At 66.5% G+C, this 57671-nt stretch carries 44 protein-coding genes and 3 pseudogenes (1 of these 47 running past the window's edge); 21 read left to right on the top strand and 26 right to left on the bottom strand.

All coding sequences use genetic code 11. The features are described 5' to 3' along the window. Positions 1-66 carry the 5' end (the start) of a sigma-70 family RNA polymerase sigma factor gene (locus G7007_RS00225; protein ID WP_181098503.1) on the bottom strand. 438 nt of this gene lie to the left of the window's left edge, so 66 of the gene's 504 nt are visible here — the first part of the coding sequence; it begins with the start codon at positions 64-66; its stop codon lies beyond the left edge, outside the window. A 204-nt stretch (positions 67-270) separates the two neighbouring features. Between G7007_RS00225 and G7007_RS00220 the strand changes: the two genes are divergently transcribed. Next, complete coding sequence (locus tag G7007_RS00220) at positions 271-2451, top strand: condensation domain-containing protein (protein ID WP_181098501.1); 2181 nt, start codon at positions 271-273, stop codon at positions 2449-2451. Between the two features lie 53 nt (positions 2452-2504). Here the strand turns inward: G7007_RS00220 and basC are convergent, their stop codons facing one another. Next, complete coding sequence (gene basC, locus G7007_RS00215; RefSeq protein WP_181098500.1) at positions 2505-3824, bottom strand: putative histamine N-monooxygenase; 1320 nt, start codon at positions 3822-3824, stop codon at positions 2505-2507. An 80-nt stretch (positions 3825-3904) separates the two neighbouring features. Beyond that, positions 3905-8254, bottom strand: a complete 4350-nt coding sequence (locus G7007_RS00210) for an amino acid adenylation domain-containing protein (RefSeq protein ID WP_181098498.1) — start codon at positions 8252-8254, stop codon at positions 3905-3907. A 115-nt stretch (positions 8255-8369) separates the two neighbouring features. Here G7007_RS00210 and G7007_RS00205 point away from each other — a divergent pair, with 115 nt between their 5' ends. The 4 genes from G7007_RS00205 (at position 8370) to G7007_RS00190 (ending at position 13054) form a co-directional block, all read left to right on the top strand. Continuing rightward, positions 8370-9545 carry an isochorismate synthase gene (locus G7007_RS00205; protein WP_181098496.1) on the top strand — a complete coding sequence of 392 codons (1176 nt, stop codon included), beginning with the start codon at positions 8370-8372 and terminating at the stop codon, positions 9543-9545. Between the two features lie 26 nt (positions 9546-9571). Continuing rightward, on the top strand, positions 9572-11407 hold the full coding sequence (locus G7007_RS00200) for a (2,3-dihydroxybenzoyl)adenylate synthase (RefSeq protein WP_181098495.1): 1836 nt from the start codon (positions 9572-9574) through the stop codon (positions 11405-11407). 69 nt (positions 11408-11476) lie between these two features. Then, positions 11477-12694, top strand: a complete 1218-nt coding sequence (locus tag G7007_RS00195; protein ID WP_181098493.1) for a histidine decarboxylase — start codon at positions 11477-11479, stop codon at positions 12692-12694. A 27-nt stretch (positions 12695-12721) separates the two neighbouring features. Continuing rightward, complete coding sequence (locus G7007_RS00190) at positions 12722-13054, top strand: isochorismate lyase (protein WP_181098492.1); 333 nt, start codon at positions 12722-12724, stop codon at positions 13052-13054. A gap of 42 nt (positions 13055-13096) precedes the next feature. Here the strand turns inward: G7007_RS00190 and G7007_RS22455 are convergent, their stop codons facing one another. Next, positions 13097-13831, bottom strand: a complete 735-nt coding sequence (locus G7007_RS22455; RefSeq protein WP_375139469.1) for a methyl-accepting chemotaxis protein — start codon at positions 13829-13831, stop codon at positions 13097-13099. A gap of 129 nt (positions 13832-13960) precedes the next feature. Beyond that, a pseudogene (locus G7007_RS22450) lies at positions 13961-14731 on the bottom strand (MCP four helix bundle domain-containing protein); the annotation flags it as partial. Positions 14732-14934: 203 nt separating this feature from the next. On the opposite strand from G7007_RS22450, the gene G7007_RS00180 reads away from it, so the two are divergent. Together G7007_RS00180 and G7007_RS00175 are read left to right on the top strand one after the other, a co-directional pair. After that, entirely contained in the window at positions 14935-15345 is a 411-nt protein-coding gene (locus G7007_RS00180; RefSeq protein ID WP_308852272.1) for a hypothetical protein, read from the top strand. Positions 15346-15458: 113 nt separating this feature from the next. Further along, positions 15459-15794 (top strand): hypothetical protein, encoded by a 336-nt coding sequence (locus G7007_RS00175; protein WP_181098488.1) that lies wholly within the window; start codon positions 15459-15461, stop codon positions 15792-15794. A gap of 52 nt (positions 15795-15846) precedes the next feature. Here the strand turns inward: G7007_RS00175 and G7007_RS00170 are convergent, their stop codons facing one another. After that, positions 15847-17040 (bottom strand): MFS transporter, encoded by a 1194-nt coding sequence (locus tag G7007_RS00170; RefSeq protein WP_181098486.1) that lies wholly within the window; start codon positions 17038-17040, stop codon positions 15847-15849. Positions 17041-17136: 96 nt separating this feature from the next. On the opposite strand from G7007_RS00170, the gene G7007_RS00165 reads away from it, so the two are divergent. Together G7007_RS00165 and G7007_RS00160 are read left to right on the top strand one after the other, a co-directional pair. Beyond that, positions 17137-18030: a LysR family transcriptional regulator gene (locus G7007_RS00165; protein WP_181098484.1), complete on the top strand. Its 894-nt coding sequence runs from the start codon at positions 17137-17139 to the stop codon at positions 18028-18030. A gap of 307 nt (positions 18031-18337) precedes the next feature. Continuing rightward, on the top strand, positions 18338-18607 hold the full coding sequence (locus G7007_RS00160) for a hypothetical protein (RefSeq protein ID WP_181098482.1): 270 nt from the start codon (positions 18338-18340) through the stop codon (positions 18605-18607). Between the two features lie 65 nt (positions 18608-18672). Here the strand turns inward: G7007_RS00160 and G7007_RS00155 are convergent, their stop codons facing one another. Both G7007_RS00155 and G7007_RS00150 read right to left on the bottom strand, forming a co-directional pair. After that, entirely contained in the window at positions 18673-20001 is a 1329-nt protein-coding gene (locus G7007_RS00155; protein ID WP_181098480.1) for an MFS transporter, read from the bottom strand. Positions 20002-20083: 82 nt separating this feature from the next. Further along, positions 20084-21061 carry a hydroxyacid dehydrogenase gene (locus G7007_RS00150; protein ID WP_181098478.1) on the bottom strand — a complete coding sequence of 326 codons (978 nt, stop codon included), beginning with the start codon at positions 21059-21061 and terminating at the stop codon, positions 20084-20086. 229 nt (positions 21062-21290) lie between these two features. Between G7007_RS00150 and G7007_RS00145 the strand changes: the two genes are divergently transcribed. The 3 genes from G7007_RS00145 (at position 21291) to G7007_RS00135 (ending at position 24116) form a co-directional block, all read left to right on the top strand. Continuing rightward, positions 21291-21968, top strand: a complete 678-nt coding sequence (locus tag G7007_RS00145) for an RraA family protein (protein WP_181098476.1) — start codon at positions 21291-21293, stop codon at positions 21966-21968. Positions 21969-22055: 87 nt separating this feature from the next. Continuing rightward, positions 22056-23312, top strand: coding sequence for an MFS transporter (locus G7007_RS00140; RefSeq protein ID WP_375139465.1), 1257 nt, complete (start codon positions 22056-22058; stop codon positions 23310-23312). A gap of 87 nt (positions 23313-23399) precedes the next feature. Then, a complete protein-coding gene (locus G7007_RS00135) occupies positions 23400-24116 on the top strand; it encodes an IclR family transcriptional regulator (protein ID WP_181098475.1) in 717 nt (238 codons plus the stop codon). Positions 24117-24175: 59 nt separating this feature from the next. Here G7007_RS00135 and G7007_RS00130 read toward each other — a convergent pair whose 3' ends face one another. From G7007_RS00130 to G7007_RS00115, 4 genes are all read right to left on the bottom strand, one after another. Continuing rightward, on the bottom strand, positions 24176-25057 hold the full coding sequence (locus G7007_RS00130) for a serine hydrolase domain-containing protein (protein WP_181098473.1): 882 nt from the start codon (positions 25055-25057) through the stop codon (positions 24176-24178). A gap of 65 nt (positions 25058-25122) precedes the next feature. Next, the gene (locus G7007_RS00125) at positions 25123-26808 is read right to left on the bottom strand and encodes a calcium-binding protein (protein ID WP_181098471.1); all 1686 of its coding nucleotides are present in this window, start codon (positions 26806-26808) and stop codon (positions 25123-25125) included. Between the two features lie 1101 nt (positions 26809-27909). Beyond that, positions 27910-28230 (bottom strand): YceK/YidQ family lipoprotein, encoded by a 321-nt coding sequence (locus G7007_RS00120; RefSeq protein WP_181098470.1) that lies wholly within the window; start codon positions 28228-28230, stop codon positions 27910-27912. Between the two features lie 198 nt (positions 28231-28428). After that, complete coding sequence (locus G7007_RS00115; protein ID WP_181098468.1) at positions 28429-29112, bottom strand: response regulator transcription factor; 684 nt, start codon at positions 29110-29112, stop codon at positions 28429-28431. A 172-nt stretch (positions 29113-29284) separates the two neighbouring features. Here G7007_RS00115 and G7007_RS22340 point away from each other — a divergent pair, with 172 nt between their 5' ends. The 9 genes and pseudogenes from G7007_RS22340 to G7007_RS00075 all read left to right on the top strand — a co-directional run bounded on the left by G7007_RS22340 (position 29285) and on the right by G7007_RS00075 (position 38381). Next, positions 29285-30442: a lipopolysaccharide core heptose(II)-phosphate phosphatase PmrG gene (locus tag G7007_RS22340; protein WP_308852271.1), complete on the top strand. Its 1158-nt coding sequence runs from the start codon at positions 29285-29287 to the stop codon at positions 30440-30442. 127 nt (positions 30443-30569) lie between these two features. Further along, positions 30570-31346 (top strand): annotated as a pseudogene (locus tag G7007_RS22445) (CHASE3 domain-containing protein); the annotation flags it as partial. Then, a complete protein-coding gene (locus G7007_RS22440; protein WP_375139468.1) occupies positions 31320-32201 on the top strand; it encodes a methyl-accepting chemotaxis protein in 882 nt (293 codons plus the stop codon). The pseudogene G7007_RS22445 and the gene G7007_RS22440, both read left to right, overlap by 27 nt. Before the next feature lie 212 nt (positions 32202-32413). Continuing rightward, on the top strand, positions 32414-32995 hold the full coding sequence (locus G7007_RS00100) for a TetR/AcrR family transcriptional regulator (protein WP_308852270.1): 582 nt from the start codon (positions 32414-32416) through the stop codon (positions 32993-32995). Beyond that, positions 32992-33990, top strand: coding sequence for a DMT family transporter (locus tag G7007_RS00095; RefSeq protein WP_181098465.1), 999 nt, complete (start codon positions 32992-32994; stop codon positions 33988-33990). Before G7007_RS00100 ends, G7007_RS00095 begins: the two co-directional genes overlap by 4 nt. A 225-nt stretch (positions 33991-34215) precedes the next feature. Beyond that, positions 34216-34644, top strand: coding sequence for a LexA family protein (locus tag G7007_RS00090; RefSeq protein WP_181098463.1), 429 nt, complete (start codon positions 34216-34218; stop codon positions 34642-34644). Further along, complete coding sequence (locus G7007_RS00085; protein WP_181098462.1) at positions 34634-35908, top strand: Y-family DNA polymerase; 1275 nt, start codon at positions 34634-34636, stop codon at positions 35906-35908. The genes G7007_RS00090 and G7007_RS00085 overlap by 11 nt, the downstream gene beginning before the upstream one ends. A 315-nt stretch (positions 35909-36223) precedes the next feature. After that, positions 36224-37810 carry an ABC-F family ATPase gene (locus tag G7007_RS00080; RefSeq protein WP_181098460.1) on the top strand — a complete coding sequence of 529 codons (1587 nt, stop codon included), beginning with the start codon at positions 36224-36226 and terminating at the stop codon, positions 37808-37810. A gap of 73 nt (positions 37811-37883) precedes the next feature. Further along, a complete protein-coding gene (locus tag G7007_RS00075; RefSeq protein ID WP_181098458.1) occupies positions 37884-38381 on the top strand; it encodes a methylated-DNA--[protein]-cysteine S-methyltransferase in 498 nt (165 codons plus the stop codon). Positions 38382-38623: 242 nt separating this feature from the next. Here G7007_RS00075 and G7007_RS00070 read toward each other — a convergent pair whose 3' ends face one another. From G7007_RS00070 to G7007_RS00005, 14 genes and pseudogenes are all read right to left on the bottom strand, one after another. After that, positions 38624-39367, bottom strand: a complete 744-nt coding sequence (locus G7007_RS00070) for a carbon-nitrogen hydrolase family protein (RefSeq protein ID WP_181098457.1) — start codon at positions 39365-39367, stop codon at positions 38624-38626. Between the two features lie 139 nt (positions 39368-39506). Further along, on the bottom strand, positions 39507-40133 hold the full coding sequence (locus G7007_RS00065; RefSeq protein ID WP_181098455.1) for a LysE family translocator: 627 nt from the start codon (positions 40131-40133) through the stop codon (positions 39507-39509). Positions 40134-40200: 67 nt separating this feature from the next. Continuing rightward, entirely contained in the window at positions 40201-41022 is an 822-nt protein-coding gene (locus G7007_RS00060) for a helix-turn-helix domain-containing protein (RefSeq protein ID WP_181098453.1), read from the bottom strand. A 166-nt stretch (positions 41023-41188) separates the two neighbouring features. Further along, positions 41189-43688 (bottom strand): annotated as a pseudogene (locus G7007_RS00055) (autotransporter family protein). 142 nt (positions 43689-43830) lie between these two features. Further along, on the bottom strand, positions 43831-44106 hold the full coding sequence (locus G7007_RS00050) for a peptidylprolyl isomerase (RefSeq protein WP_181098451.1): 276 nt from the start codon (positions 44104-44106) through the stop codon (positions 43831-43833). Positions 44107-44361: 255 nt separating this feature from the next. Beyond that, positions 44362-46317 (bottom strand): acetoacetate--CoA ligase, encoded by a 1956-nt coding sequence (locus G7007_RS00045; RefSeq protein ID WP_181098449.1) that lies wholly within the window; start codon positions 46315-46317, stop codon positions 44362-44364. An 80-nt stretch (positions 46318-46397) separates the two neighbouring features. Then, a complete protein-coding gene (locus tag G7007_RS00040; RefSeq protein WP_181098448.1) occupies positions 46398-47168 on the bottom strand; it encodes a 3-hydroxybutyrate dehydrogenase in 771 nt (256 codons plus the stop codon). 270 nt (positions 47169-47438) lie between these two features. After that, the gene (locus G7007_RS00035) at positions 47439-47720 is read right to left on the bottom strand and encodes a peptidylprolyl isomerase (protein ID WP_181098446.1); all 282 of its coding nucleotides are present in this window, start codon (positions 47718-47720) and stop codon (positions 47439-47441) included. A gap of 82 nt (positions 47721-47802) precedes the next feature. Continuing rightward, entirely contained in the window at positions 47803-48864 is a 1062-nt protein-coding gene (locus G7007_RS00030; protein WP_181098445.1) for a 3-deoxy-7-phosphoheptulonate synthase, read from the bottom strand. Between the two features lie 874 nt (positions 48865-49738). Continuing rightward, entirely contained in the window at positions 49739-51655 is a 1917-nt protein-coding gene (gene mrdA, locus G7007_RS00025) for a penicillin-binding protein 2 (RefSeq protein WP_181098443.1), read from the bottom strand. Positions 51656-51953: 298 nt separating this feature from the next. Further along, positions 51954-53207, bottom strand: a complete 1254-nt coding sequence (locus tag G7007_RS00020; protein ID WP_181098441.1) for an arsenic transporter — start codon at positions 53205-53207, stop codon at positions 51954-51956. A gap of 8 nt (positions 53208-53215) precedes the next feature. Further along, positions 53216-54466, bottom strand: coding sequence for an MFS transporter (locus G7007_RS00015; protein ID WP_181098440.1), 1251 nt, complete (start codon positions 54464-54466; stop codon positions 53216-53218). Between the two features lie 290 nt (positions 54467-54756). Continuing rightward, positions 54757-56118 carry an APC family permease gene (locus G7007_RS00010; RefSeq protein WP_181098438.1) on the bottom strand — a complete coding sequence of 454 codons (1362 nt, stop codon included), beginning with the start codon at positions 56116-56118 and terminating at the stop codon, positions 54757-54759. A gap of 163 nt (positions 56119-56281) precedes the next feature. Next, entirely contained in the window at positions 56282-57208 is a 927-nt protein-coding gene (locus tag G7007_RS00005; protein ID WP_181098436.1) for a cation diffusion facilitator family transporter, read from the bottom strand. Between the last annotated feature and the right edge of the window lie 463 nt (positions 57209-57671).

Here is a 57671-nt window from a genome sequence, read left to right as displayed (position 1 = left end):
CCAGCGATGGTGATCGATGTACAGTCGCTCGACCTGTTGTCTGAGTGCGAACGTTCCGTTGTCCACGAGATCCCTCCTGGGATGGCGATGAAGCAGTGTGCAAATATGTATGATTTGCATTAAGGTTACGACGTTGGTCGACACGATGCAACGTATCGACCGCTCTGCACCGGCCTGCATGCGCGGGCTTTTCGCCAGACCGAGGATGGGTCTGCCGGCACGCTGGCCGTCTCTGCCGATCTTGGTCCCGTACGACAAGGTAGATATTCCATGATGGAACGCTCTTCGGACACGCCCCCGACGCTGTCCGCCACACCACACGAAGCCCACGTGTGGCTGCTCCAGACACAATACCCCGAACTCACCCTCAAGCAGGTCACGGTCTGGCGCCTGAACGAGGCGTTCGAGCGCTCCCGGCTGGAAGCCGCGCTCGGTGCCGTGATCGACAGCCTGCCGGCACTCAATGCGCGCTACCGGTTCGACGAGGAGGGCGATCTGCTCAAGCTGGCCGGTCAGCACTGGCGCGACTGCGTGCAAGTGTGGCAGGTGTCGGGCGAAACGCAGGCCCGCGAACGGCTGCTGGCCCTGCAGGCACGGCCCTGGGAGCCGGCCGGCGAACCCCCGTTCGCCGCACTGATCGTCGAGACCGGCGACAGTCTACTGCTGGCGTTCGTGCTGCACCCTGTGCTCGATCCCGTCTGCCGAGCCGACGACCTGTACCGCATGACCCTGAACGCCTATGCCGGCCAGCCGGTCGGGCAGCCCAACCTGCCGTGGCTTGAGGCCAGGCGAGAGGCGTCGCACGCCGACGCGCAGGTGCCCGCTGCCGCGCCGCAGACGTCCTCGCAGGCGCACGTCGAGGCCCTGATCCTCGACGAGTTCCGCCAGGCGCTGGCCGAACCGGGCATGACCGCCAACGACGATTTCTTCGATTTCGGCGGGCATTCGCTGCTGGCCACGCGTATCGTCGGACGGCTCGCCGGCACCCATGGCGTGCAGGTGCGCTTCAACGATTTCTTCAGCGCCTCGTCGGCGGCGGCCCTCGCGGCGCGGGCGCAACGGGCCGAGGCGGGGAGCGACGACACCGCCTTCCGGTCGTCGGACGATGTCGCCGAGGCGCCGTTCGCGCCGGCCCAGGCTTCGCTTGGGCGCGCCTACCAAGCCTTCGACTTCGGCACGATCTTCAACCTGCCGTTCGCCATGGAATTTCTCGAGCCGGTGGACGAAGCGGTGCTGGAACAGGCCTTCACCGACCTGGTGCAGCGTCATGCCAGCCTGCGCACCACGTACCACTTCGACACGCCGACGCCTTGCCAGCGGCAGGTCCCGATCCAGCAGCTGGGCCAGTACACCTGGTTCTGGTCCAGCCTGCGCAGCCAGGGCGTGACCCTGGCCAGCGAGGCTGCTCACTGCTTCGACCTGTCCCGCGAACTGCCCCTGCGCGTGCGCGTGCTGCGCGACCCACGCACGGGTCACCAGCAGTTGTCGCTGCTGGTGCACCACATGGCCATCGACGAGTGGTCGCTCAACGTGATGATGCAGGAGCTGGCCCAGGCGTACGCCGCCAGGGCCGCCGACCGCGTACCTGTCTGGGCGGCACCGGCGCCGGCATTCCAGGCCTATGCCCAGCAGGCCAGTGCCCGCGGGATCGACCCTCGACACCTGGCGTACTGGACCGACCTGCTGCGCGATGTCACGCCCGGCCTGCAGTTGCCTGCGGTCACGTCGGGAACGGAGGCGAGCATAGCGCCAGCGCAGGGCGCAGGCTCGACCGATGCGCGCTGGTTCGAGATCCAGCCCGACCAGGCCACCGTCGACGGTTTGCACACCTTCGCCCGACAGAACGACGCGTCGCTGTTCGGCGTGCTCTACACCGGGATCGCTCTGGCGCTGCACAAGGTAGGTGATCTGCGCGAACTGGTGATCGGCACCTCGGCATCGGGACGTACCGACCCGGCCTACTACGACACCGTGGGTTACTTCACCACCATGGTCGCGCACCCGGTGCGCTTCGAACCCCGCCAGCCGGTCGGCGAACTGATCGAGGGTGTCAGCCGCTTGATCAACGACTCCATGGCCTATGCCGATGTGCCGATGGAGCAGATCCAGCAGGCGCTCGGGCGTACGCCGGAGCAGGGCCTGCTGTTCGACGTGTACATCCAGATCCATGCCAGCAACGCGCTCAATGGCGCCTTGTCCACACCGGCAGGCGAGGCGATCCCTTACCGGCAGATCGACCCGGACAAGAGCCAGTCGATGTTCGGCATTCAATTCGAGATCCTGGAAAACGTCCTGGACGGCAAGCGCTCGCTGCGCCTGGTGGTGACCTACCTGACGGCGCGCTACAGCGAAGCGCAGATGGCCTGTGTGCGCCAGGCGATCGAACGCGTGTTCGCGGCGTTCACCCGTGACGAGACGGCCGCCCTGTCGGTGCAGCACGTCATGGCGTAAACCACGGGACACCTCCTGCCCCTGTCGGCGTTCGCAGCCGACAGGGGCAGGGGTCAGGCGTCGTGCATGCCGTAGTGCTGGAACGACGAGCGTCGGGGCAGCCGGTAATGCGCCCGCCCCAGCAGTCTGTTGACGATGGTCGCGTTGCGAATGGCGGCGATGCCCAGGTCGGGCGAGCCGACCCCATGCTGGAAGATCTCGGCGTTCTGCACGAAGAGGCGGCCCACGCCCTCGTCGCGGCGGCGTGCGGTGAAGTCCTCATCGACGATGCAGTCACCGTGGGTGTCGGTGGCCAGCACGTCTTCCTTGAGCCGTTCGAACCAGGCCGGCCAGGCATGGGCGTAACCCGTGGCGGCCACGAGGGCATCGGCCTGCAGGGTACTGGTCCGTTCCAGTTCGCGGTGGCGGTAGGTCAGGCGCAGCGTGCCATCGACCTGGTCGACGCGTTCGATTTCGCAGTTCGACAGCAAGGTCAGGCCAGGCTCGATCCCGCCGATGGAGCGTTCGTAGATCAGGTCGTAGATGGCCGCGATCGTCGAGAAACTGATGCCTTTGTACAACAGACCCTGGTCAGCGACGATGTCCCGGCGCCGCTCGCGCGGCAGGCTGTGGAAATAACGCATGTAGGCCGGCGTGAAACATTCCTGCCCAAGCTTGGAGTACTCCATCGGGTGGAAGCCTGGCGAGCGGGTGATCCAGCGGATCGAGGCCCCGGCGGCCACCTGTTCGGGCGTCAGCTCGCTGAACAGGGCCAGTACGCATTCGGCGGCACTCTGGCCCGACCCGACCACCGTGACCTGCTTGCAGGACGCCAGCTCGGCGCGGCGCTTGCCGAATTCGGCCGAGTGCAGGATCGGCGCGGGGCCGTTCAGGCGCGCCCACTGCGGCAGGATCGGCGCGGTGCCCACGCCAACGGCCAGGTGCCGGCTGCGGTAGTGGCGCTTGAAGCCGGACAGCGACTGGGTCTCGATCCGGAAGTACTCGCCATCGGCCTCGTAGTGCACGTCACTGACGTGCTCGCCGAAGCGGCAGGTGTGCAGTTGCTGGGAGGCCCAGCGGCAATAGTGATCGTACTCGCGGCGCGGAACCTGGAAGTGATCGTAGTAATAGAAGCCGTAGAGGCGATCGTGCTGATGCAGGTAGTTCAGGTAGCTCAGGCGATGGGTCGGGTCGGCCATGGTCACCAGGTCGGCGAGGAAGGGCACCTGCAAGGTGGTGCCTGACAGCAGCAAGCCTTCGTGCCAGCGGAACTCGGGCTTGCGTTCGAGAAAGGTCGCGCTCAGGGTGGGCTGGTCTTCCAGCAGCGCAGCCAGTCCCAGGTTGAAAGGCCCCAGGCCAATACCGGTGATGTCTACCAGGGGTGTGTCGTTCATGCGATCCCTCTCCTTAGGTGGGTCGGTGTGCGTACCGACCTGTCGTGGTCGGTACGCCCGTGACGTCGATGTCTGATGGGTCATGCGCGCGCGTCGGCCAGCAGGCGCTCCACGTCCTGCGCATCGCGACAGCGCAGCAACTGGGCCGGTGACAGGCTGACCGAAAAGCGCTGGCGCAACCCGGCCGCGACGGCTTTGAGGTGCTGGGGGCGCAGGCCCAGGCTGAGGAAGCTCGTCGACGCGTCCGTCGTGTGACCGGGCGGCAGTGCCAGGACCTGGGCGTAGACGTCCAGTACCGGATGGCCTTGCGCCGGGTGGGCCGTGGCAGGTGTGGCGGCTTCCAGCCACTGGCGCGCGGTGGGGCGGTCGGGCTTGCCGTTCTGCGACAAGGGAAGCGCCGTCACGGGCAGCAAGCGGGTCGGCACGTGCGAGTCGGGCAGGTGCTGGCGGGCATGGGCACGCAGCTCGGCCAGGCCCGGCGTGGCGCCTTCGGCGCAGACGTACAGGGCGCCGATGCACAGGTCGTCCGTCCCCGGCGCACGGTGGTCGACCACCAGCACCTGGCGCAGTGCCGGGTGGCTGGCCAAGGCGGCCTCGACATCGGGCAGCGACACGCGCACGCCGCGGATCTTCACGTAGCCGTTGACTCGGCTGTCGAACAGCAGCACGCCGTCCTCGCGGTAGCGGCCGCAGTCACCGGTGCGGAAAGCCCGTACCGGTTCGCCGCGCTCATCGGTGACCGTGACGAAGTCGGTCTGCCGCAGCTGGCCGTCTTGCAGGTAGCCCAGCGCCAGGTTGACGCCGGCCGTGTGGATGCGGCCCACCACGCCGACCGGGCAGTGCTCGCCCTGGGCATCGAGCACCAGGTAACGGTTGCCGGGCAAGGGCCGGCCATAGGGCACCTGGCCCTGGTCCTGCGCGGTGATCGCGTGCCAGATGCTCCAGATCGTGGTTTCCGTCGGCCCGCCCAGGGACACCAGGCGCGCGTGCGGCAAGCGGGCGCGCAGCTCGGCGATGACTGCCGGCTTGAGGTAGTCGCCGCCTTGGGCGATCAGGCGCAGGCTGTGCATCGTGTGCGTGCCACGGCAGGCCAGCAGCATGTCGAGCATGGCCGGGACCGAGCACCACAGGCTGACCTGATGACGTGCGATCAGCGCGTGCCAGCGCAGCGCGTCCTTTTCCTCGTCGGCGAGCGGCAGCACCAGCGTGGCACCGGCCGCGAGGCTGCCGAACACGTCGAACACCGACATGTCGTGGTGCAGCGGCGTCACCGACAGCAGGACATCCTCGGCGGTCACGGCCCAGTCGGCGAGCGTGTGGCCGATCACATTGGCGGTGGCGCGGTTGTTCAGCACCACGCACTTGGGCTGGCCGGTGGTGCCGGACGTGTAGAGGTAGTAGGCCGGCGCCTCGCTGAGCGACAGGTCCGGCAGGTCGGCGGGAAGCGGGGCGGACGTGGCCAACAGCCTTTCGACGTCGCTCGCCGGATGCCCATGGGCGTCGCCGTCGGCCAGCACCACCAGCGCCGGCTGGCAGTTGTTCAGCAGGTATTGGCGGCGCTGGGCCGGTGCGGCGGCGTCGATCGGCACCCAGACGAGGCCGGTGAGGGCGCACGCCAGGGTCAGGGTGGTGTGCGCCGGCCCGCGCGGCAGGCAGATCGCCACGACCTGGCCCGGCCTCAGGCCACGGGCGTGCAAGGCCGCAATGGCGCGCGCCACCTGTTCGCCCAACGCGGCATAGCTGAGTGTTCGCTCGCCGCTGATCAAGGCCGGCGCCGCGTTGTCAGGGTCGAACAGTCGGCGTGCGATCTGCTGCAGGAAAGGCGCCTCGCAGGCTTCGTCCAGCGGACTGTTGAGCCGATAGTGGTCGGTATCGACCACGGTGCCGGGCATGATCGCGAACTCGCCCTCGCTGACGATCCAGCGCAAGGTGCGTGTCAGGGCTTGCAGCATGGCCTTCACACAGGCAGGCGACACGGCTTCGATGGCGTGGTCGATGTCCAGCAGCAGGTCGCCATTGGCGTCGCGCGAGAAGCGCACGTCCAGCGCCACCTGCGGGGTCTGCGTCAGGCCACCCGTCAGACGCAGGGGGCTGCCCGCCGGCAGCGTCGGCCAGGACAAACCGTTGGTGATCACCACCGGCAGCACCGGGCCGGGACCATGACGCTCGAACAACAGGCGCGCCAGGTCAACGCCCGAGAACGCCAGGTGCTGCAGCCCTTCGAGCACGTCGGTCTGCAGCGCGGCCGCGCGTTCGGCGAAGGCGCCCGATGCCCTGGCCCAGTTGATCGCCAGAAAGCTCGAGCGATTGGCCAGGGCGGCATCGCTCGGCGGCGCCACCGGCATGGCCACGCACAGGTCGCCGTCGCGCAGCCAGTGCGACAGCACCTCCAGCACGACCGCGGTCAAGGTGGCGTGGTTGAACAGCCCATGGCGGGCGCCCAGTCGGCACAGCGCGGTGAAGTCCGCCTTGGGCAGACGCAGGCCCTGGCGCTGATAGCGCGACTGACCGATCTGCTCCAGCGGACGTGCCCAGGGCAGGCGCGGAACGCCGGTCACCGACGCTAGCTTGTGGGTCCAGTAGTCCGCGTCGGCCTGTCGCTGTTCGGGTGTCGGTACGGCGTCCTGGGGCGGCATGGGCGCAGCGGGAACGTCGGCCGCCTGGCCTCCCAGCAGTTCCACCAGCAGCGCGGCGATGGCGCGGCCATCGACGATCAGCGCGTCCAGGCGGGCGAAGACGACCTGCTCGTTCGCTGCCAGGTGGAATACCGTCACGTTCCAGGGCGACCGGTCCAGCGCGAAATGCGCGTGGGCGTAGGCCTCGCGTCGGGCCGCGATGGCGTCGAGAGCCTCGGCCATGGGCAGGTGCGAGAGGTCGACCTCGTCGAGGTTGAGCACCATGTCCGGGTGCTCGAACTGGACGCGGCCGTGCGCGTCGATGTGCGTGCGCAGGCTGGGATGCTGCTGCACCATCTGTATCAGACGCGCGCGCAGGGCCGTGACCTCCAGCGTGCCGCGGTATTCGCGAAATTCCTGCATGGCCACGCCGCCGAGCGGCACTTGCGTCCCCCGGCCCAGCAGGTAGGCCTGTTGCAGCGGGTTGAGCGGGCGCTCGTGGGGGCGCTCTGGCAGCGGCCGCGACAGGGCCTCGGGCGTGGTGCTCACCGTGCGCACCAACGTCATGAAACGGTCGAACAGCTGCGCGACCCAGGCACGCGGCAGCGCATCCAGGCGCACGTCCCAGTTGATCAGGATACCGTCGTCGGCGCGGGCGACCTGGACATCCAGGGCCACCTGCGGCCCTTGGGAGATCGTCCACACGAGCGAGCCGAAGAGCCGGTGCACCCGGGGCGAGAACAAGGGGCCGTCGGGCAGGTCGAGTGCGGCAGTGAACACGACCGGTGCCAAGTGTGGCGAGCCGTGATGGCGCGACAGTTCACGCATCAGGTCGACCCCCGACCAGGCGCTGTGTTCGAGCCGTTCGATCAGTTGCTCGGCCAGTTGCTGGCACAGCGCCGCCGGGTGCGCGGCAGCCTCCAGGTCGACATCGACGATCAGCACGTTGGCGAACTCGCCGACGATGCGCTCCACGTGCTCGACCAGCGGCGCGCGCCAGAAGCTCGGCACGTTCAGGCGCAGCCGGCGATCGCCGGTGTGTGCCCCCAGGACCGTGGCGAACAGGCCCAGCATCAGCGTCGAGAGGCTGACGCGCTGTTCACGGGCCAGGCCTTGCAAGGCCTGGCCCTGTGCCGGGGTCAGCCAGGCGTGCCAGCGTTCGCTGTGGGCCCGTGGCGGGCGAGGGCTGTCGAGCCGTGGCAGGCTCGGTGCTGGCGCGATCCGGTCCAGGCGCTGGCGCCACCACGCACGGTCACGCTCGCGGGCGGCACTGAGCGCCGGGTCGTGACGAGCGGCGTCCCACCAGTCGAAGAAGCTGGGCACGGTCGGCCAGGCCGTCTCGGGGGTCTCGGTGTCGTAGGCCATGGCCAGGTCCTCGATCAGCACCCGAAGGCTCGAGGGGTCGACGGCGATCATGTCGGCATCGATGTGCAGGCGGGTGCGTCGGTCGGGCAGGCGGGTCAGCCCCACGCGCACGCCAGGCCGATGGCGCAGGTCCAGCTGCTGGTGGGTCCAGCGGTCACGTTTGCGGGCCAGGTGCGCGGCCGCCTGCTCGGCGGGAATCGTGCGCAGGTCTTCCACCTCGAGCGCCGGGCCGGCGTCCAGTGGGGCAATGGCCTGCTCACCGTCGGCGGTCAGCCGCAGGCGCAGCATGGGGTGGCGGCGAGAGACCTGTGCCAACGCCTGCTCCAGGCGTTCGACCTCCAGGGCAGGGCCCTCGAACTCGACGTACAGGTGCGCCGCCACGTTCCCCAGTTCGGCGGAGGCGGACCGTCCGCTCCAGCAGGCGGCCTGCATCGACGTCAATGTTTTCATGACTCACGAGTTCCTTGTGATTGACAAACCAAACATAATGTCGTCACGTATTAAAAACGATTCGTGTTTAGATTTAAACAATTTGTTAAGCTTTTGCAGGGAGGCAAGTCGTTCGATGAGCACAGCCACGCTCAAGGCTCCGCATTGGGGGCAGTTACAAGCGGTTGAAAATAATCAGGTTTTTTCTTTCGTCTCAGGTGAGCGCGAACTGCTCTGCTCGGGCATCGCGCGCCGTATCGAGACGCCAGCAGGTCATGGCGAGCAGGCACGCCACGCGTTTTCTCAGGCGGTCGCTGGCGCATTCGAGCAAGCACGTCAGGCCGGTCAGGCCAACCCGATCGTCGTGGGCGCCCTTCCGTTCGATGCGGGCGAGCCCTCGTGCCTGTTCGTGCCCGAGCATGCCCAGTGGCGTCCGCTCACCCCGGTCAGCGACCCTGCGCTCAAGGCATTGCCAAGCCTGCTCGAGCAGCGGCCCTGCCCTGATGCGCAGGCCTTCAAGCGTTCGGTCGAGCATGCGCTGGTCAACTTCCAGCTCAGCGACGTGCGCAAGGCGGTGCTCTCGGTGCAACGCGAGCTGGTGTTCGCCGAGCCGGTGAGCGTCGAGGCCGTGCAGCACAACCTGCGCGTGCAGAACCCGGTCGGGTATCACTTCCGGGTGCCCATGCCCGACGGCGCGACCTTGCTGGGGGTCAGCCCCGAGTTGCTGGTGCGCAAGGAGGGCACGCGCTTCGTCTCCAACCCCCTGGCAGGTTCGGCGATGCGCATGGCCGATGCCGACGCCGACCGGCGCAGCGCCGACGCCTTGGCGGCCTCGGACAAGGACCACCACGAGCACCGCTTCGTCACCGAGGATATCGCGGCGCGCATCGGTGAACTGTGCACCGCGCTGGACGTGCCGGCACGGCCCTCGCTGATCAGCACACCCGCGCTCTGGCACCTGTCCACGCGCATCGAAGGCACCTTGGCCGACCCCACCGTCGACGCGCTGCAGCTGGCCTGCCGCCTGCACCCGACGCCAGCGGTGTGCGGCCATCCCACCGAGCGGGCCCGGCACCTGATCCGCTTCGTCGAGTCTGCCGAACGCGGCCTGTTCACCGGCATGGTCGGGTGGTGCGATGCCCAAGGCAACGGGGAGTGGGTGGTGACCATCCGTTGCGGCACCTTCAAGGGCGAGCGCGTACGGCTGTTCGCGGGCGCTGGCATCGTCGACAGCTCGCAACCCGACGCCGAATGGACCGAAGTGCAGACCAAGCTGCGCACCATGCTGCGGGCCTGTGGCCTGGCCCATTGATTTCAACGTTTCCGGAAAAACGACCCATGACCCTCGATTTCACCCCCTGGCCCGCCGAACGGGCGCAACGCTACCGTGACAGCGGCTACTGGCTCGACCAGCCTCTGACCCGGATCCTGACCGACCGTTGCCAGGTCGCCCCGGACGCACCGGCGGTCCTCTGCGGCGAGCGCCGTTTCACCTACGCCGACCTGGACCGGCTGTCGTCCAACCTGGCTTCGCGCCTGGCGGAGCAGGGCCTGGGCCTGGGCGACACGGCGCTGGTCCAGCTGCCCAACCTGGCCGAGTTCTACCTCGTGCTGTTCGCCCTGCTCAAGACCGGGATCGTCCCGCTCAACGCGCTGTACAGCCACCGCAAGCTGGAGCTGACCGCCTATGCTCGGCAGATCCGTCCAGCCGTACTGATCGGCTCGCGCGAGCACCCGTTCTTTCAGGACGACACCTACCGTGAAGCCCTGGCCCAGTGCGGGGCACAGCCACGCCTGAGCCTGTTCCTGCACGCTACCGCAGCCGACGAGAGCCTGCAGGACTGGCTCGAGCGCCCCAGCGAGCGCCCGGTCGCCCTGACCCCGACACCGGCCGGGGACGTGGCGCTGTTCCAGCTGTCCGGCGGCAGCACCGGCACGCCCAAGCTCATCCCGCGCACCCATAACGACTACCACTACAACGCCCGCGCCTGCGCCGAGGTGTGCGCGCTCAGCGCCGAGACGCGCTTTCTCTGCGCGGTGCCGGCACCGCACAACTTCCTGCTCAGCTCGCCCGGCGCGCTCGGCGTGTTCCATGCCGGTGGCTGCGTGGTGATGGCGGCGAACCCCGAGCCGGCCACCTGCTTCGGTCTGGTGCAGCGCCATGCGGTCAACACCGTGGCCCTGGTACCAAGTGCCGTCGCCCTCTGGCTACAGGCCGCGCCCCAGCACCGCGAGCAGTTGGCCTCGCTGCGCTACCTGCAAGTGGGCGGCGCGGTCTTCGCCGACTCGTTGGCGCGCCAGGTGCCCAGCGTGCTGGGCTGCCAGTTGCAGCAGGTGTTCGGCATGGCCGAAGGGCTGATCAACTTCACCCGGCTGGACGACAGCGACGAGCAGATCTTCACCACCCAAGGCCGACCCATCAGCCCGGCGGACGAGATCAAGATCGTCGATGCCTCCGGAGTACCAGTGCCGCCCGGGCAGACCGGCATGCTGGCCACACGCGGCCCGTACACCTTCTGCGGTTACTACGACAGCCCCGAGCAGAACGCCAGTGCCTTCGACGCGGACGGCTTCTACTACTCGGGCGACCTGGTGCAGCTCACCCCCAGCGGCGACCTGCGGGTGGTCGGGCGCATCAAGGACCAGGTCAACCGTGGCGGCGAGAAGATCGCCTCCGAGGAGATCGAAAACCTGATCGTGCTGCACCCGGACGTCACCCACGCCGGCCTGGTGGCCATGCCGGACGACGCGCTGGGAGAAAAGAGCTGCGCCTTCGTGGTGGCCCGCGACCCGGCCCTCAAGCCGTCGGCATTGCGTCGGCATCTGCTCGAACTGGGGATCGCCGAGTACAAGCTGCCCGACCGTATCCGCCTGATCGAGCGCATGCCGCTGACCCCGGTCGGCAAGATCGACAAGCAGCGCCTGCGCCATCTGCTGACGGTGGACACCACGCGCACCTGGTTGCAGAACCGCCTGCGCCAGCTGATCGAGGACGGCGAGACGCTCGATCCGCAGGAAAACCTGATCTTCTACGGACTGGATTCGTTGAGCGTGATGAAGCTGGCCGCCGAACTCAAGGCCCGCGGGGTCGAGGTGAGCTTCGAGGAGCTGGCCCGCTCGCCCACCCTCGACCAATGGTGGGCGCTGGTCGAGTCGCGCCAGAAGGCCGCCTGACGCCACAGGCCTGATGCCGGTCGTGCCTTCGTCAGGCACGACCGGCGGGTTCATTCAAGGGAGTTGAACATGATCCTGACCCACGAGGACCAACGCCGACTGGATGCGTTCTGGCAGCATTGCCTGGAAAACCAGTACTTCAACATCGGCTATCCGGAAAACGCCGACTTCGACTATGCGCCGCTGCACCGCTTCTTCCGGTTCTCCATCAACAACTGCGGCGACTGGGGCGAATCGAGCAACTACGTGCTCAATTCCTTCGATTTCGAGCGCGAGGTGATGGCGCAGTTCGCCGAACTGTTCCGTATACCGCTCGCCGACAGCTGGGGCTACGTGACCAACGGCGGCACCGAGGGCAACATGTTCGGCTGCTACCTGGCCCGCGAGCTGTTCCCGGACGGCACGCTGTACTACTCCAGGGACACCCACTATTCGGTGGCCAAGATCGTCAAGCTGCTGCGCATCCCATGCCGCGCGGTCGAGTCCTTGCCCAATGGCGAGATCGACTACCAGGACCTGTTCGACAAGGTGGTGGCCGATGGCGAGCGTCATCCGATCATCTTCGCCAACATCGGCACCACCGTGCGCGGTGCCGTGGACGACATCGTCCGGATCCAGCAACTGATGGCGCAGGCCGGCATCGCCCGCGAGGACTACTACCTGCACGCCGACGCGGCGCTCAGCGGCATGATCCTGCCCTTCGTCGACCGGCCGCAGCCGTTCACCTTCGCCGACGGCATCGACTCGATCTGCGTGTCGGGGCACAAGATGATCGGCTCGCCGATCCCCTGCGGCATCGTGGTGGCCAAGCGCGAGAACGTCGAGCGGATTTCGGTGGAGGTCGACTACATCGCCGCGCAGGACAAGACCATCAGCGGTTCGCGCAACGGGCACACGCCGATGATCCTGTGGGCCGCGCTGCGCAGCCATTCGCCGACGCAATGGCGCCGGCGCATCCGGCGCAGCCTGGAGGCGGCCCAGTACGCGGTGGAGCGCCTGCAGGCCGGGGGCATCGCCGCCTGGCGTCACGACAACTCGATCACCGTGGTCTTCCCACGGCCCTCGGCCGCCATTGCCCGCGACTACAGCCTGGCCACCTCGGGCGAGGTCGCGCACCTGATCACCACGCCGCACCATGAGGACCGCAGTCGGCTGGACGCGCTGATCGACGCCTTGATCGCCGAGCATCGCGCCCAGACCCGGCCGCCCTATGCCGAGCGTGTCGCCTCGGCTGGCCGACGCCTGGCGGCGGGTCGAGCGGCCACGGCCCAGTTCGACGTCATCTGATCTCTTTCACTGTTCGAGGAACCCACCATGTCCGACCTCAAGGCGCCTGACGCCTGCACTAGCCTGTCCGATATCCGGGCCGGCATCGACTTTCACGACCGGCAGATCTTCGAAGCGCTGTGCCAGCGCCTGCAGTACGTGAAGGCCGCGACCCAGTTCAAGCCGAACGAACAGGCGATTCCGGCGCCCGAGCGGGTGGCGGCGATGCTCGAAGACCGTCTGGCGTGGGCTGCCGGCACCGAGCTGGAGCCTGCCTTCGTGCGCACGCTGTACACCACCATCATCCACTGGAACATCGACCGCCAGATCGCCCACTGGCGTTCGATCCATGGCATGCCGGAGACGGATCCGGCGCCATGACCGCCGGTTGCCTGCGGGCATGGCGGCCACAGCCCCCTCAGATCAGGCCTGAATCCGGAACTGCTTGACCAGTCGGTTCAGCTCCACCGCCAGGCGCGACAGCTCGGAGGTGGCGATCGCCGTCTGGCCGGCACCTTCCGATGCCTGGCTGGACAGGTCACGGATGCTGATCAGGCCCCGGTCCACCTCGCGGGCCACTTGCGCCTGCTCTTCCGAGGCCGTGGCGATCAGGACGTTGCGTTCGGTGATGTCGCCGATCGACTCGGTGATCTCCACCAGCGCACTGCCAGCGCCTTGGGCGGTGTCGCGGGTCTTCTGCGCCTGGGTGTTGGTATGGTCCATCGCCAAGACGGCGGCTTCGGTGCCTTTCTGGATCGAGCTGATCATCTGCTCGATCTCGCTGGTCGACTGCTGGGTCCGGTGGGCCAGGGCGCGGACCTCGTCGGCCACTACCGCAAAGCCTCGTCCGGCCTCGCCGGCACGGGCGGCCTCGATCGCGGCATTGAGCGCGAGCAGGTTGGTCTGTTCGGCGATCGCCCGGATGACGTCCAGCACCCGGCTGATGTCGGTGGCCATGCTGGCCAGGCCCTGGACTTCGTGGGAGGCGTCCTGGACGCGCGCGACCATCAGGTTGATGGCCTGCACGGTCTCGTCGACGCGTTCGCGACCAGACACTGCGGCCTCGTTGGAGCGGTTGGCAGCGTCCGAGGCGGCCGAGGCGTTGCGCGCGACCTCTTCGACGGCGGCGCTCATCTCGGTGACGGCGGTCGCGGCCATTTCCACTTCGTGGTTCTGACGGACCATGCCCTTGCTGGCGTCCTCGGTCACCGCGTGCATCTGCTCGGACGTGGAGGCCAGCTGGTTGGAGGAGTCGGAGATCGACGCCAAGGTCGTGCGCAGGCCTTGTTGCATGGCCTTCAGTGCCTGGATGAGCCGGGCCACTTCGTCATGCCCCTGGGCCTCGATGACTTCGCTCAGGTCGTTGGCCGCGATGCGCTCGGCGATGGCCAGCGACTGGCTGATCGGCGCGGTGAGGCTGCGGGTGTAGAGCAGGGCGAGCACGATGGCTGCCAGCGTGCCGACCAGGATGAACGCGATGACGATGAAGGTGGCCTGCTCGTAGGTACGGGTGGCGTCTTCACCGGCCTTCCTGGCCTTGTCGTTGTTCAGCTGGATCAGGTCCTTGATGTCGTCGGCCACGGTGTCGGCGGCCTGCTTCATCGGGCCGCTGGCCAGGGTGACGGCTTCGTCCAGGCTGCCAGCGGCGATCAAGGCAAGATACTGATCCTGAGAGTGTTCGTAGGTGGTGAAGTGCTGCGACATCTCGCCGAACTGCTGCTTGCCGGCCGGCGTGACGATGAAACGCTCCAGTTGTGCCAGCAGCTCGACCACGTTGGCGCGGGCCTTGCGCACGTCCGCCAGTGCCTGGGCCTTGCGGCTTTCAGGTTCGACAGGGTTGCGCAACCGGGCGTTGTCGCCGCGGATGCTGACGAACTCCCGGTCGATCGTGCCCAGCAAGGCGATGCTGGGCAGCACGTTGGTTTCCACGAACTTTTCGGAATCGTTCAGGCTCGAGGCCTGCTTGAGGGCGATCAACCCCAGCGCGATGATCATCACGCAGAAGAAGCCGAAGCAGAGGATGGAGCGGGGGGCGAGGTTGAGCTTGCGTAAGGACATGGCGTGAACCCTGGGCGTTTTACATACACTCGGCCTGCCCCTGGCGATCTTTAGGGGTTGCCTATCGTCACCATTGATTTCCTTGATCCACGTCACGGTTTTTTTGACATGGCGTTGACGTCTTCTCACGAGGCTGGCGCCTAACCTTCGCGTCACCCAACCCAGGGATCCGAGCGAGCAGGTGAGCCTTGACCAGAAACGTGATGAAGCATTGCACCGCCCGACGTGACGTCGGGGCGCCAGGGCCGTACCTCCCCAGTCGGGGTATGGCCGTCCTGCTGACGCTGGTCTTGATCGGCGGGTGCCAGAGCATGTCCGAACGGCTGCTTGCCGAAGGCTATCCACCGCCGTTCGTCGACGGGTTCACCGATGGCTGCGCCAGTGGCCGCCATGCGGCGGGCGAACTGGACGATTTTCGCAAGAACGTGCCGGCCTACCTGCAGCAACCGACCTATGCCCTGGGCTGGGACGACGGGTTTCGCCAGTGCCAGGCGCGCGCCGACAGCGAAACCGAACGACGCCTGGCGCGTGACAGCGAAGCCGATCGGGCCTGGCGGCATGGCAAGGACCAGGCGTGGGGCCAGGCCTTGAGGCCGTCGTCACGCACGCCATGAAGGCGCGAAGGGATGAGAGGTCGTGTGTTCACCGCCAGCGCGTGATCGACGGCGTCGAGGGTCAGGGAGGAGGGGGGTGCTGGCGTGCAGGTTCGCCATCGAGGAGCGTCTTCATGTCTTGCAGAACAGAATCGGCGACGCTGAGCATTCGACGCGTCGACGGCGGTCCGGTCCACGGCAGGCCGCTGCGCCGTGCGCATTTTCTGGTCACGTCGCCGGCCTGGTGCACGGCCGATGACGGTGTGTTCGCAACGCCCGCGTCAGCGGCGGGAGACCCGCACGGCGCGCTCAGTGATCCATTGAAGCACTCGCTGGCGCTCGCCGGAGAAGGCTACGGCGTCGTTGCCAGCGCGCTGTTCGTCTCGATCACCGACACCGGCCGTGCACGCATCCTGGGCCGGATGAATGCCGCCGCCTGGCGGCAATGGATCGGCCGCGCAGCAGGCTGAACATGCCGCTCGGGCAGAGTCCCACGCCTGCCCGCCACGCCCCGAAGGTCTGTCAGCCCGGCGTGACGTCCGGCTGAACGTCGGTCGCCAGCCGCGGGCGGGTCTTGCCGTGCCAGGCGAAGGCCAGCACCATCGCCAGGCCCAGGGCGGCCACGCCCGCGCCGGCCAGCGAGATGGCCGGGTAGCCCCAGCCGGCCTTGATCACCGCACCGCCCAGGGCAGCGCCCACCGCATTGCCCAGGTTGAAGGCGCCGATGTTGACGGCCGAGGCCAGGTTGGGGGCGTCCTTGGCCGCTTCCATCACCCGCATCTGCAGCGGAGGCACCAAGGCGAAGCTGGCGACACCCCAGACCAGGATGGCCACGGCGGCCGGCAGCGGCCAGCGCATCAGCACGGTGAAGGCCAGCAGCACCACGATCAGCACGCTCAACGAGGCGATCAATGTCCGGTCGATGGAGCGGTCCGCCGCCTTGCCACCCCAGAGGTTGCCCAGGGTCAGGCCGATCCCGAACAGCACCAGCATGGCCGTGACGAACAGGGTCGAGGCCTGGGTCTCACGGGTCAGGATCGGTGCGATGTAGGTAAATACGGTGAACATGGCGCCCGAGCCGACCACGGTCAGTGCCAGCGCCGCCAGCACCGGGCCACGACCCAGCACGCGCAGCTCGGCCAGCACGCCGTCGCTGGGCGGCAGGGCCACGTTGGGCAGGGCGAACCAGAGCGCGGCCATGGTCAGCACGCCCAGCCCGGAAATGCCCCAGAACGCCTGGCGCCAACCAAGCAGCTCACCGAACCAGGTGGCCAGCGGCACGCCGCCGATGGTCGCCAGCGTCAGCCCCATGAACATGGCCGCCACCGCCCCGGCCCGTTTGTCGGGTGCCACCACGCTCGCGGCTACCAACGCCCCGACGCCGAAAAAGGCGCCGTGGTTGAGCGAGGTCACCACGCGGGCGATCAGCAGGCTGGTGTAGTCGGTCGCCAGGGCCGACATCACGTTGCCCAGGGTGAAGATGGCCATCAGGCCGATCAGCAGGTAGCGGCGGGGAATGCGGCCCGTGGTCAGGGTCATGAGTGGCGCACCGATCAGCACGCCGAGCGCGTAGGCACTGATCAGCAGGCCGGCCGCCGGGATAGAGACACCCAGGTCCGCGGCGATGCCGGGCAACATGCCCATAGGCGCGAACTCGGTGACGCCGATGCCGAAGGCACCGGTGGCCAAGGCCAGAAGAGGGGGGTTGATACGCATGTGGACAGCTCCTTATCTATGCGGCGAATGCTAAGCTAACGCCCACGATGCCGGTAGTCGGTCATTTTGGTATGCACCTGTGCGTGGGAGGCACGAATGGACCTGGGTGGACGGTCAGGAGAAATGGTCGTGTTCGACCGTGTGGTACAGGAAGGCAGCCTGTCGGCGGCCGCACGGGCGCTGCACGTGACGCCCTCGGCCATCAGTCGCTCCCTCGCGCGCACCGAACAGCGTCTGGGCACCCGCCTGCTGCTGCGCACGACCCGCGCCATCGCCCTGACTGCCGAGGGCGAGGCCTACCTGCGCGCCGCGCGGCGCATCCTGGCGGACCTGGCCGAAGTGGAGGAGGCCATCGCCGACCAGGGCGTGCCGCAAGGGCGACTGAGGGTCAGCGCCGCGCTCGGCCATGGCCGCAAGACCATCGTGCCGCTGGTGGCGGCGTTCAGCGCCCGCTACCCGAACATCGTGGTGGACCTGGCCCTGGGCGACGAGGTGGTCGACATCCTGGCCGGGCAGGCCGATGTGGCGATCCGTTTCGGCCAGTTGGCCGACAGCCCGCTCACCGCGCGCTACCTGGGCGTCACCGGCCAGGTGGTGGTGGCTTCGCCCGGCTACCTGGCCCGCCATGGCACCCCGCGCACGCCTGAAGACCTGCTGCAGCACAACTGCCTGCGCTTCAACTTCCGCCGCGCCGAGCCGGACTGGCCCTTCGTGCGCGACGGCCAGGCGTTTTCCCTGAAGGTCTCCGGTAACATCCAGTGCAACAGCGGCGAAGCGTTGGCCCAGCTCGCCCGGGAAGGCGCCGGCATCGCCCGTATAGGCGCCTTCAGTGTGGCCGACGACCTGCGCAGTGGCGTGCTCGTGCCACTGCTGGAAGCCTGGAACCCAGGCGATCAGGAACCCATCCATGCCGTTTTCGTCGGCGGCGCGGCGATGCCGGCGCGGGTGCGGGTGTTTGTGGATTTCCTGATGACGCATCATCGTTGGTGAGCAGAGAACGCGCAGAGTGCGTTGCAAGCGTGTTCAGGAGGCGACCGATCCATCACCGCGGCGTAGCTACGGGTGAGCGGCCCCTGTGCCGCGATTGGGCCCGGCGGGCCCATGAAATCAGCCCCTCCCTATACCAGGCCAACGCGTACTGACAGCACGACATAGCGGCTTTTGCCAACGCACAGCCTCCATCGAACTCGCTGATGCGATAGCCTGATCACCACTGGTCGCCACCCCACGCAATCCATTCAACCACTCCAGACCTATGGCAGTCTGTTGCTTGCACCCAGCCATCCTGGAGACAGCCATGAACGACATCACTCTGCGAAACGCCATCACCGCCTGGCGCCTGCTGCTGGAGGACGACAGCTACCGCCTGGACTGGCCGGACGATTACCACGCCACCCTCATCGATCGCGCCGATGAAATGAAAGCCAGCGGCCTGATCGGCGAGCAGGATTGGCAACTGCTCAAGGATGCCGCCGACACGGCCCTGCAACAGACCCGTGCCTCGCTCGAACAACAGCAGCGCGATTGCCTGAGCATTCGCAAGCTGCGCTTGCCCAGCGTCGAGTGAGCAGCCCGTTTCTGCTATCGACGGCGAGGTGCCAGTACCGTCGATGGCAGTCAGGGCAGCAGACGCTACTTGGCGCCAGCCACGTGAGCGGCCTCGGCCTGTTCACGCTGGCGCTTGCGTCCGATGATCAGCACCGCGACGCCTGCCAGGGTGCATAGCGCAGCCAGCGGCATCAGCGCCAGCGAATAGCTGCCGGTGGCGTCGTGGATGGCGCCGTAGACGTTGACCATCACACCGCCCCCGATCAGGTTGGCCATGGCCCCGACGGCCGCCAACCCGGCCGCCGCGGTGGAGGACGACAGCCAACCCGACACCAGCGCCCAGAACGGGCCCTTCATCGAATAGGCCCCGACCAGGACCATGGTCAGCATCACCACCGTGGCCGGCAGGGACGTGGTGAACAGCGTCATCAGCAGGCCAGCGGCGATCAGCAGCATGGTCATCGCCGTGTGCCAGCGACGCTCGCCGGTACGGTCGGAGCTGCGGCCCCAGGCGATCATCAGGATCGAGGCGATGCCGTAGGGGATGGCGTTGACCAGGCCGATCTCCAGGGCGCTCAGGCCGAAGGTCTTGAGCAGTTGCGGTGCCCACACGCTCATGGTGCTGCCCGCAGCGGAAGCGCCGGAGTAGATCAGCGCCAGGATCCAGATGTCCTTGTGGCGCAGCAGCTTCCACAACGAGATGTGGCCGATGGCGGTCTTCTTCGCCGATTCCTGTGCCAGACGCTGGGTGAGCCAGCCGCGTTGCTCGTCGCTCAGCCAGGTGGCCTGCTCGGGGCGGTCGGTCAGCACGAACAGACAGGCGATGCCCAGCAGGACCGCCGGAATGCCTTCGAGGATGAACAGCCAGTGCCAGCCGCGCATGCCCATCCAGCCATCCAGGCTCAACAGCAGCCCTGACAGGGGCGAGCCGATGAAGTTGGCCGCCGGGATCGCCACCATGAACAGCGCCACCATGCGCGCCCGGTAGGCCGACGGCAGCCAGTAGGTGAGGTACAGCAGCACGCCGGGAAAGAACCCGGCTTCGGCGGCGCCGAGCAGAAAGCGCATCACGTACAGCGAGTGGGCGCCCTGCACGAAGGCGGTGCCGGCGGAAATCAGGCCCCAGGTGATCATGATCCGGGCGATCCAGATCCGCGCACCGTAGCGCTGCATGGCCAGGTTGCTGGGCACCTCGACCAGGAAGTAGGCGAAGAAAAACAGGCTGCTGGCAAAACCGAACACCTTGGCCGTGAGCTGCAGGTCTTCGTTCATCTGCAACGACGCCATGCCGATGTTGCCGCGGTCGATGATCGCGATCAGGTAGCAGAGGATCAGGAACGGCAGCAGGCGCCAGGCGACGCGCCGCATGGTGCTGCGTTCGAGCTCGTCCGGCAGGGAGGGGGTGGAAGTCATGGTGCTCTCCAATTGTTGTTTTTCTGGAGCCAAACGTCGTGAACGTGCCTCGCCTTGCCAGCGGGCACGGGTGGGGAAGCGGTCAGCTGGCGAACAGGTGGCGGTTGACCACACAGCGCGGATCCAGCGCCGTACCTGCCCAGGCATCGAGGACCTGTCGCACCGCCACCAGGCCCACACGGTCGCGGGACTCGGTGGTGTTGGCGCCCACGTGTGGCGTGGCGACCAGGTTCGGCAGGCGCCACAGTGGGCTGTCGGCAGGGGGTGGCTCGGGGCTGAACGTGTCCAGGCCGGCCCCGGCGATGCGCCGGGTCTCGAGTGCGGTCACCAGGGCCTGGGTGTCGACCAGTTCGCCGCGGGCGGTGTTGATCAGGATCGCGCCAGGGCGCATGCGGTCGAACTGCGCCGCGCCGATCAGGTGGTGGTTGGTGTCGGTCAGCGGGCAGTGCAGGCTGATGATATCGCTGTCGGCCAGCAGGCGGTCGATATCCGTTTCGCGCTGCACATGGGGACGCTCGGGCAATTGCTGCAGGTAGGGGTCGAACACCTTGACCTGCATGCGCAGCGGCGCCACCAGGTCCATCAGGAGACTGCCGATCGAACCCAGGCCGACCAGACCCAGGGTCTTTCCGGCCAGCTCGATGCCATTGGCCGAGGCCTTGTCCCAGTGCCCCTGGCGCACGCGGGCGTCGAGGTGCGCGGTCTGGCGCGCCACGCTGAACATCAGGGCGAAGGCCAGCTCGGCCACCGACTGGGCGTTGGCGCCAACGGCGATCGTCACCGGAATGCCACGGTCGGCAGCGGCCTGGAGGTCGATGGTGTTGTAGCCCACGCCATGCTTGGCGATCACCCTCAGCGCGTCCGACGCCTCGATCATGGCGCGGGTGAGTGCACCCTGGCGCACCACGATCGCGTCGGGCTGTTCGGCGCGAATGATCGCTTCCAGCGCGTCGGCCGGCAGGTAGGGCGTGGTCGGAACGACCCGGATGCCGTGCTCGGCGGCGAGGGCCATGGCTTCGTCAGCGAGCGCGGGGCCGGTCAGCAGAAGGGTTCGGGACATGGGGATACCTTGTTCTTGTAAGGCGCGTGCAGCGCGATCCGCCATTCGATGATGGCTTGATAGGAACCCTATCATAATGAAATGACGTTGCAAGAAAATAAAATGTGGGGTGAAACACCTTCTTCAAAAGAAATAAAAAAGACATTGCCAGAGAAATTATGAAATGACATTCTAAAAATAGATCGGCAGCTGCCGGTGACATCGAATAACACCACAAGAGGTATGTCATATGAGCATTGGCTTTCAGGTGCTGGATCGCACGCGCACCGTCGGAGAGGAATGGGTGTCGCGGTTCCGTGAGGTTCCCGTCGCCAACGTGAGCGATTCGATGCACCGCATGACGGCCGGGGGCGCACGCCTGCGGCCCATGCACCGGGAAGGCGTGCTCTGCGGCCCGGCCCTGACCGTCAAGGCCCGCCCGGGGGACAACCTGATGCTGCATCACGCGATCGACATCGCCCGACCGGGCGACGTGATCGTGGTCGATGCCGGCGGCGACCTGAGCAACGCGCTGATCGGCGAGATGATGGTGGCCTACGCGATCAAGCGTGGCGTGGCGGGCATCGTCATCAACGGTGCGATCCGCGACTCGGCCACCCTTGGGGCCGGCGATTTCCCGCTGTTCGCCGCAGGCGTGTCGCACCGGGGGCCTTACAAGGACGGCCCCGGCGAGATCAACGTGCCGATCGCCATCGATGGTATGGTGATCGAGCCCGGCGACCTGGTGATCGGTGACGATGACGGCCTGCTGTGCGTGCCTTATGCGCACGTCGCGACCGTCTACGCGGCCGCGACTGCCAAGCACGCTGCCGAAACCGCACAGATGCAACACATTGCCCAAGGCACCAACGACCGCTCCTGGGTCCTGGAGTCCTTGAAGAAGAAAGGCTGCCTGCTGCCAGGCTGATCGTCACGTACCGTGCGCCTTGGGATGAGGCGCACTGGGAGGTGATGCGTCGGTGCTGGCCGTGGGCTCCATGAGGATGTCACACACGTGTCCGGTTCATCGTCGTCCCAGCGCTCGCGTTGGCCCCAGGCCCTGCGGGCGCTCGCCCACCGCAATTTCCAGATCTACTTCGCCAGCCAGGGCATCTCCACGTTGGGCAAATGGGTGCAGCAGGTGGCGCTGTCCTGGCTGGCCTATCACCTGACCGGCTCGGCGGCGTTGCTGGGGCTGATCACCTTCCTGTCCCTGGCCCCGCAGCTGCTCATCGGCCCGCTGGCCGGGGCCTGGATCGACCGGCACGACAAACGTCGCCTGTTGATCGGCGTGCAGTCGATCCTGGTGGCGCAATCGCTGGCGTTGGCCGGCGTCACCTGGGCCGGCTGGAGCGACGGCCCGTTCCTGGCCGGCATGGCCCTGCTGCTGGGTGTGCTCAATGCTCTGGAGACGCCGCTGCGCCAAGCGTTGATCGCCCGTTTCGTCGAAGACCCCGCCGACCTGCCCAATGCCTTGGCACTCAACGCCATGCTGATCAACGCCGCGCGCTTCGTCGGGCCGCCCTTGGCCGGCGTGCTGATCGCCACGGCAGGCGAGGCGGCCTGCTTCGCCCTGACCGCGTTCGCCTTCCTGGCCCTGCTGGGTGGGCTGTTCACGGTACGTGCGGTGGCCGATCCGAAGGCCACCGGTTCCACGGCGCATGTGCTGCGCGAGGGGCTGGTCTACCTGTGGCGTACCCGCCACGTACGCCAGCTGCTGGTCAACGTGATCCTGGTCAACCTGCTGGCGTCCTGCTACGCCGCGTTGCTGCCGGTGTTGGCCAAGTCGGTCTTCGACGGAGACGCGCAGGTGCTGGGCTGGTTGTGGGGCGCGGCGGGGGCGGGCGCCTTCGTCGCCACCCTGGTGCTGGCCTTGGCCGGTACGGTGTCGCGGCTGCGCCGCTTCACCGACGCCGGTGCCGTGCTGTGCGCGCTCGCCCTGGGGCTCTTGGGGTGCTCCAGTCTGCTGCCCGGCGCGTTGGTGGCCCTGGCCGTGCTCGGGTTCGGCATCACCCTGAGCAATGTCAGCACCAACATGCAGTTGCAGAGCGGGGCGCCGAGCCACCTGCGCGGCCGTGTGATCGCCTTCTACATCGCCGTGCGCTTCGGCTTCGAAGCCCTGGGCGGCATGGCGGCCGGGCTCATCGCCGCCCGCTGGGGCGCTTCGGTGACCCTGGGCATCGCGGGCGGCGTGCTGGTCGTCGGCCTGCTGGGCCAGTACGGTCTGCGCGGGCGGACATCCACAGCAGAGACCGAACCTGCGAACGGCTGACGTTGGCGTGCGCCGACCGTTGGCGGATAATGGCGTCCTTTGCCCTGTGGCCTTCGCCCAGGGCCTCCCTGCGATGAGGTGTTGCACATGGTGAAAGCGCGGCCGCGCCCAGCGGTGAATGGGGTGGCGTCGGCGGACCGGGTCCTGACCGTGTTGACCGCCTTCCAGATAGGCGATGCGGCGCTGAGCCTGGTCGAGCTGGTCGAGCGGACCGGGCTGATCAAGAGTACGATCATGCGCTTGATGGTCTCCCTGGAAAACCACGGCTTCATCACCCGCATGGCCGATGGTCGTTACCAGTTGGCCAGCGAAGTCATGCGCCTGAACGCGGTCTACCAGGAAGCGCTGGACCTGGAGCGTCACGTCATGCCGCGCCTGCACCTCCTGGCCGAGCAGACCGGCGAAACCGCGTCCTTCTACGTGCGCCACGGCGCCTACCGGATGTGCCAGTACCGGGTCAATTCCTCGCACCGGCTGCGCCTGAACCTGCAGCCCGGCGACATGCGCCCCATGGACGAGGCGGCCGGAGCGCAGGCCTTGCGCGCCCCTTACGAGGTGGGCATCGCCGTGCAGAAGCCTTACTACTCCAAGGGTGCCACCGACCCCCATGCCGCGTCCATGGCCTTGCCGATCTACGGCGCGCAACAGGAACTCATGGGGGCGCTGGTCATTTCCGGGCCGGCCGGCCGCCTGACCGAAGAATCCGCCGAAAGCTTCAGGCAGCTGTTCTTCGACACCGCACACGACCTGATGCGCAGCCTGGGTTTCAAGCCGGCGGCGTCGGGCGCTGAAACGCCACAGTAGCGTCAGGGGCAGTCTTTACCGCTCAGGGCAGCATGAACGCTTCATGGACACCTGTTCCGTCACGTCGGCAGCGCTGTCGCCAGGCGTCCAACCACCTCCGTTTCCACGGCGCCTTCGGCCACCTCCAGCCCGAACACGGCGCAGCAGGCTGAAGCCGCGCCCTCACGGACCCAGTAGACGGCGATGACACTGTCCGGCCCGCACCCCGTGTGCCCGCAGAGCGAGCGGCCCTCGGCGATCATTCCGTGCATCACGCCGAGCCCATAGCCCGGCACGACCCAAGGTCGCCCCGGCAAGGGACCGCCCAGTGTCCGCGCGTCCTGCAGCGCCCCAAGCAGGTCCGCCGACAGCAGATCACCCGCCAGCAGGCGATCCAGCAGAAGCGCGGCCTGCGACAGCGGCCCGATCAACAGGCCATGGTAGACCCAGGCAGGGTCGTAGTGCGGACGCAGGCCCAGGCAATCCGGGCCCACGTCGTCGCGCGTCTTGGCAAAGCGCACACCCGATAGACCCAGGGGATGCAGGACGCGCTGGCTCACCGCGTCCTCGAGCGGCAGCCCTGTCAGCTGTTCGATGAGCGTGCCGACGTGCCAATAGCCGACGTTCGAGTACCGCCAGTGCGTACCGGGGGTGTACCTGAGGCGCGAGCCCTCCAGCCGCTGCAGCATGTCGGTGACGGGCCAGGCCGATTCGCCCTGGGCGACCGCCGCATGATACGCGGGCAGTTCACCGTAATCGGCCAGCCCTGCCTCGTGCCGCAGCAGCTGACGCAAGGTGAACGGCCACCCTGCAACCGGCGCGTCCAGCGTCGTCAGGCCATCACGTACCAGGGACAGCGCCGTCGCGGCGAGTACGGTCTTGGTGACGCTCCACCACGGCACGCGCACATCGGGGGTCTCGGATGGCAGGGGCTGGCCGTTGAACACGAGCGTGCTGAACATGATCCTCCCAGGCGTTCGAGGAAGGGCAGTTACGGACCCCGGGTCCGTACGCCGCCCTGCGTCGACTAGAGCACGAAGTCTGCGGCCGTCAGGCCGGTGACGCCCACCATCTGGATGACGAACTCCGGTGCGCTGTCCGCATCGATGTTGCCGTACAAGACGCCGTCCTGGAACTTCAGCTGCCCGGCGGTGGTGAACGCCGTCGTGCCCTGGATGAAGGTATGGAACGCCTCGTTGGCCGCTGTCGCGGTGTTGGCGTCAAGCGCCCCCAGGTCGAGCTTGTCCTCGCCGCGCTTGAAATCGGTGATGACGTCCCACGTGGCACGTGTCAGCCCCATGTCGTTGAGCGTGGTGAACACGAAGGTGTCCTTGCCGGTGCCGCCGGTCAGGGTGTCCTTGCCCAGCCCACCGACCAGGCGGTCATTGCCGGCACCGCCGATCAGGGTGTCGTTGCCGGCGCCGCCGGTGAGGACGTTGTTCGCCGCGTTGCCCGTCAGCGTGTTGGCCAGCGCGTTGCCCGTCCCGTTGATCGCGGACGTGCCGGACAGGATCAGATTCTCCTGGTACTCACCCAGGGTGCGGGTCACGCTGGCGATGACCGTGTCGATACCACCGTTGGCTGCGGTCTCGATGACCTTGTCGTTGGCCGAGTCGACATAGTAGGTATCGTTGCCCATCCCGCCGATCATCGTGTCGGCACCCGCGCCGCCGTTGAGCACGTTGTTGCCGGCGTTGCCGGTCAGGGTGTTGGCCAGGGCATTGCCGGTGCCATTGAGGTGGGCGTTGCCGGACAGGGTCAGGTTTTCCTGATAGTCGCCCAAGGTACGCGTCACACTGGAGATGACCGTGTCGATGCCACCGTTGGCCGCGGTCTCGATGATCTTGTCGTTGGCCGAGTCGACATAGTAGATGTCGTTGCCCAGTCCGCCGATCATCGTATCGGCACCCGCGCCGCCGTTGAGCACGTTGTTGCCGTCGTTGCCGGTCAGGGTGTTGGCCAGGGCGTTGCCGGTGCCGTTGAGGTGGGCGTTGCCGGACAGGGTCAGGTTTTCCTGGTACTCACCCAGGGTACGGGTCACGCTGGAGACGACCGTGTCGATGCCGCCCTTGGCCGAGGTCTCGATGACCGTGTCGTTGACCGAGTCGACGTAGTAGGTGTCGTTGCCCAGGCCGCCGATCATCGTGTCGGCGCCCGCGCCGCCCTCGAGCACGTTGTTGCCGTCGTTGCCGGTCAACGTGTTGGCCAGGGCGTTGCCGGTGGCATTGAGGTGAGCCTTGCCGGACAAGGTCAGGTTTTCCTGGTACTCGCCCAAGGTACGGGTCACGCTGGAGATGACCGTATCGATGCCACCCTCGGCCGAGGTTTCCAGGACGACGTCATCGACCGAGTCGACGGAGTAGGTGTCGTTGCCCATCCCGCCGATCAGCGTGTCGGCACCCGCACCGCCGTCGAGGATGTCGTTGCCATCGCCGCCCTCCAGCCGGTCCCGGCCCCCCATGCCCTTGAGCACGTCATTGCCCGCGCCACCTTCGACCCAGTCGTCGGCGCCGGTGCCGGTGAAGGTGTCGTTGCCTGCGGTCAGCACCTTCTTGCCGGCACTCATCAGGATGCTGGTGTTGATGCCCAGGGCGGTCAGTTCGCTCGGGGAGTAGGTGCGGATGTTGCCTTGGAGGTCTTCGACTTGGACGCTGGTAATGTTATAGGTGCCAGGGAGGTTGGTCGGGGCGATGAACCATGTATCGGAAGACACGTCATCTGACCAAGAGTCGCTATATCCGCCATGGACCAAGAAATTGTACTTGTTGGTCGAGCGGTCATCGGCTGAAAATGAGTAGGTAAAATCTTTATCAAAATAGATGACAAGTTGCTTCACACCTGCCAAGTCGTCAGACGCTGCTCCGGACACGGTCAGCGCAGCCTTTCCTGAAGACAGATCGATAAGCGTAGGTATATCCAGCGAATTCAATTGGGGCGGCGTAATGTCAGGGGCTGAGTTGACAAAGTCAATGCTGGTATTGACGCCTAACTTTGCAAGCTCGCTTGGATTGTAAGTGCGGATGTTGCCCTGCAGGTCTTCAACGCTAACGCGGGTCACATGATAGGTCCCAGACGCATTGGTCGAAGCGATGAACCATGTGTCAGCCGATTTGCCATCTGACCAGGAGTTGCTGTAGCCGCCGTGCACCAAGAAGTTATAATTGTTGGTGGAGGTGTCCGTAGGTGTGAAAGAGTACGTGATGTCTCTGTCGAAGTATGTGACGACCTGCTTCACACCTGCCAAATTGTCTGTGGCTGAGCCAGAGATGGTCAAGGCGGCTTTTCCCGAAGACAGGTCTACGACCTTCGGGATGTTGAGGGATTTCAACTGTGGTAGCGTTGTGTCAGGTGTTGAGTTGACGAAATGAACGCTGGTGCTTATGCCCAGTTTGGCAAGTTCACTCGACTCATACGTCCGGGAGTTTCCTTGAAGGTCTTCGACTTGAACGCGGGTAACGTTGTAGTTTCCTGACGCATTGGTAGGAGCAATGAACCACGTTTCTGACGATGCGCCGTCTGACCAAGTATCGCTATAGCCGCCGTGGACCAAAAAATTGTACTTATTGGTCGATGCGTCAGTGGAAGTAAACGAATAGACAATCTCTTTATCAAAATAGATCACTACGTTCTTGATACCCGACTTGTCATCGGACGCCTTCCCCGACACCGTCAGGCCTGCCTTCCCTGACCCAAGATCGACCACCGTCGGTATACGCAGCGACAACAACGTAGGGGCAAGGGTATCTGCAGTAGCGCTCATTGAACGTTATCCGTAAGCAGTCGAACATCGAGAAGGGTAGGAGGCCAGCGAGGCTCAGTAGCGCAGACGCCGGATCGGCAGGTTCCCGCGCGTGTATTGTTGGTAACCGGTGTAGGGCAGCAGGAGCGTATCGACGACGCCCGACACGGCCATGTCCACCTCGACCGGATAGGGCGCCCAGTGCTCGCCAGGCCTGACCGGCCCGTTCAGCGTGCAGTACTGGTACGCCACGCCGCTGTAAGCACGCGGCAGGGAGTGGCAATAGCTGTCGTACTGCGCCAGGTCGTCGACGGACTTCGACTCATTGGACAGGGTCCGTACGGTGCCGCAGCCACACAGTGCCGCCGCCAGCACACAGACAATCCATCGCTTCATCGAGCCACTCCAGTGATGGCCTAATCATAGCTCGGCTGGCTCCCAACCTGCCACTGGGCGCCGAGCGATGAATCCCGCCTTCCGACGAACGTCCGCTACCCGCTCAGCGGCCGTGCGCTCCAAGGCCAGGCGAGGAATTTTCATGGCCCCACGCCATTCGTGGCAGCTTGGGCGGCGCAGGCTGCCGGCGCTTGTGGCTCACGGCTCCAGGCTGCACATCCGGTAACCATCGCCGCGCAGGGTGTGCAGCAGCTTGGTGCCGAAGGGTTTGTCCACGGCTTGTCGGATCTGGTGAATATGGCTGCGAATACTGTCGACGTTCTTGTCATGGTCGGTCGAGCCCCACAGCAGCTGCTCCAGGGTCTTGCGCTTGACCAGGGCCGGGCTGCTGCGCATCAGCACTTCCAGGATCTTCAGGTTGGCGGAGCTGAGCTTGATCGGCGTGTCGCCTCGGCGCACCTGCAGCGTGTCGAGGTCCAGCTCCAGGTCCAGCAGGGTGAGGGTGCGGCCGCGCTGCCCGTGGCGTCGGGACACGATGGCCTCGAGCCGCGCCAGGATCTCGGCCATGGCGAAGGGCTTGACCACGTAGTCGTCGGCGCCCACGCCGAACCCCTTGAGCCGGTCCTCCAGCTCGTCGCGGGCGGTCAGCATGATGATGGCCGCCGCGCTGTGGGCGCGCTGGCGCAACAGCTGGCAGATGTCATTGCCATCGATGCCCGGCAGCATGATGTCGAGAATGATCGCGTCGAAACGCCCGGTCTCGGCCAGGTGCAGGCCGGTCAGGCCGTCCCGGGCGCCGGTGACGGCATGGCCGCGGAGTTCGAAAAAGTCGACGAGGTTGTCATGGATGTCACGGTTGTCTTCAACGATCAGCAGGTTCATGCAGGCGCGTTCCTAAAGGCCACGATCGAACAGGGACGGTGGGCAGGCGCGGCGGCGCGCCGCGACGCATTTGAAGGCCTGGGCGGTCGCGGTTGTGTCGACAAAACGTTAACTATTCGTGAAAGCCCGTGCCCGGTGAACGGCGGCTTTCACGGTGTCTGGCGTCGGGTGAATGGCCGCTGAATCACGTTCCCTCCACGCGGCCTCAAGGCCTTTCGCTTTTCGCCTGGCCATCGGCGTGCCGTGCGTGGCGAAGACCCTGGCCTACACCGTGCTGACGATCGGGCTGTGCACCGGTATCGTCACCCCGCTCAAAGGGGTGACCGACGTGCAGTGTCCCTGGAGCCTGCAGGACTTTGGCGCCAGCGAGCCCTACGTGCCGTTGTTGGGAGAACGTGTGGATTCGGCCAAGCCGGGCCGCTGCTGGCCTGGCGGGCATGCCTGCACCGGCTTTGCCCTGCTGGCCCTGTATTTCGCCTTGCGCGACCGGCATCCACGAGCCGGCCGCATCGCCGGCGCCGTTCAGGTTTTTTTCACATGCGCTTCACCCATGCCCCATGCAGCGCTGCCTAGAGTGCCGCCATCCAAAGGGTGCCGGGCTTGGTCGCCGCGCACCGTGTCCCTGTGTCGGAGCGACGCCATGCAACCTGTTACCCTGCTATCTTCCACGCTGCCCGAATCCTCACTGAAACACCGGGTTCACACCCGCAGGTGGATGAAAGGCATGATCGGCCTGTCGATCGTGCTGGCCGCGCTTGCCGCCTGGTACGCCGCGCAGACCCGCGTGCTGGACGTAAAGGACGCCGTCCAGTGGCGCGACAGCGGCATCGCGGCGCAGTGGGCCTTGGGCAACGTGGTGCTGCTGGTCCGCCATGCCGAACGGTGCGACCGCTCCGAGCACGTGTGCCTGGCCGACCCGGACGGCATCACCGTGCTGGGCAGCCAGCAGGCTACCGAGGTCGGTAAAGGCCTGGCCCTGTTGCCGCAAGACGGTACCGAACGCGTGAGCAGCCCGGAAGTCCGCACCCGACAGACCGCCCAGTTCCTCTTCGGTCAGCCGCTCGCCACGCAGGAGTGGGTGGGCGACTGCGACAAGGACTTCGCCCAGGCCGCGCTCGCGCACAAGCACGCCGGGCACAACCTGGTCCTGGTCACCCACAGCGGCTGCATCGACCAGCTGGAACGACACCTGCACGTACCGGGCGGGGAGCGTTCCAGTGCCTACGCCAGTGCACTGTTCGTCGCCGTGCCCGACGCAGGCAGGGCGCGTCTGCTCGGGCAGGTGAAGGCTCGCGCGTGGGAGCACCTGCTGGTCGGTGCCGTGCGTTGAACCGGTCGCCCTGCAGGCAAGGGTTTGCAGGCGAATCCGCGATTCGTCGGCGCGGTTACCCCCGTATTCAAGTTTGGCAACGACCCTACGATAACCCTGCAAGATCTCCAATTCGTATGGGTTACTCATGCTTGCAAAACGTACTATCGCCCAGACACTCGGTGCCGGCTTTGGCATCATCATCCTGATCATCTGCATCCTGATCGGCATCGCCCGCAACGGTTTTGGCGAGATCAACGACACCACGCGCTGGAACATCCACACCTACAAGGTGCTCGATGGCGCCGCCACCCTGTTGATCAGCCTGACCAACGTCGAGACGGGCATGCGCGGCTTCGCCTTGAGCGGTCAGGACGACTTCCTGCAGCCGCTGGTCTCTGGCAAGGCCGCGTTCGAGGACACCTGGAGCGAGCTCAAGACGCTTACCTCGGACAATCCGGTCCAGCAGAAGCGCCTGGACGAGATCAAGGCCACGCAACAACGCTGGATGAGCGAAGACATCGACGCGACGTTGGCCCTGCGCCGTGACGTCGTGGCGGGTCGGGCGACCCTGGAAGCGGTCGTTCAACGCATCATCGCGCGTCAGGACAAGGTCAAGATGGACCGGATGCGCGCGCTCATCGTCGAGATGCAGGCCGATGAGACCAAGCTGCTGACGGCCCGCACGGATGCGATGGAGAGGGCGACCAACGTCGCCAACCTCAGCCTGCTGGTAGGTGGCGCCGTGGCGGCATTGCTGGCGCTGGCCATCGCCATCGGCCTCTCTTCCTCCATCCGCAAGCGGCTGAACGCGGCCATCGCGGTCGCCGACGGCATCGCTGCAGGCCGGCTCGATGGCCACATCGATACGCAGGCAGGCGACGAAATCGGCCGTCTGATGAAGGCCTTCGCAGGCATGCAGACACGCCTGCGCGCGATGATCACCGACATCAAGGGCGGCGCCCAGCAATTGCTCGAATCCGCCCGCGAGATCGCCCATACCTCCGAGGCGCTGACGGCATCGGCCCACGAACAGTCGCACTCGGCCTCGTCCATGGCGGCCACGGTGGAAGAGTTGACCGTCAGCATCGGCCATGTGGCCACCAGCGCCAACGAGGCGCATGCGATTTCCACCGATTCCGGCAAGCTGTCCACCGATGGCGGCGCGGTGATCCAGAACACCCTCCACAGCATGAGCCGCATCGCCGGCACCGTGCAGCATTCGGCGCAGCAGATTGGCGAATTGGGGCGGCACATCGAGCAGATCACCTCGGTCGTCAACGTGATCAGCGCGATCGCCGAGCAGACCAACCTGCTGGCCCTGAACGCAGCCATCGAAGCGGCCCGTGCCGGTGAACAGGGGCGTGGCTTTGCGGTGGTGGCGGACGAAGTGCGCCTGCTCGCCCAGCGCACGGGGACTTCGACGTCGGAGATCGGCGACATGATCGGCAAGATCCAGTCCAGCGCCCAGGAGGCCGTCAGCCAGATGGACGTGGGGGTCGAGCAGGTCAACCAGGGGCTGGAGCTGACCCAGTCGGCCAACGTCGCGATCGAGCAGATTCGCGGTGGCTCGGGCCGCATCATCGGCGTGGTGGATCAGATTTCCATGGCCTTGAACGAGCAGACCGCAGCCAGCCAGGACGTTGCCCGCAGCGTGGAGCGCATCGCCCAGATGGCACAGGAGAGCAGCGAACGCATCCGCGGGGCTGCGCAGGGCGCGGCCAACATCGAGCAACTGGCGCATGCGTTGGACAGGCAGGTCGCCCAGTTCAGGCTCTGACGCACCAGGGCGGCTGCGGGAGAGGCTGACCCGTGGCCTGTCCTGCGGCGCCTTGCAGTGGCAGCTGATCGCTGCCCGGTGAGGCGTTCGCGCACATCAGCCGCGACGCAGCAGGACCACCTGCCCGGCAAGAAAGCGTGATCACTCCAATGGGGGTGCATCAGCCCTCCTAACTAGGTAGACTGACCTACCTAATTTTGGAGGCTTCCCCCGTGCCCAACGCCAAGAACAAGGCCGCAAAAGACCGTCTTCTCGACGCGGCTGCAGTGCTTTTCTATAACGACGGCATCACTGCGACAGGGATCGACACCCTGACGGCGAAGGCGGGTGTGGCGAGAATGAGCCTGTACAACAACTTCACATCCAAGGCCGAACTGGTCGCGGCGTTTATCGAGGCAAGGCACGCCGAGTGGTTGGCGCTATACGAAAAGCGCGTGAGCCACGCCACCACGGCCCAGGCCCGCGTGTTGGCGATCTTCGATGCCTATGCCGATCACGCCAATTTCGCTTATGAGAGAGGCTTTCGCGGCTGCGGTCTGCTGAACGCGGCTGCCGAATTACCGGTGGGCGATGCAGGTCGTGACGCCGTCAGGCGGCACAAGGAAGAAGTCGAGCAATTGCTGGTCATGCACCTGACCGAACGCTTGCCTGGGCGCCCCGACGTTGTCAGGCAGACTGCCGCGCACCTTTCGTTTCTGCTGGAAGGGGCAATGTCGCGTGCGGGACTTGAAGGCAACGATTCCCGCGTGCAGCAGGCGCGCCTGATTACCGTGTCATTACTGGAGGCGCTATGACCGCTGCCGCGTCCTCGCAAGCCCGCGGCCGGTTTTTTGGGGTCTTTTGCGTCCTGGGCGCCTCAGTGTTATGGGACACCACCGGTACTGCCGCCACCTTCGCACCGCACGTCAGTCCACTGGCCATTGGTGCGGTCGCGATGGGCATCGGCGGTTTACTGCAAATGCTCTTGGCGCTGCGCACGATAGCGATTGATCGGAGTCGGTTGCGCGAGCATTGGAGGTTGGTGCTGATGGGCGCCATCGCCGTGGCGATCTATCCGCTGGCGTTCTACAGCTCCATGCGCCTGGCAGGCGTGACCATTGGCACGGTGATCACGATAGGCTCGGCGCCGTTGCTTAGCACGATCATCGAGCGGGTGTTCGATGGCAAGCCATTGACTGTTCGATGGATGATAGGCGCAACGTTGGGATCGATCGGCACGCTGCTGTTATGCATCGCCAAGGCGCGGGGCCACGCGGATTCATCCGTGCATGCGTCACTGCTGCAAAGCGTGTCGGGTGTGTTGCTAGGGTTGGTGGCAGGCGTGACCTATGCGCTGTATTCGTGGACGGCCCACCGACTGATGCGCAAGGACATTTCGTCCAGCGCAGCGATGGGCGCGACATTCGGCCTGGGTGGTTTACTGCTTATACCCGTGCTGCTGGTGACCGGCGCGAGCCTGTTACAAAGCTGGAATAACGCCATGGTGGGGCTCTACATGATTCTGGTGCCGATGTTCCTGGGTTACATCCTGTTCGGCATCGGCCTTTCCCGCATTACCGCCAGCACCGCTACGACACTTTCTTTGATCGAGCCGGTGGTTGCGGCGGCGCTGGCCGTGGTGATCGTCGGGGAACGCCTGCCTGCGCTCGGCTGGGTAGGCGCCGCGTTGATCGTCTGCTGCTTGTATGTACTGGTCCGTCAGCCCCAGGCCCAGGAAGAAGAAATAGAGGCGCAGCCTTCGACGCCCCTCCCTAGGATCGACACGGTCGGGTCACAGGCGAGCCGGTGATCATGCCCTGGGCGCCTGCCGTGCCTGGCCGACTTTTTTAGCCTGCCGCAGCACGGGAAACAGGCGCGCTAGAGCGGTACGGCTTGATTCAGGCGCCGCCGTCGACACGGTCAGTGCACCGCCTTGACGGGTTCGTTCGTCCAAAGTTATCTCGCGCGCAATTGACCGAACGTCCATCGCGATATTTACTGTACATGCATACAGAATATCCACCGGACTTTCACCATGACCATTTCCTTCCTGGGTACGCCAACCGGCGGCACCGCCACACTGCCTCTCTATTCCTTCCAGGTACCGGCCGGTTTCCCATCGCCGGCGGCCGATCACCTGGAAGGTCACATATCGCTGGACGAGCTGTTCGCCCTCCGTGCCCCCCACGTCTACCTGGTGAAGGTCGAGGGGGACAGTATGCAGGGCGCGGGCATCTACTCCGGCGACTTGGTGATCGTCGACCGTGGCCGTGAAGCCGAGCACGACGACATCGTCATCGCGGCGGTGAACAGCGAGCCGGTGTGCAAGCGTCTGTACCGTCGCGATGGGGTCGTGGTGCTGAAATCCGAGAATCCAGCCTATGCCGACCGCTACATTCTGGAAGGCGACGAGCTGGTGATCTGGGGCGTGGTGCGCTATAGCGTGCGCGATCATGCGCAGTGATCAGGTCTTCGCGCTCATCGACTGCAACGCGTTCTATGCAAGCTGCGAGCGCGTTTTCCGGCCCGACCTGGCCAAGGTGCCCATCGTGGTGCTGAGCAACAACGACGGATGCGTCATCGCCCGGTCTTCCGAGGCCAAGCCCTACGTGAAGATGGGCGAGCCGTTCTTTCAGGCCAAGTCGAAGCTGCGCAAGCACGGCATCATCGCGTTCAGCAGCAACTATGCGCTGTACGGCGACATGAGCGAGCGGGTCATGTGCACCATCGAGGCCATGGTACCTGCCACCGAGGTCTACAGCATCGATGAATGCTTCGCCGACCTGACGGGCATCACCGAGGACCTGACTCGGTTCGGCCACCGTGTGCGGGCGCGGGTGCTCCAGTGCACCGGCATTCCCGTGAGTGTCGGCATTGCGCCGACCAAGACCCTGGCCAAGCTGGCGAACCACACCGCCAAACGATTGCGGTCGCACACCGGCGGCGTGGTCGACATCTGCGATCCCTTCAAGCGTGACTGGGTGCTGCGCAACACCGCGGTCGACGAGGTGTGGGGCATCGGTAGGCGCATGACGGCGCACCTGCAGGGCATGGGCATCCACAGCGCCATGGACCTTGCTCGGGCCGACGCCAGGACGCTACGCCAGACATTCAGCGTGGTCATCGAGAAGACCGCCCGCGAGCTGACCGGCACGCCATGCCTTGAGCTGGATGAGGCCGAGCCGCCGAAGCAAGAGATCTGCTGCAGCCGAATGTTCGGCCGACGCCTGGAGGCGCTGGCGCCGATCAAGCAGGCCGTGGCCACCTATGTCGCACGCGCTGCCGAGAAGCTGCGGGCGCAGGGCTCGGTGTGCAAGCGCATGCGCGTGAGTATCCGTACCGGCCTGTTCAATCCGGACGAGGTGCATCATGCTCAGGGCGTGCTGGTGGAGCTGCCGTACCCGACCTGCGACACGTTGCTGATGACGAGCCTGGCCACGGAAGCGGTCGACCGCCTTTACAGGCAAGGCTGCCGGTACAGCAAGGCGGAGGTGCTGCTGATGGATGTGAGACAGCCTGGAGCGTTTTCAGAGGCGTTGTTCGCGTCGAAGCAGTCGGTGGCGTGTGACCGACTGATGAGTGTGGTGGATACCATCAATGAACGCTGGGGGAGGGGGACGGTACGAACGGCCAGCGTGCCGGCATCGCCCGACTGGGGAATGAGGCAGGACATGATGAGCCCATCCTATACGACGCGGATAGACCAGCTTTGGAAGGTCAGATGTTAGGCCTGCCGGAAAATCGGCTCTTCGTCAGCATGGATAGCCAGTTCCGAGGCTTCCACGTGGAGCGGCTGGACAGCCGCGACTCGACGGCCAGCCAGCGGGTCGGCAAGGCCGGGGCCGCAGGTGAACGGGTGATCACCCGTTGCGAGCCGGCTGAGTTGGGTTACTTGTTCGAGCTGAGCGATGGGGAGTGGAGTGCGGCAGAACGCCGAAAGGAGGGGGGCATGAGGGGCTTGTATGTTAGAATTGGGCCCAAAATAGGCCCAAACCCTTCGTTGAGCCTGAATCACCCCTCTGAAAGCCCCGCAGGATAAGCTCTTGATCTCTACCGCCAACATCACCATGCAATTCGGTGCCAAGCCGCTGTTCGAAAACGTCTCGGTCAAGTTCAACAACGGCAATCGTTATGGCCTGATCGGCGCCAATGGTTGCGGCAAGTCGACCTTCATGAAGATTCTGGGTGGCGATCTGGAGCCTTCCGGCGGGCAGGTGATGCTCGAGCCCAACACCCGCCTGGGCAAGCTGCGCCAGGACCAGTTCGCCTACGAGGACTTCAGCGTCATCGACACGGTGATCATGGGCCACGAGCAGCTGTGGAAGGTCAAGGCCGAGCGTGACCGCATCTACTCGCTGCCGGAAATGACCGAAGACGACGGCATGGCCGTCGCCGAGCTGGAAACCGAATTCGCCGAGATGGACGGCTATACCGCCGAGTCCCGTGCCGGTGAGCTGTTGCTCGGCCTGGGCATCCCGCTGGAACAGCACTTCGGCCCGATGAGCGAAGTGGCGCCCGGCTGGAAGCTGCGTGTGCTGCTGGCCCAGGCGCTGTTCTCCGACCCGGACGTGCTGTTGCTCGACGAACCGACCAACCACCTGGACATCAACACGATCCGCTGGCTGGAAACCGTGCTGACCGCGCGCAACAGCACCATGATCATCATTTCCCACGACCGGCACTTCCTCAACAGCGTCTGCACCCACATGGCCGACCTGGACTATGGCGAGCTGCGCTTGTTCCCAGGCAACTACGACGAGTACATGACCGCCGCGACCCAGTCGCGCGAGCAACTGCTGGCCGACAACGCCAAGAAGAAAGCCCAGATCGCCGAGCTGCAGACCTTCGTCAGCCGCTTCTCGGCCAACGCCTCCAAGGCCAAGCAGGCCACGTCGCGGGCCAAGCAGATCGACAAGATCCAGCTGGCCGAGGTCAAGCCCTCGAGCCGGGTCAGCCCGTTCATCCGCTTCGAGCAGACCAAGAAGCTGCACCGCCAGGCGGTCACCGTCGAGAAGATGGCCAAGGCCTTCGACGACAAGGTGCTGTTCAAGGACTTCAGCTTCACCGTCGAGGCCGGCGAGCGCGTGGCGATCATCGGCCCCAACGGCATCGGCAAGACCACCTTGCTGCGCACCCTGGTCGGTGAGCTGACCCCGGACAAGGGCGTGGTCAAGTGGACCGACAGCGCCGAAGTCGGCTACTACGCCCAGGACCATGCCCACGACTTCGAGGATGACGTCAGCCTGTTCGACTGGATGGGGCAGTGGACCCAGGGCGAGCAGACGATTCGCGGCACCCTCGGCCGGATGCTGTTCTCCAACGACGAGATCCTCAAGTCGGTCAAAGTGATCTCCGGTGGCGAGCAGGGGCGCATGCTGTTCGGCAAGCTGATCCTGCAAAAGCCCAACGTGCTGGTGATGGACGAACCGACCAACCACCTGGACATGGAGTCGATCGAAGCGCTGAACCTGGCGTTGGAAAACTACCCAGGCACCTTGCTCTTCGTCAGCCACGACCGCGAGTTCGTCTCGTCCCTGGCCACGCGCATCATCGAGCTGAGCGCCGATGGCGTGGTGGACTTCAGCGGCACCTACGACGACTACCTGCGCAGCCAGGGCGTGCTGGTCTAAAGCCCGTCGCCCGGCCGACAGGCGATGCCTGATCCGGCCGGGCGAAGCTGATCCCTCCTGAGGACGCTGGCCCATGTCCCATGCCTTCACCTTGCTGCCGTCACCGGTAGGTGTATTGACCCTGGTGGCGTGTGACGGGTCCCTGGCCGCCGTGCTCTGGGAGCACGAACGGGCCAATCGCGTGGTGTTCGACGAACTGCATCGCGACGATGGAGATCCCGTGCTACGGGAAGCGAGCCGGCAGTTGGGCGAGTACTTCGGCGGTGAGCGTGAGCGCTTCGATCTGCCGTTGTCCTTTGCCGGCACGACCTTTCAGCGACAGGTCTGGCAGGCCCTACTGAGCATTCCGTTCGGCGAGACCCGCAGCTATGCCCAGATCGCCGCGCAGATCGGCAACCCGACGGCGGTACGCGCGGTCGGGGCGGCCAACGGACGCAACCCGATCTCGATCATCGCCCCCTGCCACCGGGTGATCGGCGCAGCGGGGGCCTTGACCGGGTTCGCGGGTGGGCTGGAGACCAAGCGGTACCTGCTGGATTTGGAGGCGCGGCAGGGCGGGTTGGGGTTCTAGGAGGCGGGATGGGTTTGAGCTGCAAGTCATGAGCTGCAAGCCTGGGGCTGCAAAATCTGCTGCATGGGGCAGGCCCTTCAGGGCTGGTTTCATGGGCCCGCAGGGCCCATGAAACCAGCCACCTTGGCGCTCAGGTGAACACGATTTCCCAACGGCACGCCCTAACTTGCCACTTGCCACTTGCCACTTGCCACTTGCCACTTGCCACTTGCCACTTGCCACTTGCCACTTGTCACTTGCCCTCAAGCCGGCAACGACGCCATGACCACCGCCTGCGCATCCCCCGTTACGGTGTCCAACAGCACCAGGCCCTCCTGAGTCTCGTCCAGCGCAACCAGCAACTGCCCCTGCGCATCCCAGGCCGCCGACCGCCCCGCAGCGACGAAGTCCTCCACCGGCCCGACGGTGTTGGCCATGACCACCGGCAGGCTCAGGCGCCGGGCCACGTCGGCGTAGTGCTCGAAGGCCTTCGGCAACCCCCGCGCCGCCTTGGCCACGCTCACCATGTACAGGTCGGCGCCCAGGGCCTGCGCCTGTTGCGCGTGGTTGAGAAACAGCGACTCGTGACAGATGGCCGGGGCCACGCGGCGGCCGCCGATGTCGATCAGCACGTGCTGGTTGCCCGGCACGAACCAGTGCAGCTCATCCTCGTGCAGACGTCGCTTGGCGTAGCTCAGCCGTGGCTGGCCAGCGCGCAGGATCGACATGCCGATGCGCACCCCTTGAATCCCCGAATAGGGCAGGCCCACGGCCATGCCGATGGACTGCGCGTCGCAGGCCGCCTGGAGGGTATCGAGCAGTGGCGTATTCTCGGCCTCCGACGCCTGTCGGGCCCTGCTCGGGAAGTACCCCGTCAGCGACAGTTCAGGAAACACCACCAGGTCGGCACCCAAGGCCTTGGCCTGCGTCAACCACCACAGGTGACGCTGGAGGTTGCCGGGCACATCGTCGTGGAGCGAGGCCATTTGTACGGCGCATATCTTCATGGTCGGTCGTCCTTGGCGAAGGCCGGTGCGTGAGAAAGCGGCGAGCATACGTGGGCACGCCCCAGATCACCAGCGCAACAGGTCGGCCCGTCTGGTGATTCGTCGGTGAGTCAGTGAGGGCATGACCGCGCCGGTCGCCTCACCAGGCCAGATGAACCAGCACCCCCCCGGCCAGGAGCAGCAGCATCACCCCGGAGGCGCGCTCCAGCCAGGGCAGGGCAGTGGTGAAGCGGGCCAGGACGCGGCGATGACCGATCGCCAGTGCGACCGCCAGGTCCCACACCAGCACTGCCATGAACATCCAGCTGCCATACGCCAGCTTCCAGCCCACGCTGGCCTGATCGCCGCCGACCAGGCTCGCCAGGCTCACGTAGAACAGCGCGTTCTTGGGGTTGAGCAGACCCGAGGCCAGGCCCATGCCGAAGGCTCGCCACCACCCGCTTCGACGATGCGTGGCCGAGGTCTCGCTGTCGAGCCCCAAGGGGCTGGCGCCGGCGTGGCGGATGAACAGCACGCCGATAGAGATCAGGTAGGCGCAGCCTGCCAGTTGCAGCAGCAGGAACAGGACGCTGTCGGGGTGCAGGAGCGTGACCCCGGTGAAGGCGGCGACGATGAACACCCCGTTGGCGAGCGCGATGCCCAGGCAGGCGCCACTGGCGACCCGGCCTCCGGCGGTGATCGAGGTGCGGGCGACCAGGAAGAAGTCGGGGCCGGGCGAGAGCAGGGCCAGGAAGTGGGCCAGGGCGATGAGGAAGAACTGTTCCATGCGGGGTCATCTCGGGCAGTCGGAAACCCCGAGAGTCTGCCGCCGAGCCAGGGCGGCGTATTGAAGATTATTGCACCGGCGCCGCTCGATACAGGCCAGGCGTCACCCCGGTATGGGCCTTGAAGACACGCTGGAAGTGACTCTGGTCGGCGAACCCGAGGCGGTAGGCGACCTCGGCCAGCGGCTGACCTTCGCGCAGCCACGCGCGGGCACGGTTGATGCGGGCATTGAGCTGATAGGCATGCGGCGTGAAGCCGGTGGCCTGGCGGAAGGCACGGATCAACTGATAACGGCCCAGGCCTGCGACCTGTGCCAGCTCGGCCAGAGGACGCTCGAGGTGATTGTCATCCATGCGCTGGAGCAAGGCCTGCAGCCTTCCGGCGTCCACGGACGGCCGCGCGCAGGGAAGCGCGGTGGCGAGCTGGGACAGGTCATGGTCACCGATGAATTCGATGACGGCCGCTTCCTTGGCCTGCGTCGAGGCGTCGGAAAACAGCAGGTCGTTGAGCGCGCAGAAGCGTCGATACAGCGAGGGGGAGCGGGCGATATGCACGGCATCGGTGCTGCAAAGCCCATCGACCTGCCATTCGCCACGCAGCGCATTCAGCCAGGCCGCGTCCAGGTGCAGCATCTGGTAGCTCCAGGCGCTCCCCGGCTCCGGGTTGCAGGCATGCAGGCGTTGCGCTGGCACGAAGACCAACGTGCCCGGCGTCAGGCGCTCGCGGCACGTGCCGGCGCCGTCGAAACGACTGTGGCCCAGGTCCACGGCGCCGATCGAGTAGGTCGGGTGGCTGTGGGCCTTGTAGCAGGCACGGCTGTGACAGGCGCGACGGCTCTCGATCCAGGGCATGGCCGGATCGCGCCAGAACGTTTCGAGCGGTGAAGACATGACATGACCTGGTCGGCGGACAGCTGCAGTCTAACGACGCAACGAAGGTCCGACCAGCGCTGCGACGAGCATTGGCCCACGGCAGACGGTTCAGGGCAGGAGGCTGGCGCGCCTGGTCATGGCGAGACGAACGCCAACCTGCTGGGCGACGCATATGGCCAATGCCTCAGAACTGCCACCGCACGCCGATGTTCCCCCCGCTGCGCGCCTGGTCGCGTGCATCCAGGTTGGCGCCGTAGCGCACCCCGGCATGCACGCTGAGCGCCTCGCTGATCTGTCCCACCACACCGACCTCCGCCTGCGCCGACGTCTGTCGGTAATCGGTCTTGATCCGGTCCACCCTGTCGAACACCACGGTGTCATGCCCACCTGCGGTGTGCAGTACATCCAGCTGCAGATAAGGCTGCACGACACGTTCACGGGTGCTGGCGAACCGGCCTTCCAGACGCACGCCCAGTCGGCCGGTCACCTCGGGCTGGCTGTCGAAGCCGATGTGCGAGGCGCTGTCGCGAGCCGAGTGCAGGTTCGTCTTCTGGGCGATGACCTGGGCCTGCGGCTCGACCGCCCAGTGTTCGGACAGGGTCAGCGGCTGGCCGGCTTCCAGTGAGGCAGTCCAGGCGTCACCGTCGAGGTCGATCCGTCCGCCCCGGTCGGAGCGGGCACGGCCGTCCAGATCGGTGTATTGCACCACGGCATCGACGTAGGCGCTGCCAGGCGTCACCAAGGTCCAATAGAGACCCGCGCTGTCCCCCTCCAGACGCAGGTCACCGACCTGGGTGTCCTGGCGGCCCAGCGCGAAGCCGCTCACGTCGCCTTCGAGCCGCCCATGGCCGACGTACACACCTACCTGCTGGCGGTACCCGCTTTCGACCCAAGCGTACAGGTCCTGACCTACCTTGAACCCGTACAGATCGCCGTCCAGCTGCGGGCTGACCGTACCAGACCACTGCTGGCGCAGGGTGCCGCCATAGGCCTGCCCCCAGCTGGCCGACAGCCCGCCATCGCCTTGCAGCAGACGCTGGTCACCCTGGCGCTGATGGAAACTGCCCAGTGTCTGGCGGGCGATCAGGCCGGCGCCGCGTGGCGCGGCCGCATACACGGCCACTTCCGGTCGGTACAGCGCAACGGCCTGTACTTCGGTGGCCGTGGGCAAGGGTGCCTGCCCGGGCGCCGGCGCGGCGATGGGTGTCTGCACCACCGGTGGCGGGGTGGGGACAGGATCGGGGTCGGTACCCGGATCGACGGGCGCCACCGGAGGCTGTTCAGGCGCCGGCGTGACAGGCGGTCCGGTCACCGCCGGCAGCGTCGAGCGCAGGTACCAGCTGTTTTCGCTGCCAGCGGTGACGCCCCCCTTGAACAGCCGGTAGTCATAGGCCCCCACCGACAGCACCTGGGTCTGGACGAAGGCATTGGCCGCGCTGGTGGCGCCGTCACGCGCCTCGACCACCTGGATGCCGTCGAGCTCGGTGACGGCGCCCGCGCCGTTCATGTTGTCGACCAGCAGGTTGGTAGTGCCGCTGATGCGCCCTCGACTCACCACCAGGCGGTCGGAGGGCGCATCATCGCCTGCCAGTACGCTGTCGACGCCGAAGCGTGCCGCCGTTGCCCGTGTAGTCGCCCTGGACCTCGAGACGGCCTTGCGCCTCATTGCCGCGCAGGTCGAGCGTCCCGGCGTTCACCACGCTGACGGTGCGGCCGACCGTGAAGGGTTGGAGGCTGCCGCTGCGGGACGCCACGGTGCTGCTCGCATCGATCTCGAAGAGGCCGCTGCCGGTTTCGGGGTCACCCAGGACCAGCGCGTCGTCCAGAACCAGGCGGCTGGCATCGGTCAAGGCGACCTGCTCGAACTGTCGGTACAATCCGCCGCCTATCGGTTGACTGGCTTCGAAGGTCAGACTGTCGTTGCCCAGGCCGCCGTCGATGACCGTCTGCAAGGTCTCGCCTGGCAGGTTGGCCACCCGTGCCGTGTCGTCCCCCGGACCGAGGTCCACGCGACCGCCGATGGTCCCGCCATCCCAGGTGAACTGGTCCTGGCCAAGGCTGAGCAGGACGTCCCCGCCGAGACTGCCGCCATGGATCAATACCTGATCGTCGCCACCGCTGACGCTGATGTTGCCGCCGATGCGCCCCTCGAAGACCTCGATAGAGTCTCGGTCGAAGGCGGTGATCAGGTTTCGTTCGATCTCTCCACCGCGCAGGATGAAGGTATTCTGGTCCAGCCGCATGTTGACGTTGCCGATCTGCCCGCCGTCCATCTCGGCATAGTCGCCGCTGTCGAAGGTGCCGACGATCCGCCCGCCGGTCATGTAGAACCGGTCGAGGCCGTCGCCCTGGTTGACGCTACCTTCGATGAGGCCGGCGCTCATGCGGAACACGTCGATCCCGGCGCCCTGGTTGACCGTGCCACCGATCCGTCCCGACGCCATCTCCACGGTGTCGGCGCCTGGGCCGAACGTCACGGCGCCGGCGATATCGCCCGTGCCGCCCGGGGGCAGGACGAGGCTGTTGTCGCCCGCCAGGTCAGTCAGCGAGGGGGCGCTGCCGCTGTCGCAGCGGTAGCTGTCGTTGCCCGCACCGGGCGTGAGGGTACAGGCCGCTTCGGCCACGGGCGCTGCGAGTGTGACCAGGGTGAGCGATCCCAGGGTAAGCCAGACAGGCTTGTGCATCGTGCATTCTCCGTCCGTCCTGCGGCCATGATCACTGCCGCGCAGCCTGCCGTGAGGGCTGTGGGGATCATGCCGGGGTTGTACAGAGGGCACTTGAGGACTGGCAACTGACAGAATTGTCTGGTGGCTTCAAGCCATCGTTTCAATCGCGGTAGAAGACCTGCACCAGGTGAAAGCCGAAGCGTGTCTTGATCGGCCCGTGGACCACCCGCAGCGGCTTCTTGAAGATGACCTGGTCGATGGCGCCCACCAACTGACCGGGGCGCACTTCACCCAGGTCACCGCCGCGCTTGCCGGACGGACAGGTGGAGCACTTGCGCGCCACCACGTCGAACGCCTCGCCCTTGGCGATGCGCTGCTTGAGCTGTTCGGCCTCGGCCGCCGTCTTGACCAGGATGTGACGCGCTTGTGCTTTCATGAAACGGTGCCTGAAGACCAAAGGGCGCGATTATGCCTGATGACGCCTGCGGGGGCCTACCTTGCGTCGATTGCCGGCGACAGGATCCCGCCGTTTCGTCGTCGGCCCCGGCCCTATCGCTGGCAAGCCAGCTCCCACAGGATGGACTGACGCTCACTTGGAAAAAGGATCATGGGCGCGGACACTGTGGGAGCTGGCTTGCCAGCGATAGGGTCCGGCCAGCCGCCGCCTTCCTCACCGCTAGCCCATGTGCGCTCACCCCACCTTCAACTCCGGACGATCCCGAAACTGCGCCAGCGCCTCCGGGTTGGCCAGCGCATCGGTGTTCTTCACCGGCAACCCATGCACCACGTTGCGCACCGCCAGCTCGACCAGCTTGCCGCTGAGGGTGCGCGGGATGTCGTCCACTTGCACGATCAGCGCCGGCACATGGCGCGGCGTGGTGAACTGGCGGATCACCTGGCGAATGCGCTGGCGCAACGCCTCGTCCAGCACCACCCCCTCACGCAGGCGCACGAACAGCACCACCCGCACATCGTCCTGCCACTGCTGGCCGATGGCGATGCTTTCCACCACGTCCTCGACCTTGTCCACCTGCCGGTAGATCTCGGCCGTGCCGATCCGCACGCCACCGGGATTGAGCACCGCATCGGAGCGTCCATGGATCTGCAAGCCGCCCTCGGCCTGTTCCTCGGCATAGTCCCCCTGGCACCAGACCCCCGCGAACTGCTCGAAGTACGCCGCCCGGTAGCGCGTGCCGTCCTGATCGCCCCAGAACCCCAGCGGCATGCTGGGAAACGGCTGGGTACACACCAGCTCGCCTTTCTCGCCCACCACTCGCTGGCCGGCTTCGTTCCACACCTCGACGGCCATGCCCAGCCCCTTGCACTGGATCTCGCCACGTCGCACCGGCAGGGTCGGGTTGCCCAGCACGAAGCAGGAGACGATGTCCGTGCCACCCGACATCGACGCCAGGCACAGGTCGGCCTTCAGGCGTCCGTACACGTAGTCGAAGCTTTGCGGCGACAGCGGCGAGCCGGTGGACATCAGCGTGCGCAGGCTGCCCAGGTCATGCGTGCGCATGGGTTCGAGGCCGTGCTGCTCCAGGCTCGCCAGGTACTTGGCGCTGGTGCCGAAGGCGGTGATGCGCTCAGCGTCGATCAGGTCCAGCAAGCGCTCGGGCCCAGGGTGGAAGGGCGAGCCGTCGAACAGCACCAGCGTGGCGCCGACCGCCAGCCCGCTGGCCAGCCAGTTCCACATCATCCAGCCGCAGGTGCTGTAGAAGAACAGCACGTCGTCGGCCTTCAGGTCGGCATGCAGGCCATGCTCCTTGAGGTGCTGCAGCAACACGCCGCCGGCGCGGTGGACGATGCACTTGGGCACGCCCGTAGTGCCGCTGGAATAGAGGATGTACAGCGGATGGTCGAAGGGCAGCGGCGTGAAGGTCGGCTCGCCGCCCGGCTGGTACCAGCCGTCCCACAGGCAGGTCGGGACGCCGCCGAAGGCCTCGGCCTCGGTTTGCGCACGGGTGTACGGCACCACCACCAGGCGCTCGACGCTCGGCAGCTGCGCCACCACCTGGTTGATCTTCTCCACCTGATCGATGGCTTTGCCCGCGTAGTGATAGCCCGCGCAGGCGATCAGCAGACGCGGCTCGATCTGGCTGAAGCGGTCGACGATCCCATGCACACCAAAGTCCGGCGAGGAGCTGGACCAGATCGCCCCCACGCTGGCGCAGGCCAGCATCGCCACCAGGGTCTCCCAGGTGTTGGGCATCACCGCCGCCACACGATCCCCCGGCTCGATGCCGGCCTCGCGCAGCGCCCGCTGCACGCCGGCCACATGGGCCGCCAGGGCCTTCCAGTCGAATACACGACGAGTACCGTCCTCGCGCACGCTCACCAGCGCCGGCTGCTCATCGCGCCGCCGCAGCAGGTGTTCGGCGTAGTTGAGGGTGCCGCCGGGGAACCAGCGCGCCTCGCCCAGCGTCGGGCCCTTTTCCAGGACGGCACGCGGCGGCGTGTTCCAGCGGACGTCGAAACACGTCACGATGGCCTGCCAGAACGCCTCGGGGTGCTCGACGCTCCAGCGGTGCAGGGCAGGGTAGCCGTCGAGCGACAGGCCGTGGGCGTGGTTGATCTGCTTGCGCAAGGCATCCATCCGGCTCTGGCTCACACGCTCGGCCGAAGGACGCCACAGAATCTGACTCATGGTCGACTGCTCCATTGGACTCGCAGGCCCAGCCTGGCGCTGGGCGAATTATTGTTGTCGTGCACACTATGCCAGTTCGCTCACTGGGCCAGCCAGCCACCGTCGACGTTCCAGGCCGCGCCGCGCACCTGGCTGCCGGCCTCGCTGCAGAGGAACAGCACCAGCTCGCCCAGGTGCTCCGGAGTCACGAAGGCACCGGAGGGCTGTTTTTCGGCCAGCAGCGCCTGCTGGGCATCGGCCAGCGTCTGGCCGTCGGCGGCGCGGGCGTCGATCTGCTGCTGCACCAGCGGCGTGAGCACCCAGCCGGGGCACAGCGCATTGCAGGTGACCGGACTGTCGGCGGTCTCCAGGCCAACCACCTTGGTCAGGCCGATCACGCCATGCTTGGCGGCCACGTAGGCGGCCTTGCCGACCGAGCCGACCAGGCCATGCACGGACGCGATGTTGACGATCCGACCCCAGCCGGCGGCGCGCATGCCAGGCAGGGCGAGGCGGGTGCAGTGGAAGACCGCCGACAGGTTCAGCGCGATGATCCGGTCCCAGGCCTCGGGCGCGAACCATTCGACCGGCGCGACATGCTGGACGCCGGCATTGTTGACCAGGATGTCCAGGCGACCGATCTGTAGTTGGATCTGTTCGAACAGCGCTTCGATCTGGATCGGATCGCTCAGGTCGGCCGGCAGGTGCCAGACCTGCGTACCATGGGCCGCCACCGCCTCGACCGCTGCCAGGGCGTCGCCGAAGCCGGTGAGCACCACGTCGGCGCCCGCCCGCGCCAAGGCATGGGCGATGCCCAGGCCGATGCCGCTGGTCGAACCGGTGACGAGGGCCGTTTTACCGCGCAGGTCCATGCCGTGCTCCTTGTTGGCAAAAGGTAGCGACAGCGTAGTCCTTATCGGGCGTAGATGGGCAGGCGTGGCGGGGAGCAGACGAAGATTGGCGGATCAGCCGCTGTCGGGGCAGGGCGAGGGACATGAGGGCATGCAGTCCGGGCCGAGGCCAGCGCCCAAACGCACACGGGGCAGGCTGCAATTTCCATCAGCGTCTCTGTCCAGAGGGTCTGGATCAGCGACAGGAGGAAAACGTGCAGCCTGCCCCGTGCGGGGTGCAGCGAGGACGGATCAGTCCTGGCGGCTGGTCACTTCCAGCAGGTGGTAGCCGAACTGGGTCTTGACCGGACCTTGCACGGTGTTGACCGGAGCGCTGAAGACCACGGTGTCGAATTCCTTGACCATCTGGCCCGGACCGAACGAGCCCAGATCACCGCCCTGGCGGCTGGATGGGCAAGAGGAGTTGTCCTTGGCCACTTGGGCGAAATCGGCGCCTGCTTCGATCTGGGCCTTGAGTTCGTTGCACTTCTCTTCGCTGTTGACCAGGATGTGACGGGCGGTGGCGCGTGCCATGGGAAAGACTCCTTCAAGTAAAACGACAGCCTAGCGCATCTGCACAGGCGGTGTCTCGTGGCGCGTGACACCGCCTGTGCATTCATCCACGGCGTGCCGCGTCGAGCAGCGCCGCTTCGGTCGAGGCCCAGCCCAGGCAGCCATCGGTGATCGACACGCCGTATTTCAGCGGCCCCTTGCCCAGCGCCTGACAACCGTCGAACAGGTGGCTTTCGAGCATCACCCCCACCAGCGAGCGGTCACCGGCCTCGCGCTGGGTTAGTACCTCGCGCAGCACTGCCGGTTGCCGGGCCGGGTCCTTGCCACTGTTGGCGTGGCTGCAATCGACTACGATACGCGCCGGCAACCCGGCCTTGGCCAGCCCCTGGCGCGCCTGGGCGACGCTGTCGGCGTCGTAGTTCGGGCCCCGGTGTCCGCCGCGCAGGACCAGGTGGGTGTCCGGGTTGCCGAGGGTCTCGACGATCGCCGGGAAGCCTTGGGCATCGATGCCGAAGTGCCGGTGCGCATGGGCCGCGCTGCGGATCGCGTCGCAGGCGATGGCCACGCCGCCGTCGGTGCCGTTCTTGAACCCTACCGGCAGGCCGAGGCCGCTGACCAGTTCGCGGTGGATCTGCGACTCGGTGGTCCGCGCGCCGATGGCCGCCCAGCTCAGCAGGTCGTCGAAGTAGCCGGCGGCCATCGGCTGCAGCAGTTCGGTGGCCACCGGCAGGCCGCGTTCGAGCATGCCGAGCATCAGCCCGCGCGAGACGCTCAGGCCCGTGTGCATGTCGTCGCTGCCGTCCAGGTGCGGGTCGTAGGCCAGGCCTTTCCAGCCCACCGTGGTGCGTGGTTTCTCGACGTAGGCGCGCATGACCAGCAGCAGGCGGTCGCCGAGCGTGTCGCTCAAGGCGGCCAGACGGTCGGCGTACTCCAATGCGGCGCGCGGGTCGTGCAGGGAGCAGGGACCGACGATCACCAGCAGGCGTGAATCTCGGCCTTCGAGAATGGCACGCACCGCCTGGCGGTGGCGTTCGACCTGCTGGGCCAGGGCGGTGGACAGTGGCATCTGCTGCTTGAGCAGGTGCGCGCTGGGCAGGCGGCGGCTGACGACGGTGTTGGCAGCTTGGGGTTGGGTCAGGGGCAGGGCGGCGGTAGAAGCGTGCATGGCAAGGTTCCTTGGGGCGGACAGCGGGGCATGGCCCGCGCTGTCGGCCCTATCGAGGTGTTCGACAGATGGCCGGTGAGGCGATGGGTGATGAAGTGCCACCTGTGGAGGACCGAACGGAGGCGGCAGGCTGGCCCGAACGGGATTGGCTAAATCGCCAGGCAGAGCGCTGGTAACGGTCGTAGGTGCAGGTCATGTCGGTATCCTCGGTGTGAAGCGGTGTGAAAGGCCCTGAAACGCAAAACCCCCGGTCGGAGGGCCGACCGGGGGTTGAGTAGTCTCATATCGGCGGCCCCTCGAAGGTGGGCGCCGGTGTGGGTATCAGCGGCGCCTGTGGCTAAACCAATACCCAAAATAGCTGCAGCCACGCGTCTCGCGGCCGGCCACGGCCAGCACGGCGCGCGCAGGGCGGGCAGTGTGATCGGCGAGGTGGCGAAGGCTGTGGGACATAGGTGCGCTCCAGTGAATGAGCCCGAGCTTACGTCAGCGGTAGGGCGGGGATCAATGGCTTTTTGGCCAGAGGCGGTATTTTTCCTACAAACCTAATGTGGGCTTGCCTGCGATGCAGGCGGTGACAGGGCGGACGCTATCGCGGGCAAGCCCCACACAGGGGGCTCGCCATCGTGCTGCTGCCTGCTCGAAAGGGGTGCCTGTGGGAGCTGGCTTGCCAGCGATGGGGCCTGTGCATTCACCTCAAGGCTGCCAGGCCAGTGTCCAGCCTGGCGGCCATGTGTTGGCTTTACTACCATTATCGCGGGCCGGCCGTACCCATCAGCCCATGCGGCCGGGCATGTACCAAGTAGAAAAAGACAGTTGCTCCCACAGGTCCGGTGAGCGGCCCCAGCAACGCGTACTTCACAGGCGCGCTTCCCCCTCAAGCCTTCGGCACGCCCCGCCCATCACCTCCCGCTCCCTGGCCTCCCTCCGCCAACCGATGCCGCAGGTGCCCCTGGTCATCCAGCAACCACGCATCCATCACCTCGCGCACCACCGGCCCGGCCACGCGCCCGCCGGCCTCGCCGTTCTCGATCATCACCGCCACCACGATCTCCGGCCGCTCCGCCGGCGCGAAACCGACGAACAAGGCGTTGTCGCGATGCCGTTCCAGGGTCTTGTTGCGGTCGTAGCGCTCGCCTTGGCGGATCGCTACCACCTGCGCGGTGCCGCTCTTGCCGGCGATGCGGTACTGCGCGCCCGCCGCCGCGGCCCGGGCGATGCCGCGTGGATCGTGCATGACCATCTGCATGCCCTGGTTGACCTGGTCCCAGGCATGGGCGTCGTGCAACTTGATGTCGGGCATCGGGTTGGGGTCGATCGGGGCCTGGCCGTCCACCGTCAGGGCCAGGTGCGGCCGGTGCCAGACGCCCTTGCTCGCCAGCAGGCTGGTGGCCTGGGCCAGCTGCAGCGGGGTCACCTGCATGTAGCCCTGGCCGATGCCGAGGATCAGCGTCTCGCCCGGGAACCACGCCTGGCGCCGGGTCGCGCGCTTCCACTCGGCCGACGGCATCAGGCCGGGCGATTCCTCGAACATGTCCAGCGACACCTTCTGGCCCAGGCCGAATGCGTTCATGTAGTCGTGCAGGCGGTCGATCCCCAGCTTGTGCGCCAGGTCGTAGAAGTAGGTGTCGTTGGAGCGCATGATGGCCGTGTACATGTCCACCCAGCCGTCGCCGCTGCGGTTCCAGTTGCGGTACTTGTGCGCGTAGTTGGGCAGCTCGTAGTAGCCAGGGTCGAACACCCGGTTGCTCGGCGTGGTCGCGCCGCTGTCCAGTCCGGCGATGGCCACCTCCGGCTTGATGGTCGAGCCAGGGGCGTACAGCCCGCGCAGCACCCGGTTGAACAGCGGCCGGTCGATCGAGTCGCGCAGGGCCGCGTACTGCTTGAAGCTGATGCCCTTGACGAACAGGTTCGGGTCGAACCCTGGGTTGCTGACCATCGCCAGCACGTCGCCGCTGCTCGGGTCCAGCGCCACCACCGCACCACGGCGATCACCCAGGGCCTTCTCGGCGGCCATCTGCAGGTGCGCATCCAGGGTCAGCACCAGGTCCTTGCCGGGCGTCGGGTCCTGGTGGCGCAACACCCGCATGACCCGGCCTTGGGCGTTGGTCTCGACCTCCTCGTACCCCACGTGCCCGTGCAGTTCGGGTTCGTAGAAGTGCTCGATTCCGGTCTTGCCGATCGACTGGGTGCCGCGGTATTCGGTGCTGTCGAGGCGCTTGGCCTCCTGCTCGTTGATCCGTCCGACGTAGCCCACCGAGTGAGCGAAGTGCTCGGCCAGCGGGTACTCGCGGATGAACTGTGGCTCGACCTCCAGCCCCGGCAAGCGGAACTGGTTCACCGCGATCAGCGCGATCTGCTCCTCGCTCAGGCCCACCATCAACGTCACCGGCTCGAACGGCTTGCGGCCCCGGCGCAGGTCCTTGTCGAATCCCTGGCGGTCGTCGGGGTCCAGCGTGAGGATCTGCGCCAGGGTGTCGAGCACCTGGGCCACCTGGGCCGTGTTGCCGGCGCGCTCGCGGGTCAGGGTCAGGTTGAAGCTGGGCTTGTTGTCGGCCAGCACCACGCCATTGCGGTCGTAGATCAGGCCGCGCTCGGGCGGGATCGGCAGCACGTGCACCCGATTGTTCTCCGATACCGCGCTCTGTTGGTCATGCTGCACCACTTGCAACACGTAGAGCCGGCCGATGAGCGTGGCGGCCAGCAGCAGCACCAGCGTGGCGCAGACCAGCACACGGCGATTGACCAGAGTTTTTTCGGAGTCGTGGTCCTTGAGCGGGATCGGTTGGGGCATCGGTGGCGATGAGTCCAGGGCAGGCGCGCGAGCGGCAAGGCGGGCAGGGCGGGTGAACGGGCGGTGAATCCTACGCATCCCGCCCAGGCGGCTCAACGCTGGTACGTCCGGTGCCGGTGGCCTGGGGCGTGAGGTGCCCTGGCGGCGGGCATTTGCGCTGACATGAAGGTTTGTTCATGTGGCGCGCAGGCCGTGGGTCGAGTGGGACCTGATTGCAGTGAATGGTTTTGTGGGCCCGCAGGGCCCACCCCTGTCAGTCGACTGCATAACCATGGGCGAGGGGGCCGGCCTGCGCCACTCACACCTGCAACAACAGCAACGCCCCCAGCAGCGCCGGTGGCATCACCACCACGCCCAGCCGCAGGAAGCGCCAGGCGCTGACCTGCTCCCCCTCGCGGCGGATCGCCACCAGCCACAGCAAGGTCGCCAGGGAACCGGTGATCGACAGGTTCGGCCCCAGGTCCACCCCGATCAGCAAGGCCGCCGTGGTCTGCCCCGGCAGGTGCGCCAGTTGCCCGATCGACCCGGCGATCAGCCCGCTGGGCAGGTTGTTCATCAGGTTGCTGGCGATCGCCACGATGATCCCCGCCGCCCAGCTCGCCTGTGTCGGCGAGGCCTGAGCCAGTGCCGCCAGAGCCTGGGCCAGGCGCTCGATGACCCCGGTGGCGGCCACCGCCTCGACCAGCACGAACAACCCGGCCACCAGCGGCAATACCCCCCAGGACACGTGGCGTGCCACCGGCCAGGGGCTGCGTCGCTGGAAGAGGTGCACCAGCACGGCCGTCGCCAGCCCCGCGCAGAAGGTCGGCAGCCCCAGCGCGACGTCCAGCGCCGAGGCCGTCAGCAGCACCGCCGCGGTCGCCGCGATCCCCCAGGCGCACAGGCGCGCACCGATCGGCAGGGGAGTGATCTCGATGTCCAAAGCCAGCGGGCGGCGCAACTGGCGGCCCTGGGTCAGGCGCAAGGCCAGGTAGGTCAGGCCGATGGCTGCCAGCGACGGTAGGCTGAACTGCCGCAACCAGTCCAGCAATGGCGGCATGTGGCTGCCGAACACCACCAGGTTGGCCGGGTTGGAGATCGGCAGCACGAAGCTCGCCGCGTTGGCGATGAACGCGCAGATGAACAGGTACGGCAGCGGTTCGGCCTTGGCCGCCTTGCACGCCGCGTACACCGCCGGGGTCAGCACCACCGCCGTGGCATCGTTGGAGAGAAACACCGTGACCAGCGTGCCCACCCCGAACACCAGGTCGAACAGGCGCTGGCCCGACCCCTTGGCATGGCGCACCGCATACCGCGCCAGCCAGTCGAACAGCCCCTCCTGGCGCGCCAGCTCGGCCAGCACCATCATGCCGATCAGGAACAGGTAGACATCGCCTCCCATGCGCACGGCGTCGAGCGCCGCGCGCGGCGTGATCAGGCCAAGCAGCGTGAGCAGCAGCGCGCCGCCCAGGGCCCAGGCGTACTCGGGCACCCGCCACGGCCGCAGGATGACGCCCGCGGTGGCCACGGCGGCCACGCCCCAGATGATCCAGGATGGAGTGATCGTCGACATACGGGCGCTCAGCTCCCTGCCACGGGACGCAAGCCCGGCTCGGTGTCCGCAGACGCGGCACACTGGCCGCTTTCCGGCATCGCCAGCCACAGCAGCAGGAAGGCCACCGTCGCGATGCCCGCCAAGGTCAGGAAGGCCGCGTCATACCCGGCCGACTGCACCACCAGCCCGGCGATACCGGGACTCAGCGCGGCGCCCAGGCCGAAGATCGCGGTCAACGCCCCCAGACTGACGTTGAAGCGCCCCGAGCCTTCGGTCAGGTCCTTGACCACGATGGGGAACACCGCACCGAAGATCCCGGCGCCTATCCCGTCGAGCAGTTGCACGCCCACCAGCCAGAACGGATTGTCCGACAGCACGTACAAGGCCCCGCGCAGCGGCAGGATCAGAAAGCCCAGCAACAGCAGCGGCTTGCGCCCCCACACCTCGGCCTTGGCACCCACCAGCAGGGCCATCGGCACCATCACCAGCTGCGCCGCGACGATGCACGCCGAGGTCAGCGGCGTGGCCAGCTTGAGGTCCACCTGCGACAGCTTCTGGCCCACCAGGGGCAGCATCGCCGCATTGGCCAGGTGAAACAGCGCGCAGCAGGCCGCGAACACCAGCAAGGGCCGATTGTGCAGCAGAAAGGCGAAGCCGGCCGGGTGAGCGCCGTCGTCGTGCGACAGGCCACGGGCACGCTGGTGATCGATGGCCTTGGCCGGCACCCGGCTCACGGCCACCATGCTGGCCACGGTCATCACCGCCATCAGGTAGAACACCACCACTGGCCCGAAGGCGTAGGACAGGCCGCCCGCCAACAGCGCCGAGCAGGCGTTGCCGGCATGGTTGAAGGTTTCGTTGCGGCCGATGCGTCGGGTGAAGGCTTTCGGCCCGGTGATGCCGAGGGTGATCGCCGCGATGGCCGGCGCGAACACCGATCCGGCGATCGCGCTGACCGTCTGGGTCAGGGCCACCAGCCCGAACGAATCGATCATCGGCAGCAGCAGGCAGCTACCGGTCACCAGCACGGCGGCGACCACTACCACGGCGCGCTTGGCCGTGATGCGGTCGATCAACGCGCCAGCCGGGGTCTGCGCCAGCAGGGCGGCGACCCCCGCCACGGTCATGACCAGGCCGATGCTCGCCGGTTGCCAATGGTGCACGGCCAGCAGGTAGATCGCCAGGTACGGACCGAGCCCATCGCGCACGTCGGCGAGAAAGAAGTTCAGCCAGTCCAGGGGTGGGTTGCGAGGGGTGGAAGGCGCAGTGTTGTCCACGGGGGCGGTACTCGGAAAAGGGGTCAATGAACACCCGTGGTCCACCTGCGTCTGGCCGACGGGCGTCGGCGACGGGAGGCTCAGCTTCCTTGGCAAGGGGCACGACGGTTCGAGTCCACACGGCTCGCGCCACCGGCAGCATCGATGCCGGAAACGTCGCTGGAAGGTGGGAGCCTCTGTGCAAAATGACCGTCGCCCGAGGCCTGTGGTTCCACCCTCGCGCGGTCGACGTGCAGGCCCCCGCTACCGGTGACCTGCACGACCCTGCCGTGCGCCTGGAGCAACGCGCCTCAGCCCGCTTCGGAAAAGTCCGCCACCGCCACCGTGCGGCGGAACCCGGCGGTCAGCACGCCCAGGTACACCACCCCGAGCAGGAACCAGCCCACCCCGATCGCCAGGGTCAGGCCGGACAGGCTGGTCCACAGCCACAGGGTCAAGGCCAAGCCTACCAGCGGTACCCCGCCGTGCAGGCCCCAGCGCCGCGGCTGCTCTGGGGCCGGAGTGGCCAGCAGGTGCGTGCGCAGCACCGCCAGGTTGACCGCGGAGAAGGCCACCAGCGCGCCGAAGCTGATCAGCGAGGCCAGCGTGCCCAAGTCGACGAACAACGCCGCCAGCGACACCACCGACACCATCAGGGTGGCATTGAGCGGCGTGCCGAAGCGCGGCGATAGCGTGCCGAACAGCCGCGCCGGCAGCAACCGGTCGCGCCCCATGCTGTACAGGATGCGCGACACGGCGGCCTGGGAGGCCAGCGCCGAGCCCAGGTTGCCGGTGACGAAGGCCGCGGTGAAGAAGCTGGCCAGGAAACTGCCACCGGCCTTGAGCATCACCTCGTTGGCGGCGGCGTCCGGGTCGGCGAAGTGGCTGCCAGGCAGCACCAGCTGGCTCAGGTAGGCCAAGGCGGTGAACAGCGCGCCGGCCAGCAGCGTGGTCAGCACGATGGCGCGGGGCACGTCGCGGCGCGGATCGCGGGTCTCCTCGGCCAGGGTCGACACGGCGTCGAAGCCCAGGAACGACAGGCAGAGGATCGCCGCGCCGGCCATCAGCGGCGCGAAGCCCGGTTGGCTGCCATCACCCAGCAGCGGGCCCAGGTAGTCGATCGGCGCGCGGTCCAGCGAGGCCCAGGACAACGCCACGAACACGGCGATGAACACCAACTGGGCACCGACGATCAGGTTGCTGGTCTTGGCCACCGAGCGGATGCCGCCGATGTTGAGCAGCGTCACCAGGACGATCGACGTCAGCACGAAGACCCAGGCCGGCACCGCCGGGAAGGCGATGTGCAGGAACAGTCCGATCAGCAGGTAATTGATCATCGGAATGAACAGGTAGTCCAGCAGCAACGACCAGCCGGCCAGGAACCCGGCGTTCGCGCCGAAGGCGATGTGCGTGTAGGAATAGGCCGAGCCCGCCACCGGGTGACGGCGCACCATGATGCCGTAGGAGGTGGCGGTGAACAGCATGGCCAGCAGGGTCACCAGGTAGGCCCCGGCCGTCCGCCCGCCGGTGATCTGGGTGACGATGCCGTACGTGGTGAAGACGGTCAGCGGCACCATGTACACCAGGCCGAAGAAGACCAGCGCGGGCAGCGTGAGCACGCGGCGCAGCTGCGGATCGGGAAGGGGAGAAGGCGAAGTGGCGCTGTGGCTCATGAGTCGTGTCCCATTCTTGCTTTTTTGTAGGGAAGTGCGCGAAGGCATGGCGTGGCGACGAAGGCGTGTCGCCAGGGGCACGCTATCACCGAGGCGGGCAGGCGTCAGGTTAAACCTGCATGCACGGCTGCAAGCGACGTTTGCCGGGCTGCCCGCCTGGCGCCTATTGCGCCCAGGCCGGATCGGTGGTGAAGGCGATGGTCAGCCAGCGGTTGGCATCATCACCGCCGATGGCTTCGCCAACGTGGTCGCGCAGGATGTCCCATTGCTCGAGCGTCTGTGCCGGCCAACCATTGGGGACGATGAAGTAGATCTCGATCTGCCGGGCTCGCCCGACCTTGGCCACGTAGGTCTGGTGGCCCAGGAAGCCTTCCTCGGCCACCACACGCGCGGCAATCGCATCGACCTGCTGCTTGAGCTCGGTGGGCGTCAGCATCAGCACGTCGGAGAACGCCTGGTGCAGGGTCTTGAGCGGCAGCGGCACCAGGCAGGCGCAGATCACCGCCAGCACCGCCGGGTCGATGTAGGGCAGCAGCCAGGCCCAGGGCGTGTCTTCGAGGAGCAGTCCGATGGCGAAGGCCATCAGCAGGGCTGCCGAGATGCTCCCGGACATGACCCAGGTCTTCACGTCCAGGGCGACGAACTCCGAACGCAGTGTCTGGTTGGCCTTGTGCGCGTACAACGTCATGCCCGTGCAGACCACCACCGCCACCAGGGCGTAGAGCACGGCGTAGTCGAAATGCAGGGGCTGACCACCATCCAGCAGGCTGCCGATGGCGTTGATCAGCGCATACAGCGACACCGCGCACAGCAGCGTGCCGTTGAGCATCAGCACCATCGGTTCGAGGTGCCAGAAACCCATGTTGAAGCGCTCGCCCAGCTTGCGACTGGCCGCGCCGGAGCCGGTGTGTCGTCCGATCAGCGAGGTCACCGCCAGGGCCAGGCCGCTCATCAGCGCGTCGATCAGCGAGTAGAACCCGTCGAAGACGATGGAGAACGAGCCGGACAGCAGCCCGGAGACGATCCCGAACACGGCCAGCAGCACGGTGCAGACGATCGAGAGCTTGAGGACGGCGGATTCGGTCCACACGGTAGGGAGGTCCTTGTACGGGGAAGAAAAAGGTACAGTGAAACGGAACAGTCTTGGTGGTGCCGGGAGAGGCGTCAATGTGCGTGGTCGCACAGGGTGTTTGCAGAGAGGAAGGGGGGAGGCGGTGGCAGGTGGGTATCAGGTGCTGCGTTTCGGTCAGATGGCACGTGCCTGGGAGAGACGGCGGGGCGGATTTCACGGGCCCTGTGGGCCCGATCGCGGCACAGGGGCCGCTCCCACACAGATTGCGTTTGCCTGCATGACCTGCGGGTGTTCAAAAGCGACCCCGGGGCCGGGCGACAGCTCGATTTTACAGACAAACGCGATCCCCTGTGGGAGATTCTATGGTAATTGCCAAGCGCTCAAGCGGCTTTTGGACGATATTCCTCTCCGCTTCTGATCAGGGCAAAGACCACCCGAGCCAGCTTGCGGGCCAGCATGACCAGGACTTGAGTCTTTTTAA

This window comes from Pseudomonas entomophila (assembly GCF_013523125.1).
Classification (GTDB): Bacteria; Pseudomonadota; Gammaproteobacteria; order Pseudomonadales; family Pseudomonadaceae; genus Aquipseudomonas; species Aquipseudomonas entomophila_B.
This window is presented reverse-complemented; position numbering and strand designations above follow the sequence as displayed.

Bases quoted from the DNA above. Each gene is read 5' to 3' on its own strand.
- G7007_RS00210 (WP_181098498.1), bottom strand. From the start codon at position 8,254: ATGAAAACATTGACGTCGATGCAGGCCGCCTGCTGGAGCGGACGGTCC.
- G7007_RS00060 (WP_181098453.1), bottom strand. From the start codon at position 41,022: ATGTCTTCACCGCTCGAAACGTTCTGGCGCGATCCGGCCATGCCCTGG.
- G7007_RS00170 (WP_181098486.1), bottom strand. From the start codon at position 17,040: ATGCGTATCAACCCCCCTCTTCTGGCCTTGGCCACCGGTGCCTTCGGC.
- basC (WP_181098500.1), bottom strand. From the start codon at position 3,824: ATGAACGACACACCCCTGGTAGACATCACCGGTATTGGCCTGGGGCCT.
- mrdA (WP_181098443.1), bottom strand. From the start codon at position 51,655: ATGCCCCAACCGATCCCGCTCAAGGACCACGACTCCGAAAAAACTCTG.
- G7007_RS00150 (WP_181098478.1), bottom strand. From the start codon at position 21,061: ATGTCCCGAACCCTTCTGCTGACCGGCCCCGCGCTCGCTGACGAAGCC.
- G7007_RS00160 (WP_181098482.1), top strand. From the start codon at position 18,338: ATGAACGACATCACTCTGCGAAACGCCATCACCGCCTGGCGCCTGCTG.
- G7007_RS00045 (WP_181098449.1), bottom strand. From the start codon at position 46,317: ATGAGTCAGATTCTGTGGCGTCCTTCGGCCGAGCGTGTGAGCCAGAGC.
- G7007_RS00145 (WP_181098476.1), top strand. From the start codon at position 21,291: ATGAGCATTGGCTTTCAGGTGCTGGATCGCACGCGCACCGTCGGAGAG.
- G7007_RS00175 (WP_181098488.1), top strand. From the start codon at position 15,459: ATGTCTTGCAGAACAGAATCGGCGACGCTGAGCATTCGACGCGTCGAC.
- G7007_RS00050 (WP_181098451.1), bottom strand. From the start codon at position 44,106: ATGAAAGCACAAGCGCGTCACATCCTGGTCAAGACGGCGGCCGAGGCC.
- G7007_RS00220 (WP_181098501.1), top strand. From the start codon at position 271: ATGATGGAACGCTCTTCGGACACGCCCCCGACGCTGTCCGCCACACCA.
- G7007_RS00195 (WP_181098493.1), top strand. From the start codon at position 11,477: ATGATCCTGACCCACGAGGACCAACGCCGACTGGATGCGTTCTGGCAG.
- G7007_RS22440 (WP_375139468.1), top strand. From the start codon at position 31,320: ATGAAGGCCTTCGCAGGCATGCAGACACGCCTGCGCGCGATGATCACC.
- G7007_RS00135 (WP_181098475.1), top strand. From the start codon at position 23,400: ATGGTGAAAGCGCGGCCGCGCCCAGCGGTGAATGGGGTGGCGTCGGCG.
- G7007_RS00120 (WP_181098470.1), bottom strand. From the start codon at position 28,230: ATGAAGCGATGGATTGTCTGTGTGCTGGCGGCGGCACTGTGTGGCTGC.
- G7007_RS00095 (WP_181098465.1), top strand. From the start codon at position 32,992: ATGACCGCTGCCGCGTCCTCGCAAGCCCGCGGCCGGTTTTTTGGGGTC.
- G7007_RS00020 (WP_181098441.1), bottom strand. From the start codon at position 53,207: ATGTCGACGATCACTCCATCCTGGATCATCTGGGGCGTGGCCGCCGTG.
- G7007_RS00010 (WP_181098438.1), bottom strand. From the start codon at position 56,118: ATGAGCCACAGCGCCACTTCGCCTTCTCCCCTTCCCGATCCGCAGCTG.
- G7007_RS00035 (WP_181098446.1), bottom strand. From the start codon at position 47,720: ATGGCACGCGCCACCGCCCGTCACATCCTGGTCAACAGCGAAGAGAAG.
- G7007_RS00115 (WP_181098468.1), bottom strand. From the start codon at position 29,112: ATGAACCTGCTGATCGTTGAAGACAACCGTGACATCCATGACAACCTC.
- G7007_RS00040 (WP_181098448.1), bottom strand. From the start codon at position 47,168: ATGGACCTGCGCGGTAAAACGGCCCTCGTCACCGGTTCGACCAGCGGC.
- G7007_RS00070 (WP_181098457.1), bottom strand. From the start codon at position 39,367: ATGAAGATATGCGCCGTACAAATGGCCTCGCTCCACGACGATGTGCCC.
- G7007_RS00030 (WP_181098445.1), bottom strand. From the start codon at position 48,864: ATGCACGCTTCTACCGCCGCCCTGCCCCTGACCCAACCCCAAGCTGCC.
- G7007_RS00190 (WP_181098492.1), top strand. From the start codon at position 12,722: ATGTCCGACCTCAAGGCGCCTGACGCCTGCACTAGCCTGTCCGATATC.
- G7007_RS00205 (WP_181098496.1), top strand. From the start codon at position 8,370: ATGAGCACAGCCACGCTCAAGGCTCCGCATTGGGGGCAGTTACAAGCG.
- G7007_RS00075 (WP_181098458.1), top strand. From the start codon at position 37,884: ATGTCCCATGCCTTCACCTTGCTGCCGTCACCGGTAGGTGTATTGACC.
- G7007_RS00130 (WP_181098473.1), bottom strand. From the start codon at position 25,057: ATGTTCAGCACGCTCGTGTTCAACGGCCAGCCCCTGCCATCCGAGACC.
- G7007_RS00180 (WP_308852272.1), top strand. From the start codon at position 14,935: ATGAAGCATTGCACCGCCCGACGTGACGTCGGGGCGCCAGGGCCGTAC.
- G7007_RS00085 (WP_181098462.1), top strand. From the start codon at position 34,634: ATGCGCAGTGATCAGGTCTTCGCGCTCATCGACTGCAACGCGTTCTAT.
- G7007_RS22455 (WP_375139469.1), bottom strand. From the start codon at position 13,831: ATGGCCGCGACCGCCGTCACCGAGATGAGCGCCGCCGTCGAAGAGGTC.
- G7007_RS00165 (WP_181098484.1), top strand. From the start codon at position 17,137: ATGGACCTGGGTGGACGGTCAGGAGAAATGGTCGTGTTCGACCGTGTG.
- G7007_RS00065 (WP_181098455.1), bottom strand. From the start codon at position 40,133: ATGGAACAGTTCTTCCTCATCGCCCTGGCCCACTTCCTGGCCCTGCTC.
- G7007_RS00090 (WP_181098463.1), top strand. From the start codon at position 34,216: ATGACCATTTCCTTCCTGGGTACGCCAACCGGCGGCACCGCCACACTG.
- G7007_RS00155 (WP_181098480.1), bottom strand. From the start codon at position 20,001: ATGACTTCCACCCCCTCCCTGCCGGACGAGCTCGAACGCAGCACCATG.
- G7007_RS00200 (WP_181098495.1), top strand. From the start codon at position 9,572: ATGACCCTCGATTTCACCCCCTGGCCCGCCGAACGGGCGCAACGCTAC.
- G7007_RS22340 (WP_308852271.1), top strand. From the start codon at position 29,285: ATGGCCGCTGAATCACGTTCCCTCCACGCGGCCTCAAGGCCTTTCGCT.